Raw genomic sequence first — 57,671 nt, 5'->3', positions numbered from 1 at the left:
AAAAGACGCCTTCTTTCCACATTATCCCCGCTACGCAGGTCTGGCACTGCTTTGGCTGCGGCGAAGGCGGCGACGTCTTCACCTATATCATGAAGCGCGAAAACCTGAGCTTTCCCGAGTCAATCCGCTATTTGGCCGATCGTGCGGGTATTGAGCTGCATGACACCGGAGATCGTCGCGAGCGCGGTACCAAGCGTGCCCGCATCTACGATCTGTGTGCCGAGACCGCCCAGTTCTACCACACCATGCTTATGCGCGGTAAGGACGGCCGTCCACGCGAGTACTTTGCCAGCCGTGGTATGGGTGGCGACGTCTGCCGCCGCTACTGCCTGGGCTTTGCACCGGGCCGCAACGCGCTGGTGTCGCACCTGTCCCAGGCGGGTTTTACCCCGCAGGAGATGATCGACGCCAACGTTGCCGTGAGCCGCGGGCGCGGGCAGCTTGCCGACCGCTTCTACGACCGCGTGATGTTTCCCATCTTTGACGAGCAGGGTCACAACATTGCCTTTGGCGGGCGCATCATGGGTGACGGCCAACCCAAGTACCTCAACACCGCCGAGACGAGCGTGTTCCATAAAAAGCGAAACCTCTATGGCTTTAACTGGGCCAAGGAGTTTATCGTCGCGCAGGATACGGCCATCGTGGTGGAGGGCTATACCGATTGTATCGCCTGCTGGGAGGCGGGGATCAAAAACGTTGTCGCCACGCTGGGCACCGCGCTCACGGAGCATCACGTCAAGACGCTCACCCGCTTTGCCAAGCGTATCGTGTATATGTTCGATGGCGATGCCGCGGGCCAGAAGGCCGCCCGTCGCGCGATTCAATTTATCGAGCAGGATTCGATGGACCTGCGCTGCGTGGTGCTGCCCGACGGCAACGACCCCATGGAGTTCATCACAGCGCATGGTGGACAGGAGCTTCAGGCGCGCATCGACGCTGCCGAGCCGCTCATGGACTTTGTCTACCGTTCGCTGCAGGAGTCGAGTGACATCACCACGCCGGGCGGTCGTGCCAAGGCGCTGGAAGATGCGCTGACGCTTATCTATCCGCTGCGCGATAGCTATATGATCGACACATACTTTATCCAGATTGCCGATCTGCTGGGTTTGGATCTGGAGACGGTTCGCGCGAGTTCGGGTCGCGTGTTTCGCGATGTCGCCAAGCGCGAAGATGCGGAACGACGTCGTGAGCAGAACTATGAACGCCAGCGGGCGCAAGCCGAGCGCTCTGTTAGCGCGGGCGGTCGGACGTCTGGTTCGCTGGGGGCATCTCGCGGTGCTTGGGCATCGGGCGCGACGCCGCCGGTGTCCGCGCCGGTCGAAGAAGAGCCGTATGACTACGTCCCGCTCGATGCCTACGGTGCCGCGCCCGTGGAGGTCGTCGACGACCTGCCGCCGATCGATGTGCCTGATGGTATAGGCTCTGCGCCCGCCGATGGCCCGGCAGACGCCTCGGCCCCTATGGTCCTGACCGATTTGGAACGCAAGTCCTTGGCAGGGGAGCGCGAGCTGTTGACGATGCTTACGAGCTACCCCGACCTGTTCCGCACGTATGCCGACCGCATCTGCTCTATCGAGTGGGTTGACCCTCGTCACGAGTCCATCGCATGGGCCGTTCTGGCAACGCCGCCGGGAACCGATCCTGCGGCCTGCATGGATGCGGCGCGCTCGGTGTGTCCCGAGGCGGCAACGCTTGTGAGTGCCGGGCGCATCTCGGCGACGAGCAAGCATCCCACCGAGACGAACATCGTGTTTATGCTCGATACGCTCGAGCTCTACACCATCAAGCGCCGCATGCGTGCCGCACAGGCCAAGCTGCGCCAGGACCGTTCGCTCGATGATGAGGCCCGTCGCGCGCTGACCGTGCAGGCCGCGCAGGATTCGCAGCGTCAACGCGAACTGCAAAAGTCGATCGGCGGCGTGGCGGACCCGTTCCGTTTGATTGGTCTGGAGGCCGCAGGCACCGAACAGGCCTAGATGTTGTGGTCAACCAGCGTATTCTCGCCTATATCCAGTCCTCTTTTTGGGTATAGACGTCTATGTGTGTGCTAAAGTATTGAGTCCTGTGGACTATGAAGGGAGAATCTGTGCCAAAAAAGACTGAGAGCACGGGTACTGGGCTGGAATCCTACGTTGCAAAGCTCATGGGCAACGGCTCAAACAGGACTTCGGTAACCGAGGACGAGATTCAGGTCGCCCTGAAGGATATCGATGTTTCTGACGAGCAGCTCACCGCGGTGTATTCCGCGCTGCGCAACAGCGGCATCCAGATTATCTCCGCGAGCGGTAACGACGACGCCCCCATGGACGTCGACGATGACGATAACGATACCGATACCGACGATTTCGATGACGACGACGAGCACGATTCCGGCTCGCTCGACGATCATGAGCTCAAGATGGCCCGTCAGGCCGACGCCGAGATGGGTTCTTCCAAGAGCAAGAAGAAGCGCACCGTGCGCACGTCCCGTTCACGCTCGCGCGTGCGTGGCATCGATGCCTCCACGGTGATGCTGACCGGCGATCCGGTTCGTATGTACCTCAAGGAGATCGGCAAGGTCGACCTGCTGACCGCCTCCGAAGAGGTCGATCTGGCTATGAAGATCGAGGCCGGTCTTGAGGCCACCGAGAAGCTCGAGGCTGCCGATGCCGGTGAGCTCGAGCTCACGCGTGCCGAGATGCGTCGTCTTACGCGCATTGAGAACGTCGGCCTCGAAGCCAAGCAGGCACTCATCAGCGCAAACCTGCGTCTGGTTGTCTCCATTGCCAAGCGCTATGTCGGCCGCGGCATGCTGTTCCTTGACCTGATCCAGGAGGGCAACCTCGGTCTGATTCGCGCCGTCGAGAAGTTCGACTACCAGAAGGGTTTCAAGTTCTCCACGTACGCCACGTGGTGGATCCGTCAGGCCATTACGCGCGCCATTGCCGACCAGGCCCGTACCATCCGTATTCCCGTACACATGGTCGAGACCATCAACAAGCTCGTCCGCGTGCAGCGCCAGCTCCTTCAGGACCTGGGCCGCGACCCGACCCCCGAGGAGATCGGTGCCGAGATGGACATGAGCGCCGATCGCGTCCGCGAGATCCAGAAGATCTCGCAGGAGCCCGTGTCGCTCGAGACCCCCATCGGCGAGGAAGAGGATTCCCAGCTGGGCGACTTCATCGAGGACTCCCAGGCAATCGTTCCTCCCGATGCCGCCAGCTTCTCCATGCTGCAGGAGCAGCTCACTCAGGTGCTCGACTCGCTTGCCGATCGTGAGCGCAAGGTTATCGAGCTGCGCTTTGGCCTTGTCGACGGGCATCCCCGTACGCTCGAGGAAGTCGGCCGCGAGTTTGGCGTCACGCGCGAGCGTATCCGCCAGATCGAGTCCAAGACCCTGGCCAAGCTCCGCCACCCGAGCCGCAGCAGCAAGCTGAAGGACTACATCGAGTCATAACCTCGCAAGCAAGAAGCGCCCTCAAGCACATCCGCTTGGGGGCGCTTTCATGTGGTCATTGGGGACGTCTCCAATGACTAGGTCGGAAAAATTCTTAAAAAAGTTCTTGCCCTGAGCTGATTCGTCCGTATAATAAACTTCGTTGCTTGAGAGCACGCACCTATTCCTCGGTAGCTCAATGGTAGAGCACGCGGCTGTTAACCGCGCTGTTGTAGGTTCGAGTCCTACCCGGGGAGCCAGGTTGTAAAACCCGTCGCTTATGCGGCGGGTTTTTTCATGCCGCGACCACTTGACTCGAACGTTGCCATATCAACATTTCGTGTCGAGGATGTAATCCCGCGACCCACCACCTCAACATGGCGCGGTCGTTGTAGAATATTGCAATGATTGCTCCCACGACATGGTGTCGCGAGCACCAGATAAGGAGATTCTTGTGTCTGAGACCATTAACGGCAGCCTGAGCGTCTCGAACGACGTTATTGCCGATATTGCCGGTTATGCCGCGATGACATGCTATGGCGTCGTCGGTATGGCTGAGCAGCTCCAAGGCGCCGAGAGCGTGCGCCTGCTTGCCGGTCAGCGCCTCCGCAAGGGCGTGCTTGTCTCCGCCGACGAGAACGGCCTTACGGTCGATCTTCACGTCGTGCTCGAGAACGGCGTCAACATGAAGTCCGTCTGCCACAATCTTTCGAGCTCCGTTGCCTTCACCCTGCAGGAGATCGCCCAGATCGATCCCGCCAGCCTTAAGATCGGCATTCACATCGACGCGCTCAAGAGCCGTCTGAACTAGCATCCGAAAACGGAGATTCAAATACCCATGATTGCAAAGACCATTCGCACCTGTTTTCCGATCGCTGCGGCTGCTGTTTCCGACAAGGCCGAGGAGATCAACAAGCTCAATGTCTTCCCCGTACCCGACGGCGACACCGGTACCAACATGTCGCTCACGCTCGCCTCGGTGACCAAGGAGCTTTCCGCCCTTCCCGCCGATGCCGATATGGAGGCCATCGCCGGCGCCATCACCCACGGCTCCCTGATGGGTGCCCGCGGCAACTCCGGCGTCATCACCTCTCAGATCCTGCGCGGCGTGGCCGAGGGTCTCGTCTCTGCTGATGAGCCCATCACGTCCGCCAACATCGCCTATGCGTTCCGCCGCGCCGTCAAGGTCGCCTTCCAGGCCGTCCGTAAGCCCATCGAGGGCACGATTCTCACGGTGCTGCGCGATGTCTCGACCAAGGCCGACGAGTGCGAAAAGAAGAAGTTCTCGGCCGAGGACGCGCTCGATGCCATCGTCGTCGAGGCCTACCAGTCCGTCGCTCGCACGCCCGACCTGCTGCCCGTTCTGAAGGAGAACGGCGTGGTCGACTCCGGCGCCTTTGGCTTTGCCATCTTCCTCGAGAACTTCGTAGCTGCCGCTCTTGGCCGCAGCACCGTTGTCGAGGATTTCTCCGCTACGTTTGACTCCGCCGGCTCTGCCCGTGATGCCGCTCTTGGCCGCGTTGAGATCGAGGCCAACGACGACTGGGAGGGCTCGGAATTCCGTTACTGCAATGAGTTCCTGTTTAAGGCCGACGCCCCGTTTGACGAGGACGAGTGCCTTAAGTTCCTGGGTTCCATGGGCGACTGTGAGCTGCTCGTGGGCGCATATCCCGACTACAAGATCCACGTGCACTCCAACACCCCGAACCTGGTGCTCGAGCACATGCTGCAGCTTGGCCAGATCTACGAGGTCTTTATCCACAACATGGAGATGGAGGCCCACGACCGTACCGCCAAGATCCACGAGGACCAGGAGAAGGCCGCCGAGCCCGCGAAGACCCTGGGCTTTGTCGCCGTTGCCGCCGGTTCCGGCGAGGCAGACATCCTCAAGTCCCTCGGCGTTGACGTGATCGTGTCCGGTGGCCAGACCATGAATCCCTCGACTGCAGACCTGCTGGGCGCCGTCGACCAGGTCAACGCGACCTCGGTCATCATTCTGCCCAACAACGGCAACATCCGCATGGCCGCCGAGGCCGCTGCCTCTGCCTGCACCGACAAGAAGGTCGCCGTCGTTCCCACCAAGACCGTTCCGCAGGCCTTCTCCGCGCTGTTCGCGGTCCTGCCCGATTCCGAGCTCGCTGATGCCGTCGCCGCTATGGTCGACGCCATCAGCGAGGTCCGCGATGGCGAGGTCACCCGCGCCGTGCGCGACTCCAGTGCCTCCGACGGTTCGCCAATTCACTCCGGTGACGTCATGGGCATCATTGCCGGCTCCATCGACGTGGTCGGCTCCGACGTGAAGCAGGTCACGCTCGATTGCATCAACCGTATGCAGGAGGAAGAGGAGGGCGACGCGCTGACGATTCTGGCCGGCGAGGAACTGTCCGATGAGGCCTTCCAGGAGATCGTCGACGCTATCGAGGAGGCTCAGCCCGATCTGGAGATTGACGCCCATCGTGGCGAGCAGCCGCTCTATCCCGTTATCTTCTCGATCGAGTAGGCAACTGCCCATGTCCGAGCTGTGCTCCGTGCCGCGCGTCTCGGAGCGCTTTGCCCAGAGCAATGCGCTCGACGAGGATATCGCGCGACTCAAATATGTTTCGGGTAAACGTGAGGAGGCCCTTCGCCGTCTGGGTATTCGGACGGTGGGGGACCTCCTTCTCCATATCCCTCATCGATACCTCGACTTTACGCGCTCCTGGTCCATCGAGATGGCGCCCATTGGTACCGTGTGCACCATCATCGCCACGGTCGACCGTATCGTTCAAAAGAAGCCGCGTCCGCGCATGCAGGTGACCGAGGTCTCACTCGTTGATGAGACGGGCGTGCTGCAGGTCGCCTTTTTCCGTCAGCCTTGGATTGCCCAGCAGCTTAAGCAGGGCGACCGCCTGGCCGTGATGGGCAAGGTTGAGTTTGCCTACGGTTTTAAGCAGATGGCCTCGCCGCACTTTGAAAAGCTCGATGAGGGGCGTGCTGCGGGCACCATTTTGCCGGTCCATTATGTGAGTGACGGCGTGAGCCAGGCATGGATGCGCCGCATCGTAAGTGGCGCGCTCGAGGTCGTCGGCAATCCCTTCGACCCGATTCCCGCACGCTTGCGCGTTAAACGTCGCCTGATGAGCAATGCCCGTGCGCTTCGATCGATCCACTTTCCTTCGAGCATGGCTGAGCGCGATATCGCGCGCGCACGGCTTGCCTACGAGGAGTGCCTCTACCTGCAGCTGGCGCTGCGCCTGCGCAACGACGGCGGCTTGGTCGATGTGGTGCCCTATGCCCACGCCGCGGGCGAGCACCTGGCCGCGCTTAAGCAGGCCCTGCCGTTTTCGCTGAGCGACGAGCAGGAGGCCGCGTTCCAAGATATCCTGCGCGATATGTGCGATGGCGGGCGCGTGATGAACCGCCTGCTGCTGGGCGATGTCGGTACCGGCAAGACCGCTGTTGCCGCCTGCGCGCTGGCTGTGGCTGCCGATAGCGGCACGCAGGCCTGCGTTATGGCGCCCACGGGCGTGCTGGCGCGTCAATATGCCGATAAGACCGGCCCCTTGCTTTCGCAGGCTGGCATGACCTGGGCGCTCCTGACGGGCGCCACGCCGGCGGCCGAGCGCGAGCGGATCCATGCGCAGCTGGAATCGGGCGAGCTCGATGTCCTCTTTGGCACCCACGCGGTGCTTTCGGATAACGTTGCGTTCAAGCACCTGTCGCTCGTGGTCATCGATGAGCAGCACCGGTTTGGCGTCGGCCAACGCAACGCCCTGCGTGCGAAGGGCCCTGGTGCCGATCTGCTCGTTATGACGGCAACGCCCATCCCACGTACGCTGGCACTTTCGGTCTACGGCGATCTGGACACGAGCATCATCCGCCATCGGCCCGTCCCTGGCGCTGGCGTGACGACACGCGTGCTTACCGAGTCGAGCCGCGACCTTGCCTATGGCGCCATCCGCGAGGCGCATGAAAAGGGTCAGCAGGCCTACGTGATTTGCCCGCTCGTGGAGCCGAGCGACTCGGCCGATGAGCTGGAGGACGTGCCCGGTATCGCCCGCGACGGCGAGGGCCGCGTGACGGTCCCCGTGCCGCTGCACGATACGGCGACCGAGCTCGATCGCCTGCGTCTGGCGTTGCCGGGTCTTGCCATCGAGCGCCTTCACGGCCGCATGCCAGCGGGGGAGAAGGACCAGGTTATCGATGCCTTCAAGCGCGGCGAGATTGACGTGCTCGTCTCGACTACGGTGGTCGAGGTGGGCGTCGACGTGCCCAACGCCACCGTCATGGTCATCGAGAACGGTGAGCGCTTTGGCTTGGCGGCCCTGCACCAGCTGCGCGGCCGCGTGGGCCGCGGCAGCGTGTCGGGCACCTGCCTGGTCATGACGCACTCCAAGGGCAACGGCGGCGCTTCGGCGGCGCAAGACCGTCTCCAGTCGCTCGAAAAGACCTCGGACGGCTTTACGCTCGCCCAGATGGACCTGCGTCTGCGCCACGAGGGCGAAATTCTGGGGTACCGCCAGCATGGCGGTGTGACCCTGCGCTTTGTCGACCTGGATGCCGACGAGGAGCTGATCGAGTGGGCCCATTTGGACGCGGTCGAGCTCTTGCGGTATGCTTGCACCCTTGACTCCGTGGCGACGCGCCCCCTGCGCGATGCGGTCGCCATGCGATATCGACACATTTTTAAGGAGGTCAGCGGAGGATGAGAATCATCGGCGGCGAATGGCGCGGTCGTAAGATCGAGGAGCCTCGTGGTCGCGATGTCACCCGCCCCACGACCGATCGCGTGCGCGAGGCATGCGCATCTATGGTCATGTCGGCATTTGACTTCGATCTGGACGAGGTCCGCGTGCTGGACGCCTTTGGCGGCTCCGGTGCCTTAGGGTTAGAGATGCTCTCACGTGGTGCCCGCTCACTCACGACGTTCGAGATCGATCGGAATGCCGCGCGGCTCATTACCAAGAATATCGAGTCGCTCTGCCGTGACCGTGCGCGTTGGCGCGTGGTAACGGGCGACATGCTGGCGAGCGCCTCGCGCGGTCGTGTGCCGGGCGGCCCCTTTGATCTGGTCCTGCTCGACCCGCCCTATGCTTTTGGTGCCGAGCCGGTCGAGGAACTGCTGCAGAACCTGGCTCAGCAGGGTCTGCTTGCACCTGGCGCTTATGCCCTGTTTGAGCATGCCGCCGCCGATGCGGGCGCGCATCCGGCAGGCTTTGAGATCGTGCGCGAGAAGCGCTACGGCATTACCTCGGTCGACCTGCTTCGTTGGGTCGGCGATGACGATGGTGAGGGCGATAACGCCGGCACCGATGCTGACAACAACGATGCCACGACGTTTCAGGAGGACGCCCATGAATGACACCATCAACCGCGTGATCGTCCCGGGCACCTTCGATCCCATCACGTTTGGCCATATCGACGTCATCCGCCGCGCCCGTCGCATCTTTCCCAGCGTGATCGTCGCTGTTGCCGAGTCGCAGGGTAAAAACGGTGTGGGTACCACGTTTATGCTCGATGAGCGCGTGGCACTGGCCCGCGAGGCGCTCGGTGATATCGACGGCGTCGCGGTCCTGCCCTTTACCGGCCTCTTGGTCGACTTCGCTCGTGAGCAGGGGGCGGGGGCCGTGGTCAAGGGCCTGCGCGCCATGACCGACTTTGAGTACGAGCTGCAGCAGGCAGATCTCAACTATCGCTTGGATAACGAGCTGGAGTCCATCTTTGTCATGAGTGCGCCGCAGTACGGCTATATCTCGAGCTCGGTCGTTCGCCAGATCGCCTCACTCGGCAGCGATGTATCGACGTTTGTCCCGCCCAACGTGGTCGAAGCGCTCAGACATCGCTTTTCGTGACGTTTTTTATTGCCTGGTGGCATGTGGTAAACTAGCACGATGATATGTTACCTATGAAAGGAGACCGGATGCCGGGCGAGAATTTTCCTGGCGATAGGATCGTCAGCTTGGTCGATGAGCTCGAAGGGCTGATCGAGGAAGCCAAGCCGCCTTTCGGCAAGAACGCTCAGTTCAAGGTCATCGACGCCGACGTGTTCTTCAACATCCTCGACGAGATCCGCATGAGCTATCCCGAGGAGTGGCAGAAGTCCCGCCGTATCCTTAAGGAGCGCGAGGAGCTTATGGCTTCCGCCGCCGCTCAGGCCGATTCCATCATCGCCGACGCTCAGCAGCAGGCCCTCACCATTGCCGGTGAGCAGGAGATCGTCCGCTTGGCACAGCAGCAGGCCGATGACATCCGCGATCGTGCCCAGCAGTACGAGCGCGAGACGCGTTATGCTGCCGAGGACTACGCAGAGCAGGTCTTTACGCACCTGGAGGAGAACCTCAAGAGCCTGACCGGCACCGTTACCCGTTGCCGTCAGCAGCTCAACGAGGGTGCCGCCCAACAGAATGGTCAGTGGTAATGGCTGAGTTCCCGAGCGTTGCCGTCGATCTTTCCGAGCAGCTCGAGTTTCCTGGTGATTCGTATCCGCTGACCGGCAAGGTCGATGTCGCCACCTACACGGTGGGCGAGAAGGAGTACCAGCTGCAGGACGGCATCGACTACGACGTTGTCTTTACCAATGCCGGTACCGGTGTCTTGCTTACCGGCATGGTCCGCGCGCACGCCACCGGCGAGTGCGATCGTTGCCTGGAGCCCGCCTCGTTTGATATCGCCGGCGAGATCGAGGAGTTCTACCTCTTCGAGGAGCCCGAGGATCCCGAGGCTTACGAGGACGGCTACGAGCTCCTGGGTGAGGACCGCATCGTGGATCTGGGTGAGCCCATCAACGACGCGGTCGTTATGGACACGCCGTTTGTGGTGCTCTGCAAGCCCGATTGCCGCGGTCTGTGTCCCACTTGCGGTTGCAATCTCAATGTCGAGCAATGCGATTGCGCCGCCCAGGCAGAGGCAGAATGGGCCGCTGCCACGGAAAATCCATTTGCAGCATTGAAGAATCTCAAGCTCGATGAGTAAAACTGTGGTAGTATCGCTACTTGCGCGTAATCGCCACACTGGATAGTTCATAAGGAAGGTCACTATGCCCGTACCTAAACAAAAGCAGGGTCGTATCCGCACTCACACCCGTCGTTCCGCCAACATGAAGATTTCGGCTGCGGCTCAGTCCACGTGCCCCCGTTGCGGCGCTGTCAAGCTTCCGCACCACGTGTGCCCCAGCTGCGGTTTCTACAAGGACCGCGAGGTTATCGTTACCGAGTAACGGTATACTCTGGATGCGATGCCGTTCCAAATGGAACCACAATGGCCGGCTCAATGAGTCGGCCATTTTTGTATAAGGAGCATGTATATGAGTAACGTTCGCGTTTGTGTAGACGTTGTGGGCGGAGACGAGAAACCTCAGGTTGTTCTCGATGGTATCGAGGCTGCGCTTGCAGTCGATCCCGATATCGAGGTCTTGGCAGCTGGCCCCGCTGAAATCGTCAATCCATTTGCTGCTTCCCATGCACGTGTTGAGGCTCTTGAGGCACCCGACGTTATCGCCATGGATGACGATCCCATTCGCGCCGTGATGACCAAGCGTAAATCGTCGATCGTGCTTGCCTGCCGCGCCATCAAAAAGGGCAACGCGGACGCGTTCTTCTCCGCCGGCTCGACCGGTGCCATGACCGCTGCCGCCACCGCCTATGTGACGCCGTTTAGATATATGGCCGAAGGCAAGAAGCAGCCGGTGCGTCCCTGTCTGACCAATGCGCTGCCCAATCGCGCCGGCGGTCTGACGGTGCTGTGCGATATGGGCGCCAACCCCGATGTCGAGGTCGATGACATGGTGCGTTTTGCCCAGATGGGTAGCGCCTATGCCCGCGTCGTCTTGGGCATCGAGCGTCCCCGCGTGGGCCTGCTTGCCAATGGCACCGAGGACGAGAAGGGTTCCAACTTTACCAAGGCCTGCTTCCCGGCCATGAAAGCCGCCGTTCCCGGCTTTGTGGGCAACTGCGAAGGCACCGACCTCACCTCGGGCAATTTCGATGTCGTCGTTGCCGATGGCATGTCGGGCAATATTGCGCTCAAGGCCACCGAGGGCGCTGCCAAGTTTTTGCTGCAGGAGCTCAAGGGTGCCTTTATGGCCTCGCTCGGCACCAAGATCGCCGCGCTGCTCATCAAAAAGCAGATGCGCGAGATTAAGGCCAAGCTGTCTGGTGATGCCAAGGGCGGCGCGATTCTTTTGGGCCTGCGTGGCGTGGTCCTGATCGGTCACGGTGCCACTTCGGTCGAGGCCGTCAAAAACGGTACGCTCGCGGCGGCTGAAGCCGTGCGCGCCGGGCTGGTCGAGAACGTCGCCAACTCCATGGACGGTATCGTTTTATAAGAGCGAGTTAGAGCGCTGTTATGTGCCTCGCGGCGCACGTCGTGGGGTAGAATCAAAACCGTGTCTTGGTGCCGCCCGCGCGGTGCCAATCTTTTGGTATTCATGCACTATGAGAGGAAGCGCTATGGACCGCTCCGAAATCTTCGACAAGATCGCCGAGGTCGCTGCTGACGTTCTGGGCGTCGATGTTGCCGAAATTAGCGATGAGACCACCTTTGACGACCTCGATGCCAACTCGCTCGAGCGCCTGCAACTGGTTACGGCTATCGAGGACGAGTTCAATCTCGAGATCGATGATGAGACCCTGCTCTCGCTCAACTCTGTCGCCGACGCCGTCGACGCGATCGAAAACGCCAGGGAGGCTTAGGTCTTGGCTTTATCCGAACGACTTACGCGCGCCCAGGAGATTCTGGGCCACGAGTTCAATGACAAGGTGCTGCTGCGCGCGGCTCTTACGCATCCTTCGGCCGTCGAAGGCCAGCCAGTCTCGGCAAGCTACGAGCGCCTTGAGTTCTTGGGCGATTCCATTTTGGGCGCTGTGGTCGCCCGTTCGCTCTTTGAGTCCTATCCGGAGTTTGACGAGGGCAAGCTCACGCGCCTGAAGGTGTCGCTTGTCTCGGGCGCTACGCTGTCCGAGGTGTCTCATGAGCTGGGCATCGACGACATCATTATCTTTGGTGCCTCCGAGACCGGTACCGGTGCGCGCGGCCTGCACTCGGCGCTCGAGAACGTCTACGAGTCGCTCGTGGGCGCGCTGTACCTGGATGCTGGCTGGGATGCCGCGGCGGAGTTCATTCACCGTACGCTTAAGCCGCATTTGGCTTCCGAGCGTGCCGAGCATCCTGCGAACCCCAAGTCGTTTTTGCAGGAGTGCGTGCAAGCCGACGGTCATGAGCCCCCTGCGTATAAGCTCGTTGGCTCCGAGGGCCCGGCGCATGCGCCCACCTTTACCGCTGTGGTGCTCATCGACGGCATTCGCCAGGGCCGCGGCACCGGTTCCTCCAAGAAGGAGGCCGAGGGAGCCGCTGCGCTCGAGGCGCTCGACCGCATGGGCTACACCACCAACGGCGTGATTCTCAACAAGAAGCCTGTTTAAGCGAGGAACCGTGTATCTCAAGTCCCTCACGCTCAAAGGGTTCAAGTCGTTTGCCGACCGCGCCCATATGTCATTTGAGCCGGGCCTGACCGTCATCGTCGGTCCCAACGGCTCGGGAAAATCGAACATCTCCGACTCGATTCTGTGGGTCCTGGGCGAGCAGAGCGCCAAGCAGCTGCGCGGCCAGGCCATGGAGGACGTCATCTTCTCGGGCTCGTCGGCACGCAAGCCGGTGGGTGTCGCTGAGGTCACGCTGGTGCTCGATAACTCGGACCATATGCTGCCCGTCGATTTTGACGAGGTCGCCATCACCCGTCGCATGTATCGCTCGGGCGAAAGCGAGTACCTCATCAACTCGAGTCCGTGCCGCCTGATGGACATTCAGGACATCCTGCACGATTCGGGCCTGGGCAAGGATACGCATTCCATCATTAGCCAGGGCAAGCTCGACGCCATTTTGCAGAGCCGCCCCGAGGAGCGCCGCGCCCTCATCGAGGAGGCAGCCGGCATCTCCAAGCACAAGTGCCGCAAGGAGCGTGCGCTCAAAAAGATTAAATCGATGGACGAGCACCTGACCCGTGCCCGCGACATCAATAAGGAAATTGCCCGTCAGCTGCGACCGCTGGAGCGTCAGGTCGATCGTGCGCGCAAGTACAAAGAGCTGTCCTCGCGCGCGAACGAGCTTACGCAGATGCTAGCCGTCGACGAGCTGCGTTCGCTGCAGTCGCAGTGGAACGACCTGGAGAGCCGCTCCAAGGAAGGCGCCGCCGAGCTGGAGCTTGCGCAGTACCGCATGGGCGAAAAGGAGCGCGAGCTCGAGAAGCTCCAGGTCATGCTCGAGGAAAAGGGCTTGTTTGTGGGCGATCTGGGCGAGCAGCGCCGCCATATGCAAGATGTGGTCGGTCGCATTAACTCCGATATGCGCCTGCTCGAGGAAAAGGGCCACAACATGGTGTCGCGCTTGTCCGACATGCGCGGGCAGATTTCGAGCTCCGAGCATCAGCGTCGTCGCGTGGTAGAGGAGCTCGAGGATGCACGTGCGCAGCTTGAGGAAGTGACCGGCGCGCACATGCAGGCCCAGGAGGACGTTGACGCCGCCGGACCTGCCGCCGCCGAGCTCCACGAGCGTCGCGTTGCGCTCGACAATCAGATTTCGCAGCTTACGCGTGAGCAACGCGATGTGCAACGTGGGGCCGATAACGCGGCACTCGAACTCGCCAAGGTGAAGGACTCGCTGAGTAACGCCGAGGTCGAGGACAACATGTATGCCTCGCGCCTGGAGCAGATCGATGACCAGCTCGAGGAGGTCACGGCCTCGCTCGAGAGCCGTCGCGACCGCGCCGAGGAGCTTGAGGGTGCTCTTGAGGAAGCGCGCCAGGCTCAGGTCGATGCGCGTGAAGCCACCGAGACGGCACGCGCGGCCCTGAAGGACCTGCGTGCCCGCGAGAGCGAGGTACGCAACAAGTTATCCGAGGTGCGCTCGGAGCTTGCCAGCCAAAAGAAGCTTGATGCCCGCATGGCAGACAGCTCGCCGCTGGTGAGCCGTCTGATGGGCGCACTGGGCGATGATGTCTCGGGTCGTCTGGGTGACGTGCTCGAGGCTCCTCGTGAGCTCGAGGGCCTGGTTGAGCAATTGCTTGCCGGCGATATCGATGCTCTTTTGTTTGATGACGCCGCCACGCTTGAGCGTGCCGGTCGTGCCGCTCTGGACCAGAAGAAGGCCTCGGGCGAGGCACTGCTGGTGGCGCGCGGCGTGAGCGGCTCTACCGCCGCTGAGGGCGCCTCCGGTACCCGTCTGGTTGATCGTCTGTCCGTTCGCGCAGGCTTCGGCCCCGTCGTCGAGGCGCTGCTCGGCGGCTATTACGTCGTGGACGATCTTGCTGCCGCGCTGTCGGCGCCGGTTGTTGACGGCGTGACTTACGTGACCCCTGATGGCGCCCGCGTCGCCTGCGGCGGCCTGGTGCGTGTGGGGCTCGACGCCGGCGAGGCTTCGGGTGCTTTGGAGCGCAAGCGTCGCATTCGCGAGCTGGAGGGCCTGGAGCCCGATCTGGCTGCTGTGTTTGAGCATGTGTCGGATCAGGTCGTCGAGGCCAATGCGGCCGTCGAAGAGGCGCGTGCCGCTGAGGGCGATGCCGCCGGCGAGATCGCCCGTCTTGAGGGCGAGCGCCGTTCGCTGCTCTCCGAGATTGGCCGCCTGGAGCAAAGCGCCAACAATGCCGAGGTCGAGCGCGTGCGTATTTCCAAGCGCCGCGAGCAGGCTGCCGAGGCCGTTCGCGCTGCGCGCCCGCGCGTGGACGAGCTCACCCGTTCGCGCGACGAGGCTCGAGCGCAGGCAAGCGACCTGGGCTTGCAGATTGCCGAGGCCAACGACGAACTCGACCGCGTTCGCCGTGACGATTCCGAGGCCGCCGGCAAGCTCGCCGATGCCAAGGTCCGCCTGGCCCAGACGAGCGAGCGCCTTCGTTCTCTGAAGGGCCGCGTGCCCGATCTGGAGCATCGCCTGGAGGGCATCGACCGCCGTATCCGCGGAACACGCCAGGCCTCGCGCTCACTCGAGTTGCTGCGCCTGCGCGTCGATCCCATGCACGAGCGCTATTCGGCCCTGCTGGAGCGCGCGTCAGATTGGGCCGCACGTCTGCGTGACCAGGCCTCTCTGGAGGAGGCGGACTCCGCTTCGCTCAAGAAGACCATCGAGGATGCCAAGGCAGAGGTTGCCCGCGCTAAGGAGCGGGTCGATACCGCCGCCGCGACGCAAAACGAGTTTAAGGTCGCGCGTGGCAAGCTCGAGGTGCAGGTCGAGGCTGCCATCAAGGCCATCACCGCCGACGGTACCACGGTGCTCGAGGAAGCGCTCATGCTGCCGGCGCCCACCGATCGCGATGCCGCCGAGCGGGAACTTAACCAGCTCGTGCGCCAGATCAACAACCTGGGTCCTGTGAACCAGGTCGCCATGGAGGAGTACGAGCAGCTCAAGCGTCGCGCCGATTACATCGAGGAGCAGCTGGCCGATCTGGAGAGCGCGCGCAAGGCGCTCACCAAGATCACCGTGGCCATCGACCGCAAGATGCGTAAGGCCTTTCTGGTGACCTTTGAGAAGGTCGATGTGAACTTCCGTGAGATCTTCGCCATGCTGTTCCCGGGTGGTCAGGCGCATCTGGAGATGACCGACCCCGAGCATCCGGCCGAGACAGGCATCGAGGTCGTGGCGCAGCCGCGCGGCAAGCGCATCACCAAGATGATGCTCATGTCGGGCGGCGAGAAGAGTCTGACGGCGCTCGCCCTGCTCTTTGCCGTGTACCGCACGCGCACGGTGCCGTTCTATGTGCTGGACGAGGTCGAGGCGGCGCTCGACGACGCCAACCTGTCCAAGCTCATCGGTGCCCTCGATGTGCTGCGTTCCGATACGCAGCTCTTGGTCATTTCGCATCAGCGCCGTACTATGGAGGACGCTGACGTTCTCTACGGCGTCTCGATGCAAGCCGACGGCGTCAGTCGCGTCGTCTCGCAAAAACTCGATCGCGAAACCGGAAAGGTCGTGAATGCATAATGGGATTCTTTGACGCACTCTCGCGCGGACTCGAGCGCAGCCGCGAGGCCCTCAACGAGGTCTTCTACTTTGGCGGCGAGGTCGACGAGGATTTTTGGGAGGATCTTGAGGACACCCTCGTTATGGGTGACATGGGTGCCGAGGTCGCCATTCAGGTCTCCGATGACCTGCGCGAGACGGCCGCCAAGAAGAACCTCAAGACCGCCCCGCAGCTCCGTCGCGCCCTAGCCGAGCAGCTTGAGCAGCACTTTGTGCCCATCGAGCGCGATCCGTTCTCCGATACGCCGAGCTGCGTGCTGTTTGTAGGCATTAACGGTGCCGGCAAGACCACGACGGTCGGTAAGATCGCGAGCGCCATGGCTGCCCGCGGCAAGAATGTCGTGATCGGTTCGGCCGATACCTTCCGCGCTGCCGCCATCGAGCAGCTCGATGTGTGGGGCCAGCGTGCCGGCGTCCCCGTCATCAAGCGCGATCGCGGCTCCGATCCGGCAAGCGTTTGCTACGACGTGCTCGACGAGGCCGATAAACGCGGCAGCGACCTGGTGCTTATCGACACCGCCGGCCGCCTGCACACGAGCCCCGAGCTCATGCGCGAGCTCGCCAAGGTGGTCAACGTGACGCGTAAGCGCGCCGCCAATATGGCCGCCGGCCCCATGCCCGTCTCGGTCGTGCTCGTGATCGATGCCGCCACCGGCCAGAACGGTCTGAACCAGGCGCTCGAGTTTAACGAGGCACTGGGTCTGGACGGTATTATCATGACGAAGCTCGACGGCACGGCAAAGGGCGGTATCGCCATGGCCGTGGCCGAGAAGCTCAAGCTCCCGATCCTGCGCGTGGGCGTGGGCGAGCAGGTCGATGACCTGCAGGAGTTCAATGCCAAAGATTTCTGCCGCGCCCTGGTGGGCGAGTCCAATTAAGGAGTGACTAGTGTTTGATTCCCTGAGCGATCGCCTCAACGACACATTTGACCGTCTGCGCGGCAAGGGCAAGTTGACCGAGGCCGATATCACCTCGGCCATGCGCGACATCCGCATGGCGCTGCTCGAGGCCGACGTCAACTTTAAGGTCGTCAAGGAGTTTGTCGCCAAGACCAAGGAGCGCTGCATGACCGCCGAGGTCATGGAGTCGCTGTCGCCGGCACAAAATGTCGTCAAGATCGTGCTCGACGAGCTCACCGAGATGCTCGGCTCTACCGAGAGCAAGCTCGTCTTTAGCAACCGCATTCCCAATGTCATCATGCTCGTGGGCCTGCAGGGCTCCGGTAAGACCACGGCGGCCGTAAAGCTTGCCTACCTGCTCAAGAAGCAGGGCCGCTCGCCGCTGCTCGCCGCGTGCGATGTCTACCGTCCCGCCGCTGCCGACCAGCTGGCCACGCTTGGCGGAGAGATCGGCGTACCGGTCTTCCGCGGCGACGGTGCACACCCGGTCGACATCGCCAAGGGCGCCATCCAGGAGGCCGTCGACCACCTGCGCGACGTGGTCATCGTCGATACCGCCGGTCGTCTGCAGATCGACGAACAGATGATGCAGGAAGCCGTGGACATCAAGAAGGCCGTCAAGCCCGATCAGGTGCTGATGGTCGTCGATGCCATGACCGGCCAGGACATCGTCAACGTCGTCTCGACCTTTGCCGAGCGAACCGACTTTGACGGCGTGATCATCTCCAAGCTCGACGGCGATGCCCGTGGCGGCGGCGCGCTTTCCGTGCGCCAGGTGACCGGTAAGCCCATCAAGTTCGTGAGCATGGGCGAGAAACCCGATTCGCTGGAGCCGTTCTATCCCGATCGTATGGCCAAGCGCATTCTGGGCATGGGCGACGTCGTCGGCATCATCGAGAAGGCCCAGGAGGCCGCCGATGCCGAGCAGCTCGAGGCTGCCGAGCGCATGCTGCGCGAGGGCTTCACCATGAACGACATGCTCGACCAGATGAAGGCCGTCAAGAAGATGGGCGGTATGAAGGGCATCCTGGGCATGCTTCCCGGTGGCCAGCGTGCGCTCAACCAGATGGGCGGCAATCTGGACGAGGGCATCTTCGATAAGAACGAAGCCATCATCATGTCGATGACCAAGGAGGAGCGCCTGCGCCCCTCCATCATCAACGGTCAGCGCCGTGCCCGCATTGCCAAGGGTGCCGGTGTGACCCCCACTGAGGTCAACAGCCTTATGAAGCAGTGGGGCGAGATGAACAAGATGATGGGCCGCATGCGCACGATGGCCAATCAGGCACAGGCTGGTGGCAAGAAGGGCAAGAAGGGTAAGAAGGGCAAAAAGATGCGCATGCCCAATATTCCCGGTCTGGATGCCATGGGTCTGGGCGGCATGGGCGGCCTGGGTGGCTTGGGAACGGGCGGTCCCAAGTCCGATATGGACCTGCTGCGTCAGATGGAAGCGCAGATGCGCAATAAAAAGTAATGGCTCTTTTGAGTTGTGTATGGCGAAGGCCGCCTGGATCGTATTCCAGGCGGCCTTCGCCGTTCGGTTGCAGGTTGTTGTACGCGTGGGAGCGTGCTGGCGGCAGGGTATTTGCCGCTAGTGGCAGCCGCAACCCTCGTGGCCCTTGTGCTCGTGATGGCCGTGGCAGCCGCAGGACTCGCCATGCTCATGGGCGTGCTCGTGGTCGTGACCATGGCAGTCGCAGGTGGCCTCGCCGGTCTGCGCGAGCGTGCCCGCGATAAGGGCCTCGACGCAGGCGTCGCAGCTGCCCTGGGCGCCCGCGTAGACCGTGATGCCGGCCTGGGTGAGTGCGTTGATGGCGCCGCCGCCGATACCGCCGCAGATAAGCGTGTCGACGCCGCCGTTGGCAAGCAGGCCCGCCAATGCGCCGTGACCGGTGCCGCCGGTGCCCACGACCTGTTCGTTGAGCACCTTGCCATCCTGGATGTCGTAGATCTTGAACTGCTCACTACGGCCAAAGTGCATAAAGATGTTGCCGTTGTCGTACGTCGTTGCCACCCTCATGGCGCCGACCTCCTTTGCTGGCCATGCGGCCGTCGTTGCGGTGATGGGGGAGTACGCGATAGTGCCGCCCTCGATGACGAGCGCCCGACCATTGATCAGCGCGTTTGCCACCTTGCGATGCGCTCGGCTGCAAATAGCCGCCACCGTGGCACGAGCGATACCCATGTGCTGGGCGACAGCCTCCTGATTGAGGCCTTCCAGGTCGCACAGGCGCAGGACTTCGAGCTCATCGACCGTCATGTCGATCGCGTCTCCGCTGGCCAGGCCATCGGGGGTAAAGCCACGATATTCGGGGATGATCCCAACGCGGCGCAATTTTTCGCGTCTTCCTGCCATGCACACTCCAAACCTGACATATGTCAACAATAGAATAGCGCGCATGAGGAACCACGCAAGGTATTTCTGGCATATGTCAGAAAATGAGGGCTTATGTTTGGGCTGTGGGGCCGCGTGCGCCTGGGCTACAATAAAAATCGCTTATAGGCGACTGACAGGAGGGTCAATGAGCAAGGCTGATCAACAGTTTGTATCCATGTGCCGCGATATTCTGGACCATGGCACCACCACCGAGGGCCAAAAGGTCCGCCCGGTGTGGGAGGACGGCACCCCTGCTTATACCATTAAAAACTTTGGCGTCACGGCCCGCTACGACCTGCGTGAGGAGTTTCCGGCGCTTACCCTGCGTCGTACGGCCCTCAAATCTGCCATGGATGAGATCCTATGGATCTATCAAAAGAAGTCCAATAACGTGCATGACCTCAACAGCCATATTTGGGATGAGTGGGCCGACGAGACCGGCTCCATCGGCAAGGCCTACGGGTATCAGATTGGGCAGAAGAGCCATTATGCCGAGGGTGACTTCGATCAGATGGACCGTGTGCTGTACGACCTTAAGAACACGCCGTACAGCCGCCGCATTATGACGAATACCTACGTGTTTAGCGACCTTTCCGAGATGCACCTGTATCCGTGCGCCTACAGCGTGACGTATAACGTGACACAGCGCCCGCAGGACGATAAGCCCACGCTCAACATGATTCTCAACCAGCGCAGCCAGGACATTTTGGCCGCGAACAACTGGAACGTGTGCCAGTACGCCATCTTGCTGATGATGGTCGCGCAGTCGGTCGATATGATTCCCGGCGAGCTGCTGCATGTGATTGCCGATGCCCACATTTACGACCGCCATGTCGACATCGTCCGCGAACTTATCGAGCGTCCGCAGTTTGCGGCGCCCAAGGTAACGCTTAACCCCGATGTGCACGATTTCTACGCGTTTACGACCGACGACCTGATCGTCGAGGGCTACGAGCACGGCCCGCAGGTCAAGAACATCCCCATTGCGGTATAGGTGGCAGGTATGACGTGTGAGCTTTCTGCCATCGTCGCCGTGTGTGAAGACTGGGGCATTGGCTGCGAGGGCGATATGGTCGTGTCCAATCGCGCCGACATGCGCCATTTTGTGGCGTGTACCAAGGGCTGTCCGGTTATCATGGGACGCAAGACGCTGCTGAGTTTTCCCGGTGGACGTCCGCTCAAGAATCGTCGCAATATCGTGCTCACGCGCGACGAGGATTTTACGCCCGAGGGCGTCGACGTGGTGCATAGTATCGGCGAGGCGCTCGCCGCGGTTGCCGATGAGCCCGTTGCCTGGGTGCTCGGCGGCGGCGATGTCTATCGGCAGTTTTTGCCGTACTGCGTGGAGGCCGAGGTCACGCATAACCACTGCGTCCATCCCGTGGACACGTACTTTCCCAACTTGGACGCCGATCCCGCGTGGGAAGTTGCGCGGCGCGAAGGGGTTGCCACGATTGCCTCGGGCGAGGGCGACGAGGGTGTCGATTATGAGTTCGTAACGTATCGTCGCGTTGAGACGTAAATCGTCCGGCGTGAACGGTATCATCGGATTGTTTGAATGTATGGGGCGGCGCTTAGCGTCGCCTCGTTTGGTATAGATGTGCTGTAAAGAAGGGTGCGGGCTGGCTGCTATGACTGATGCCGTTGAGGTGCTGCGAATTGATTCGCTCGAGGACGAGCGGCTCGATGCCTACGTGCGACTGACCGAGCGCGAGCTGCGCTGCGTGCTGGAGCCGCAAAAGGGCATCTTTATCGCCGAGAGTGCCAAGGTCATCGAGCGTGCGGTTCGCGCCGGATATGAGCCGGTGAGCTTTCTTTTGGGCGAGCGCTGGCTCGACCAGATGATGCCGCTGTTTGAGCGCCTGGCGGCACGCGAGGGCGCGGGTCCGGTTCCCGTGTTCGTGGCCTCGATGGAGCTCATGGAGCAGCTGACGGGTTTTAACGTGACGCGCGGTGCGCTCGCGGCATTCCGTCGCCCGCGACAGATTCCGGTTGATGAGTTCTTGGGCGGCGTCGTCGAGGCGGCGGGGGAGCGCCCAGTGCGCGTGTGCGTGCTCGAGGGCATTGTCGACCACACAAATGTGGGCGCGATTTTCCGCTCGGCTGCCGCTCTCAATGTCGACGGCATTCTGGTGAGCCCTACGTGCTGCGATCCGCTGTACCGTCGCTCGGCCCGCGTGAGCATGGGCACGGTGTTCCAGGTGCCCTGGACGCGCATTGGCAGCGAGGCGCGCGTATGGCCGCATGATGGGCTGGCGGCGCTGCGCGATGCCGGCTTTTCGTGTGCCGCCATGGCGTTGACGGATGACTCCGTTTCGCTGGACGATCCCGCGCTGCAGGAGATTGACCGCCTGGCAATCTTTATGGGAACCGAGGGTGCTGGCTTGGGCGCCAAGACCATTGCCGGCTGCGACCGAGCCGTGCGCATTCCGATGGCGCACGGGGTCGATTCGCTCAACGTGGCCGCGGCGAGTGCCGTCGCCTTTTGGCAGCTGTGCCCGCACGTGAGCAACGAGTATCACTACCAGCCGGGTTTGTATCACTAGGCAAATATTTCGCACCGCGCTCTAATTCGGGGTGTTTCGGTTGCCGCCGGCCGGTGCTAAGCTGGTTTTGGCTTTGGCTTTGGCTTTGGTTCTAAATCGCTGTTTTGTTGTTTGACGTACGCTTTTGGGGAGGGCGTGTGGCTAAGAAATCTACGGCTATCGATGTAACGCAGGGTGTTATTTGGCAGCAGCTGCTTTCGCTGTGCGTTCCCATCTTTTTTAGTTCGTTTTTTCAGCAGGCCTACACGCTTATCGGTACCTATATTGTCGGCCAGTTTGGCGGCAAGCTCGCGCTGGGTGGCATTCAGGCCACGATGGTGCTCACCGAGCTCTGCATTGGTTTTTGCGTTGGAGTCGGTGCCGGCTGCGCGGTCATTACCGGTCAGTATTTTGGCCAGCACGATGATGAGCGACTGAGTCGTTCGGTCCATACGGCCATGACGCTCGCGCTGGTGGGCGGTATCGTTTTCTCGATTCTTGGCATAGTGTTCGTTGAGCCCATGCTGGTGCTTATGAACACGCCGCATGAACTATTGGCCGAGGGCGTGGCCTATGCTCGTTGTTATTTTGCCGCCATGGTTGCGGCGCTGCTGCTCAATATGGGAACGGCACTGCTGCGCGCCGTGGGCGACACGCGCGGGCCTGCTGTGATCATCGCTTCCGGCTGCCTTGTTAATGCGGTGCTGGATGTCATTTTCGTTGCCGTGCTTCATATGGAGGCTCTGGGCTGCGGCATCGCGGTGGCGCTGACCATTTGCTCCAACGCCACGATGATCGTGATTCGTATGATGCACGCACCGGGTGCGTGGCGGCTTTCACTGTCCAAACTCGGCATTGATCCTGGCATTTGTAAGAGCATGATCTCGTGTGGTCTGCCGCTTGGCTTTCAGTCTGCTGCGTATTCGATTTCCAACGTTTTGATTCAGGTGTCGGTCAATTCGTTTGGTGCCGATGTCACCACGGCGTGGGGTCTTTCGGGCCGTTTGGATGGCATTGTCTGGATGGTTACCGAGGCGCTTGGCGTTTCGATCACCACGTTCTCGGCACAGAACTTTGGCGCACGCAACTACGAGCGTATGCGCAAGGGCTACCATACGTCGCTCGTGCTGTCGTTTATGCTCATTGGTGGCCTGTCTGCCGTGCTGCTGGTGTTCTCGGGTCCGTTGTCGCGTCTGTTTGTCGACGATGCTTCGATTTCGGCGTACACCACGACGATTCTTCATTTTATCGCGCCGTTCTACGCGATCTTCTCGATTATCGAAAACGCGTCGGGCTCCATTCGCGGTGCCGGCGTGAGCTTGCAGCCCATGCTGCTCACGATTTTTGGCACTGTCGTGCTCAGGGTGATCTGGGTGTTTGCGATTATGCCGTTCGATCCATCGCTTGAGCACCTGCTGCTGGTTTACCCCGTAACCTGGCTTATCACGGCCACAATGTTCACCATCTACCACCACAGCGGCAACTGGCTAGGCCGCGCCACCGCCTAGCCATTGGGGACGTCCGCAATGGCTAGTATTCGATGCCTTGGCGGGCTAGGAGGCCTTCGTCGAAGTAGTGTTTGACGGGGCGCATTTCGGTTACTAGGTCGGCAAGATCGGCGAGGGGCAGCAGCCCGCGGCCGGTGAGCACGAGCTCCGTGATGGTTGGTTTCATCGCAATCAACGCTTCAACATCTTCGCGCGTCACAAAGCCCCGTCGCATGGCTTCCCCCAGCTCATCCAAGATCAGCACATCGACCTGGCTAATCTGCTCTCGCGCCAGCTCCATGATCTGTGCGGCACAGGCTCCGGGCGTGTCGCGGTCGGCTTGTACGATGCGTAGCCCCAATCGAGGTGCCGCGTCATGTTCGGCGCAGTGCAGCTTCTTGGCAAACTGAAGCATGAGCACGTTAAGTCCATAGCCCGTGGCGCGCAGCGCGAGCCCCAGCGCAGCCGTCGTCTTGCCCTTGCCGTCGCCCGTGTAGATCTGAACCTTGCCGACTTCCAGTGATGCCATCTCTGTCCTTTCGTGCCCGGCGTCGGTTTATCGCCGTCCCGGTTGGGTATTCTAGATAGCATTATCAACCCCAGTAGATGGAGTTCAAGCAGATGGAGATGGATGACAATAAACGTAGACGGAATATGATCCTCTACGTGCTCATCGCCTTCGTCGTCTACCTCGTGCTCTCGACCGTTCTGTTCCCCAACATCGGTCACACGCAGCAGATTACGAAGACCGATTACTCGACGTTTGTCAAAGCGCTCGATAAGAAGAGCGTCGACAAGGTCGAGTACAACACGGACGATTACACGATTTATTACACCAAGAAGGGCGAGGACGAGAACATCGCCTACAAGACGACCGGTGTGCCGAATGATGCGGGTTTTACCGATCGCGTGCTTGAGTCTGGCGCTTCGCTGGAGTCGGTCGTTCCCGATAAGAACTCGGGTTTGATGACCTACTACCTGCTCACCCTCATTCTTCCCATGGCGATCTTCTTCCTCATTGGCTGGTGGCTCAACCGCCGCATGAAGAAGGCCATGGGCGATGACGGTCCCTCGATGAACTTTGGCGGCGGTGGTTTTGGCGGCGGTGGACTGGGTAAGTCCGGCGCGCGCGTGATCGCCTCCAAGGACGTGGGCGTGACCTTTAAGGATGTCGCCGGCCAGGAAGAGGCCAAGGAGTCCCTCAAGGAGGTCGTCGACTTTCTGGAGAAGCCGCAGCGCTACGAGGAGATCGGCGCCAAGCTGCCGCGCGGTGCCCTCCTTGTCGGCCCTCCGGGTACGGGTAAGACCCTGCTTGCCAAGGCCGTTGCCGGCGAGGCGGGCGTTCCGTTCTTTAGTATTTCTGGTTCTGAGTTCGTCGAGATGTTCGTCGGCCGTGGCGCCGCCAAGGTACGCGATCTGTTTAAGCAGGCCAAGGAAAAGGCCCCGTGCATCGTCTTTATCGATGAGATCGATACCATCGGCAAGAAGCGCGATGGCGGCGGCTTTAGCGGCAACGACGAGCGCGAGCAGACGCTCAACCAGCTGCTGACCGAGATGGACGGCTTCGATAACCACAAGGGTATTGTCGTTCTCGCTGCAACGAACCGGCCTGACAGCCTTGACCCGGCTCTACTGCGCCCTGGCCGCTTTGACCGCCGCATTCCCGTCGAGCTGCCCGATCTGACCGGTCGCAAGAACATCCTCGAGCTGCACGCCAAGAGCGTGAAGACGGAGCCGCCGATCGACCTGACCGCGATTGCCCGCGCCACGCCCGGTGCCTCGGGCGCCGACCTGGCCAACATCATCAACGAGGGCGCCCTGCGTGCCGTCCGCGAGGGCCGCAAGCGCGCGACCCAGGACGACTTTGAGGAGTCGGTGGAGGTCGTCATTGCTGGCCAGCAGCGTAAGTCCACGGTGCTGTCCGACCATGAGAAGCAGGTCGTGTCCTACCATGAGATCGGCCATGCCATCGTTGCCGCCCGCCAGAAGGGATCTGCGCCGGTTACGAAGATCACTATCGTGCCGCGTACGAGCGGCGCTTTGGGCTACACCATGCAGGTCGAGGAGGATGAGCGCTTCCTGACCACGCGCCAGGAGGTGCTCGACAAGCTCGCTGTCTATTGCGGTGGCCGTGCAGCCGAGGAGCTTATCTTTGGCGAGATGACGACCGGCGCCGCCAACGATATCGAGCAGGCCACCAAGCTCGCTCGCAACATGGTGACGCGCTTTGGTATGTCCGACGAGTTTGGCATGATGGCGCTCGGTACCGTTCAGAATGCGTACCTCAACCAGGACACGTCGCTCACCTGCGCCCCCGGTACGGCCGAGCGCGTGGACGCAATTGTCGCCAAGCTGATCGAGGATGCGCACGATCGCGCCCTGCAGATCCTCAAGGAGAACAAGTTCAAGCTCCATGAGCTGGCTCGTTATCTCTACAAGAAGGAGACGATCACGGGCGAGGAGTTCATGAATCTCCTCACGCGCGAGAATCCGCTGATGCCAATGCAGCAGTAATACTGGTTGCGCAGTGTCTATCGCCCCATTTGAGTGTCCATCTCAAATGGGGCGTTTTGCGTGGGGAGAGTTGAATATGAAGATCGTGGTAAGTGCCTGCTTGATGGGCGAGAGCTGCAAGTATAACGGGCTCGACAACTACCATCGCGAGCTGGTCGAGGCTTGCGAGCGCACGGGGGCCGAGGTCCTGCTGGTGTGCCCCGAGGTCTTTGGCGGCCTTTCCACGCCGCGCAAGCCATCCGAGATTGTGAACGGCGAGGTCCGTACCTGCGAGGGCGTCTCGGTCGATCGCGAGTTTCGCCTGGGCGCAGAGCGCGCACTCGATATCTGCGAGCAGGCGGGCGGCCCGTCCGAAATCGCTGCGTGCATCCTTCAAGATCGTAGTCCCTCGTGCGGCGCGGGTCGCATCTACGACGGAACGTTCAGCGGTACGCTCACTGCGGGCAACGGTGTTTTTGTCGATCTGCTGCTGCGTCACGGGTACCGTGTGATTCCGGCTAGCGAGTTCGATCCCAGCATGCTGGAACATTGTCCACAGCACTCGAACCCAACACTTCCTCACGGGTGACCGTTTTGGCATCATCCGTGAAGTTGATATTGAGTACGACCCGGTCATCAAAGACGTAGACCGAGTTGACAGGCGCCGTACCCAGGCAGCCCCTCCCCGCGGCCCTCGCGCAGGAACGCGTAAACGGCCCTCCCGTCTCTTGCGCCTCTCCAGGAACTGTCCACATCAGTGTAGCCAATCCATCCAAGAAATCGTCCGCAGTCCCCATTCTTGCCCCTTTGGGACAGCTTCTTGTTGGGGCGTGCCTGCCCCAAACCCTGCTAGGAACGAGTACAGCAAACTGGAATTATTAAATTAGTCTTTGCAAATTACCTTTGAACCTTCACCATCAATTACAATTCCCTGACGGTTGTCAATTGGGCATAGATTCAAATCCGAAAACTCAGTCATTATTATCTCGGTAGCTTTCTTAAATGGTGCTGTAAGATAATGCGGAAGAACATAGAAATCAATCAAATTAAGCCCTGCATCATCTTCTTGTGAGTAGTCCTCCGGCTTTTCATCCATTTGCTCGATATATTGGATGCTTGGAGCGCATACAATCGCACCTGCCGATTCACCAATCATCAGTTTTCCCTTTGCCATTTCTTTCTTCAACAGCTCATCCGTTCCCGTTTTACGGAGCTGGTCTATAAGGAAAAAAGAATTTCCGCCGGTAAAATAGATCACATCCGTATCTTCAAAAAGAGACTGTATCGTTGAATAAGCCTCCGTTGAAATATCAATTTCAGTTACGATTGCTCCCAACTTTTTGAATAATTTTCGAGCCGAGCCGACATAACCGGTGTAGCCTTCACGCAGCGAAGCTGTTGGAATAAATGCGACTTTTTTATTTTCAATTTCTTCCTTTATCAGACTTCCTACACTTGAAAAGTGAGAGCATAAAAACAGTTTCATCAATATTCTCCTTTATATATAAATTCTTATTTGTTGAACTAAGCCGTGTATACCATACTCTCTAATGAAAGAACGCCCTGATATAGCGAAATTTTGCCGTTTTCCTGCGTACGTGCGTACACACTCCACAGGAATTCTAGGGGGCCTGTCCCCTTAGCACACGGACTTTGGAACAAAGTCTAGTGTGTTACGCCTTGCCAGAGGTGTACAGGCTCCCGGTATGCACGTACGAAGCAATTGCCATCAATGCGCCATATAAGTGGCGATCAAGTTCGCATAAAGCGACCTTGATCCCGCAAAACAAAAGGCAGGATACCATCACCACGATGATACCCTGCCTCTGTTCGTTCCTGTTTACCGTTCCGAGTAGTCCTTCCGCAGAGTTTCCGATAAACAAAAAACGTACCCGAACCCTTTCTCGTAAAGAATCGGGTTCGAGTACGAACTGAATGCTGGAGCAATAAAAAACCACCACAAAGGTGCCTGTCCCCTTTGTGGTGGTTTTGGGCTGGGCCTAGAGCGTGTGGCCGTAGGCGTTGGCGGCCTTGATGGCGGCGGCGAACTTCTCGTCGGTGAAGGGCTCCGGGTTACCCTGCTTCCACTCGTTGGTGGAGTGCGCATATTCACACAGCGCCGGGATATCGGACTCGGAAAGCCCGACCTGCTCAAGCGTCACGGGCAGCCCCATCTCCTTGTTAAAGGCTGCGTAGCGCTCAAGGTTCTCGGTATCGCCCGTGTAGGCAAACAGAACCAGCACGCCTAGACTCACGACCTCGCCGTGCAGGTAGGCGCCCTCGCGCGGGATGCTGCACGTGGCGTTGTAGAACGCATGCGCCACGCTCGAGTTGTAGTAGTAATCGTTTTGGTTGGTCAGGTTGGAGACGTAGCCCGTGTTGACCACGATATCGAGCGCGATCTGCTTGACGGCTTCGGTCGACAGGTTCTGGCGAACGTCCTTAAGACCCTGCACGCCATAGGTAAACAGCGGCTCGGAGCAGGTGTGTGCGAGCGCCAGGCCAAGACCTGCGGTGTGCTCCAGGTTGCCGGCGCTCGTGGCGTACTCGACCTCGGGCTGCTTGGACAGGGCATCGCCCACGCCGGCCCAGAAGTACTCCGCCGGTGCCTCGGCGATGATCTTGGGGTTGATGAAGATGTGCGCGGGGCGATTGGGGTACGAATAGCCCTCGAGCGAGCCGTCGTCGTTGTACACAACGGCAATGGCGGTCGCGGCCGAGCAGTTGGAACAGATCGTCGGTACCGTAAAGACGATCTTCTTGAGCTCGATGGCCGCTGTCTTTACGGTGTCGAGCGCCTTGCCGCCGCCGCATGCGATGAGCACGTCGGCCTCTTGGCATGCGGGGGAGTTCACAACCTTGGCGATATTGGCACGCGTGCTGTTGGTGCCGTAGACGCGCGTCTCCAAAATCTTGACGTCGGTGCCCTCCAGTGCCGCTTCGATACCGGGAAGTGCCGCGGCCAGTGCTCGTTTGCCACCGATGATTGCGACCTTGGTCGCCCCGTACTCGGCCAGCGCGCCGGGCAGCTCGGCAAAGCAGTCCTCGCCGACGGTATAGTCGCTCATTCCAATCGTGCGCATAGGAGCCTTCTTTCGCTAGATAAAGTGCTTTCAGGTATTTTGCTCCAAGTGAGTGCTTGCGGTAGCGAGAAATTTCTAAAGTATGAAACCAATGTTGAGGGTTTTTCGACGGCGCGGAACGTGCTAGCATACTCCGCATAAGCGTTGATGGGGACGAGTAGTCGGCCATCCGCATGCTACAGAGAGCGGGGAGTGCTGAGAGCCCGCGCATGCGACCGATGAAAATCACCCCGGAGCTGCGGTCCCAACGGACGCGCCGCGCAGGCACGTCTTAGTAGACATCGCCGAGATGGTCGTCGATACAGGCCAGCCGAGTAACGGATGCGAGCGCGCGAATACGCGGGCGAGGGCATCTAAGCTGGGTGGTTAAGCGAAGAGCTTTTACGGGCAGTTTGCCCGTTTTGTGGCGCTTCGTCCCAGCTTGTAGGGACGGGCGCTTTTTTGGTGCCCAGAGGGCGTGCGCGCCCACGACATGAAAGGGGTACCGTGGCAAACGAGTACAAGCAGACGATGAATCTGCCCAAGACCGGTTTTCCCATGCGTGCCGGTCTTTCCAAGTCCGAGCCTAAGCGACTCAAGGACTGGCAGGACAACAAGGTCTACGAGCAGGTTCTGAAGAAGAACGAGGGTCACAAGAAGTTCGTGCTGCACGACGGCCCTCCGTACGCCAACGGCCCGATCCACATCGGCCACGCCATGAACAAGATCTCCAAGGACATGATCAACCGTTACTGGATGATGCAGGGCTGCGAAGTTCCTTATGTCCCCGGTTGGGACTGCCACGGTCAGCCGATCGAGCACAAGGTCGAGGAGAAGCTCGGCACCGAGAAGTTCAACCAGACCTCTACGGCTAAGATCCGCGAGCTCTGCAACGAGTTCGCTGTCGAGAACATCGAGCTGCAGAAGGCCGGCTTCCGTCGCCTGGGCGTGCTCGGCGACTGGGATAACCCCTATCTGACGCTCTATCACCAGCATGATGCCGCCGACATCGAGGTCTTTAAGGCCATGTTCGATAAGGGTATGATCTATCGCGGCCACAAGCCGGTTCACTGGTGCAAGCACTGCCATACCGCGCTGGCCGAGGCCGAGATCGAGTACTCTGACGAGACGAGCCCCTCCATCTTCGTTCGCTTCGAGATGACCTCCAAGCCCGCCGGCCTCGAGGATTTCGACGGCCCGGTCGACTTCATCATCTGGACGACCACGCCGTGGACCATCCCCTCCGACCAGGCCGTTTCCCTTAAGCCCGGCGCCGCCTATGTCGCCGTTGAGCGCGAAGGTCGTGCCGAGGTCATGCTCGAGGACCTGGCTCCCAAGTGCTGTGAGGAGTTTGGCTGGGAGTACACCCCGGTTATGGTCGACGGCAAGCCCTACGTTGTTCCGGCCGAGACCTTCCATCACATCCACTACAAGCAGCCGATCTTTGACGGTGTTGAGGGCGTGGCGCTGCTGGCCGATTACGTCGGTGTCGATGACGGCACCGGTATCGTCCACAACTCGCCCGGCCATGGCGTCGACGACTACTTTGCCTGCCTCAAGGAGGGCATCACCGACATCTGCATGCCGGTCGATGACGACGGCAAGTTCTACACCGGCGAGGAGTTTGGTACCGGCGGTCCCTTCAGCGGCATGGATACCGATGAGGCCAACCCGCACATCATCGAGTTCCTGCGCGAGCGCGGCACCCTGGTCCTCGAGAAGAAGATCACGCACAGCTATCCGCACTGCTGGCGCTGCAAGCACCCTGTGCTCTTCCGTGCTACCGACCAGTGGTTCGTCTCGATGGACAAGACGGGTTTGCGCGAGCAGGCTGGCAAGGAGGTCCGCGAGAACGTCAAGTGGTATCCGGCTCACGCCGCCAACCGCATCGGTGCCATGGTCGAGCAGCGTCCCGACTGGTGCATCAGCCGTCAGCGCAACTGGGGCGTGCCTATCCCCAGCTACACTTGCGCCGACTGCGGCGAGAAGGTCATGAACGACGCTACGCTCGACGCCGTTATCAAGCTCTTCCACGAGAAGGGCTCCGACGCCTGGTTCACGGATGCTCCCGAGAGCTACCTGGGCGAGGCCTGCGTCTGCCCCAAGTGCGGCGGCCATCACCTCAAGGCCGATAAGGACATCCTCGACGTGTGGTGGGACTCCGGCGTCTCCTGGAAGGCCGTCTGCGAGTATCGCCCCGAGCTGGAGTATCCGGCGGACGTGTACCTCGAGGGCTCCGACCAGCACCGCGGTTGGTTCCAGAGCTCGCTGCTCACCTCGGTGGGCGCCAACGGCCACGCTCCGTACAAGGCGGTCGTCTCGCAGGGCTTCACGCTCGACGGCCAGGGCCGCAAGATGTCCAAGTCGCTCGGTAACGTCATCGACCCTAATAAGGTCTGCGACGAGATGGGCGCCGACATCATCCGCCTGTGGGTCGCCTCGGTCGATACCAGCTCCGACGTCTCCATCGACCACGAGATTCTCGCTCGTACGTCCGATGCCTACCGTCGTTTCCGCAACACGCTGCGCTTCCTGCTCTCCGAGCTCGAGGGTCAGTTTGAGCCCGAGACCGACGGCGTCGCCTTTGCCGACCTGCTGCCGCTCGACAAGCTCATGGTTGCCCGTCTGACCCAGGTCCAGGCCGAGGTCGACGACGCTTACTCTTGCTACGAGTTCCCGCGCGCCTACCGTGCGCTCTACGACTTTGTTGTTACCGAGCTTTCCAACGTGTACCTCGACGCCCTGAAGGACCGTCTGTACTGCGACAAGCCCGGCTCGCTCGAGCGCCGCAGTGCCCAGACCGTGCTGGCCGAGCTCTTCTCGATGCTCATGCGCGACCTGCAGCCGATCCTGTCCTACACCGTCGACGAGGCCATGGCCTACGCGCCCGCCGGCTGCGTCGATCACCAGAAGTACGCCGCGCTGCTCGATTGGTACAAGTCGCCCATCACGGTTGACGAGGCCAATGAGTTTGAGGGCGTGCTCGAGGCTTCGCTCGAGCTCCGTAGCGCCGTGACCAAGGCCCTTGAGGATGCCCGTTCTGCCGGCACCTTCACCAAGAGCCAGCAGGTCCGCGTCAAGGCGGTCGTTCCCGCCGAGATGTATGCGCTACTGACCGGCGACAAGGCCGTCGACCTGGCCGAGTTCTACATCGTCTCCTCTGTTGAACTGACCCAGGGCGAGGAGCTCTCCGTTGCCATCGAGGCTGCCGAGGGCGAGTGCTGCGACCGTTGCTGGAACTACCGCACCACCGTCGGCGAGTACAACGGCCACGCTCACATCTGCGAGAGGTGTGCGAATGCCCTTTAAGGCACGGTAACTCGGCATTTTAGTAAAAGGGAGAATTTGGGCGCCTTCGGCCCATTTGCTCCGCTGAATAAAAGCGGCATTCTGTTTTTCGGAATGCCGCTTTCGTTTTTAGCTGGTTATTTCGCTTGCGTTGGTGGATATGTCGTGCGCTCTGCGTGTGGCAATATAAGATGGTTATTTGCGTTAAACGTTATTCGATGTTCTTGAGGGTAGGGGATTGATTTGGGTCGTCCTGGGGATATGACGCCGCCTTTGCGTTGGCGGTTGGGTGTTGCTGGTGGGGTGGCGCTCGTTGTGTTGCTCGTTGACCAGCTGACCAAGCTTGCGGTTCGTGCCGTGGGCGACGCCCTGCATGTGACCGTCATCCCCGGTGTCATCGACTTTATGTTTGTCCGCAATATCGGTGCTGCCTTTAGCATGGGCGAGGGGCATGGCATCGCGTTTGCCGTGCTGGCGTTGGCGGTCATTATCGCTATTGCCGTGTACCTCGTTCGTGCGCCCCAGCTCGCCCATCTTGAGGTTGTGGGCATGGCAATGGTTGCGGGCGGTGCTATCGGTAACGCGATCGACCGCCTCGCCTTTGGCTTCGTGACCGATTTTATCGCCACCACCTTCATCGACTTTCCCGTCTTTAACGTCGCCGATATCGGCATTACGGTCGGTGTCGTGCTGGCGCTCATCGGTTATATGTTCTTGAGCCCTGCTGCTCGCGAGGTCGATGCGACCGCCGAGCTCAACGCCCGTGACGAGGCCCGCGCCAAGCGCAAGGCCAAACAACGTGGGGAGCGTGCCCGCAAGATTCGCGAAAGGAATGAGCGCTAATGGCCGACATCCATATTCTCGTTGCCGACGATACCGCTGGTCAGCGTCTTGACGCCTATCTGGGCGCCAACGACGGCTGCCCTACGCGCTCTGCCTGCGCGCATCTGATTGAGGGCGGTGCTGTATGTGTCAATGGCGAGACCTGCCTGTCCAAAAAGTATGCCGTGCGAGCCGGCGACCGCATTTCGGTCGACCTGCCCGAGCCGCACGACCCGACCGACGTGATTCCCGAGGCCATTCCCCTCGATATCCGCTACGAGGACGACTACCTCATCGTGCTCTCCAAGCAGCGCGGTCTGGTGTGCCATCCTGCGCATGGTCATGAGAGCGGTACGCTCGCGAATGCCCTGGTCTATCACTGCGGTATCGACCATCTGGGCACCGTGCAGGGCGAGGACCGCCCCGGTATCGTGCATCGTTTGGATCGCGATACCTCGGGTCTCATGCTTGCGGCCAAGGACGACGACACCCAGCGCGCGCTCCAGAATCTCATCCGCACGCGAACGCTCGACCGCCGCTACATTACCCTCGTCCACGGCCACATTGCCATGGACGAGGGTACCATCAACACCGGTATCGCCCGTTCCACGCGTGACCGCGTCAAGATGGCGGTTTCGGACGATCCCTTTGCCCGTCAGGCCATTACGACCTTTAAGGTCCTCGAGCGCTTCGATTCCACGCGTTTTGACGACGGTTATACGCTCGTCGAGTGCCACCTGTTTACCGGCCGCACGCATCAGATTCGCGTGCATATGCGCCACATCAACCACGCTTGCGTGGGCGATCCACTCTATGGCAAGTGCGATGCACGCGCCGATCAGGGTCTGACCAGGCAATTCCTTCATTCCTGGCGCGTCGCATTCGACCATCCCGTGACGGGGGAGCGCATTGAGTGCCGCGACGAGTTGCCGTGGGATCTCGCTGCGGTTCTCGACGATCTGGCTCCGCGCTCGATCGGTCGCACGGCCGCTGGAGATGAAATCGTTCCGCAGCTCGGTCTGCTTGAAGCCTAGCCAGTATTAGGTGGTTTCTTGAACTCGGTTAGCCTACGATAAGATATACGATTGTTTACGTAACGCGTTGCTGGGAGCCTGCATGCTCGCCTTTTTACAAACTAACACGCCCATCGTGATCTTCAACCAGATTGTGGTTACGCTGCTCACGGTCTGCTTTCTGTACCAGGTGGTCTTCTTTGTCATTGGTGCTCTCCGTGGTGAGGTCGCGCCCCCTAAGGCCAAAAAGCTGCATCGTTATGCCTTCTTTATCGCGGCGCATAACGAGGAGGCCGTGATCGCCAACCTTGTTCGCTCCATCAAGGACCAGGATTATCCGTCCGAGCTTATCGAGGTCTTCGTTGTCGCCGATGCCTGCACCGACAACACGGCGCAGCTCGCGCGCGAGGCGGGCGCCGTCGTCTATGAGCGTAACGACCTGGCCCGTAAGGGCAAGAGCTGGGTTATGGACTTTGGTTTTGATCGCATTCTCAACGAGTATCCCGATACTTTTGAGGGCTATTTCATCTTTGACGCCGACAACGTTATTTCCCGCGATTACGTCTCCAAGATGAACGATGCCTTTGACCAGGGCTTCCATGTGGTCACGAGCTATCGTAACTCCAAGAACTTCGGCAGCTCTTGGATCTCGGCGGCTAATGCCACCTGGTATCTGCGCGAGGCACGCTTCCTCAACAACGCGCGCAACATCTGCAAGACGTCTTGTGCCGTCTCGGGCTCGGGCTACCTCATCTCCGCCAGTGTTATTGAGGGTATGCACGGCTGGCAGTTCCACACGCTGACCGAGGACATTCAGTTCACCACGTTCTGCGCTATTCACGGCATTCGCATTGGCTATGCGCCGGCTGAGTTCTTCGACGAACAGCCGGTGACGTTTAAGGCGTCCTGGAAACAGCGCATGCGTTGGACCAAGGGCTTCTACCAGGTGTTCTTTACCTATGGTAAGCACCTGGTCAAATCGACCTTCCGCTATCATCGCTTTGCTGCCTACGACATGTTTATGACGATCGCCCCGGGTATGCTGTTGTCCCTGATCTCGATGCTCGCCAATGCGACGTTCCTGATCGTGGGAGGTCTTTCGCACGGCTTCTTGGCTACCGAAGTCGAGATGCAGGCGTGTGCCGCCTCGCTTATCATGACGTTCGTGATGATGTACCAGACCTTCTTTATCCTGGCGCTGCTCACGACCATCTTTGAGTACAAGCACATTCATTGCGCTCAAAAGTGGCGCCTGGTGACCAACCTGTTTACCTTCCCGATCTTTATGTTCAGCTATATCCCCATCACGGTTGCCGCGCTGTTCCTGAAGGTCGACTGGGTGCCCACGCAGCACGCCGTTAACGTTACCCTCGACGAGGTCATGCAGGGCGCCAAGTAACCACCACCAAAAACCACCACAAAGGGACAGCACCTTTGTGGTGGTTTTTGCGTTTGAGCTGCTGTCCAAGGAGGTTTTCGATGGTCTATATCCCGTTTTGGATTTGCATCTTTGCCGGCGCGGCGATTGATGCCCGTGAGCGACGCTTTCCCAATGAACTTGCCGGTGCGTGTGCGGTGGCGGCGTTTGCAGGCGTTTGGCTCGACAAGGGTGTTAATACGGCGCTTGACCACGCCGGTCTTGCGGTCATCGTCTACCTTGCCCTTGTGCTTACTGAGTCACTCTGGCGTCGTGTTCGCCACGCCTCTGGCATTGGCATGGGGGATGTCAAGGCGCTCTTTGCCCTTTGTACCTTCGACCCCCTGGGTGGCGTTGTCGCGTTTGCGGTTGCGCTCCTGACCCTTGCCACCGCCTGTCTCATTGCAAAATCACGCTCCCTGCCTTTGCTGCCGTTTTTGGTACCGATATTTGCCATAATTGAGGTCGTGGGTAGTACGCTGTAACCGTTTGCGCGCCCTTTTTAAGGAGCATGCCATGGCAATCAATCAACAGACAGCCGCCATCAAGGCTCGTATGGATCGCATTCCCGCGGCGTTGTCGCCCGAGCTGGTCGAGCATATCGCTGCCGACCGCGCCTCGGGTGTGGTTAATCCTTATCGATGCGGTGACGACCAGGTCATCCGACGCATTGATCGAGCCGCAGACGAGGGCACGCTCATGCGTCCGGCATTTATGCGCGATGCCGAAAAGATTCTCCATCTGCCCGCGTATGCCCGATATGCTGGTAAAACACAGGTCTTTAGCTTCCGCAGCAATGATGATCTGTCGCGCCGCGGTTTGCACGTGCAGCTTGTCTCGCGCATTGCGCGCGATATCGGTCGCGCCCTGGGGCTCAACTGCGATCTGATTGAGGCAATTGGTTTGGGCCATGACTTGGGACATACGCCCTTCGGCCATGCCGGCGAGCGCTTCCTCAACGATATCTATCATGAGCGTACCGGCCGCTTCTTTTTCCATAACGTGCAGTCGGTGCGCGTGCTCGATGCCCTGTACGGTCGCAACGTTTCGCTCCAGACGCTCGACGGTGTGCTGTGCCATAACGGCGAGTACGAGCAGCGTGTTTTTGAGCTCTCGGACATGGGTTCCTTTAATCAGTTTGACCTAACCGTCGAGGACTGCATTGCCAAGGGCTATGGCGCCATTGAGCACCTGCGTCCCATGACGCTCGAGGGCTGCGTCGTTCGCATCTCGGATATTCTTGCCTACGTCGGTCGTGACCGTCAGGATGCGATCGCGGCGGGCCTGCTTTCGCCCGACGCTTTTGATGATGGCCGGGACGGTGCCTACAACAGTTGGATCCTCACGCACGCTTCCATTGATATCGTGGAGCATAGCTACGGCAAACCGCGTATCGAGATGAGCGAGGACCTGTTCAAGGAAATCCGCCGGGCCAAGCGGGAGAATTACGAGAAGATCTACAGTAAGGGCGGCATCGAGGGCGATTCCGAGGCGGAGCTGCGCGAGGCGTTCGAAAAGCTCTACGACCGTTGTCTGCAGGATCTAAATAAAGGCGACGAGTCTTCGTATATCTTTAAGCATCATATTTCGCGCATTGAGCAGCAGCTTTCCTACTACGACCGTACCTATGCATGGCAGGACGATAAGGACCAAGCCGTGGTGGATTACATTGCGAGCATGACGGATGGCTATTTCTGCGAGCTGACGAGTAAGTTGTTCCCGGGTTTAAAGTTTCCGCACCGTACTTATATTAACGAACGGTAGTTCGTATCCTTTCGGTATACTGTTGGTCAACAACGATTTTGATTGATGCACGGGATGGCTATGGACGACCTTTTTTCTGCTTCGACGCGCGAGCGCTCCTTTCAGAATGCGCCGCTTGCGGTGCGCATGCGCCCCAACACGCTTGATGAGTACGTGGGCCAGCAAAAGGCCGTCGGTAAGGGCTCATGGCTGCGTGCCGCGATTGAGCACGACGTGCTGTCGAGCGTGATTCTGTACGGGCCGGCCGGTACAGGCAAGACGACGCTGGCCCACATTATCGCCAACCATACCAAGAGCGAGTTTGTCGAGGTCAGCGCCGTGACGGGCACCGTGAAGGACTTGCGCCGCGTGATTGACGAGGCCAAGACGCGCCTGAATACCTACGACCGTCGCACCATTCTATTCATCGACGAGATTCATCGCTTTTCGAAGTCGCAACAGGATGCGTTGCTGCATGCGGTTGAGAACCGTACCGTCATTATGATCGGCGCCACGACCGAGAACCCGTACTTCGAGGTCAACTCGGCGTTGCTCTCACGCGGTCGCGTGGTGGAGCTTGAGCACCTCAAGGACGAGGATATCGCCATGCTGATCGAGCGTGCGCTCGAGGCGCCGCAGGGCTTGAACGGAAAGTTCTCTGCCGATGATGATGCGGTCAAGACCATTTGCACGCTGGCTGCGGGCGACGCTCGTTCGGCGCTCACGACGCTCGAGCTTGCGAGCGAGATCGCCGTCACGCGTCCCGATACCGAGGGGACGCCGGCGCCGGCGGCAGGGGAGCGTTATCCCATCACCGTCGATGACGTGAAGATTGCCAACCCACGCCGCGGTTTTTCGTATGACAAAAACGGTGACATGCACTATGACATTATCAGTGCGTTCATCAAGTCCATGCGCGGCAGCGACCCCGATGCCACGATCTATTGGCTCGCGCGCATGATCGACGCGGGGGAGGATCCTAAGTTTATCGCTCGCCGCATTATGATTCAGGCTTCTGAGGATGTTGGCAATGCCGATCCGCAGGCACTTTTGGTGGCGCAAGCCGCGTTTAAGTCTGCCGAGGTCATTGGCTATCCCGAGTGCCGCATTAACCTGGCTCAGGCTGCACTCTATGTGTGCTTGGCGCCTAAATCCAACGCGTGCGAGGCTTCGATCGATGCGGCGCTGGCCGATATCCATAGTAGCGGATTGCGCGAGGTGCCCAGTTATCTTCGCGATCGTCACCGTCCCGGCAGCGACGAGTACGGTGTATACAAGTACCCACACGATTATCCCGAAGGTTGGGTCGACCAGCGCTATTTGCCCGAAGGCCTGGAGCGTGGTGCCTTTTGGCAGCCTGCCGGCCGCGGTTGGGAAGAATGGCGTGTGGAGCAAAGCGATCGCGACCGTAGCGGCAGGGCGCCAAAGTAAGCTTTTGGGAATCTTCCGTCCCCTTTGGGGTACCATGAACAACGTCTGTATTTCGATTCCTTTGGGAGGCTTGTATGAGTCCCATTCAAATTGCCCTGCTGGTGCTTGCCATTGCCGGCGTGTGGGCCATCGTTGAGCTCGCGCTTACCCTGCGCAAGACCCGCACTGTCGTTGATTCGCTCGACAAGACGGTGAGCGACCTCAACAACACCATCGCCGAGGCGCAGCCGGTGGTGGCAAAGCTCGACGGCGCTGTCGACGAGCTTACGCCGGCACTTGCCCAGATTGAGCCGCTGCTTAAGTCGAGCAAGACCGCCGTCGACGCCCTTACCTCTAATCTCGTAGAAGTTGAGGCCGTGGTTCGCGACATTTCCGAGGTTACAGGCAGCATGGCAGAGGCCAGCAATGCTGTGTCGAGCGTGACTGATTCTGCGGCAGGTGCCGTGCAGAAACTCATTAACAAGGTGAAGGCTCCCGCGGCCGACGCCGAGCGCAAGCTTTCCGCTGCCGCCGAAGCCGAGCAGCCGACCGAGCGCGTTCTGATTGGCGAAGCTGGGGACGAGGCCGCCGCGGGCGACGATTATGGCCAGAAGCCTGTTGGCAAGCCGACTCAGTATTACACCTACACACCCGCCCAGACCTCCGAGGAGTCCTGCGATGAGTAGCGAAGCAACCTGCCCCATCACGCTGACCGTTGCCGGGGACCCACGTCTGGCGCGCCTGGTGCGTATGACGGCCGCAAACGTTGGTGCGCTGTGCTCCATGTCCGTCGATCGCATCGAGGATATTCGTATGGCGGCCGAGGAAGCCTTCATCTTTGGCTGCACGGCGGTTAATTCCGATGACATTACGATCAGGTTCGATGTCGATGAGTCTCACGTTGGCATGACCTTTACCTTTGGCGATCAGGCCGCTGTCGACGAGGATGACCAGGCTGCCGTGTATGCCGAGCTCATTTTGGCGAGCGTGTGCGATTCCTACGAAAAGACTTCGGCGCCCCTGACGCTTTCCCTCGACCTCAAGGCGGATATCTAATATGACCGAACGTTCCCGGAGCGGTAAGACCGCTTGGGACAAGGAGAAAACCCGCGAGCTGTTTCGTCGCTATAAAGAGACCGGTGATCCGGACGCTCGCGAGCAGCTCGTTATGTCCCATATGAACCTGGTAAGGTTTCTTGCCAACAAATTTAAGAACCGCGGCGAGCCGCTCGACGACCTGATGCAGGTTGGTTATCTGGGCCTGCTCAAGGCGATTGATCGTTTTGACCCCGAGCGCGGTCTCGAGTTCACCACGTTTGCCACGCCCACCATTCTGGGCGAGATCAAGCGTCATTTCCGCGATAAGGGCTGGAGCGTGCGCGTTCCGCGCCGTCTGCAGGAGCTCTCGGCTAAGGTTAACCAGGCCACCGACAAGCTCACCAACGAGTTGCAACGCTCGCCCAAGGTTGAGGAAATCGCTGAGTATCTAGATGTGACCGTCGATGAGGTCCTCGAGGCTATGGAATCGTCTTCGGCCTATACCTCGGTGCCCATCGAGGCTCCTGGTGCGTCCGATTCCGACGATGCCCCCTCGATTCTCGATCGCTACGCCGACGACGACAATGAGCTCGACTTTACCGATGACCGCTTGGTGATCGAGGAAGCCATCCGTGATTTCTCGCCGCGCGAGCGCGAGGTTATCGAGCTGCGCTTTGTAAAGGGCATGACCCAGATCGAGATTGCCAAGAAGCTGGGTATATCGCAGGTCCAGGTTTCGCGCCTGCTGCGCCGCACGCTTAAGAAGATTCAGGACAAGATCGACCCCGACGGAGTGATGGTTCGTTCATGAGTGAGCACCCCCAACAAACCGATCGCGCGCTGCGCGACACCCGCATTCTGACGCTGCGCATTTGGGCTGTTGTCGGCTGCATTGTTATTGCTGCTGTCATCTTTAACCTTATGGGCATCCTGGCACCGGTTATTGAGTTTCTTGCCGTCGGCTCCATCATTGCTTTTGTGATGTCCCCGATCACTAATTGGCTCGAGCACCATGGCGTGAATCGCAGCATCGGTTCGCTTATCGCGCTTATTGTTGTTGTTGCCGTGCTCGTCGGTGTCGTTTGCATCTTGTCGCCGATTCTCTTTGGTCAGATCATGGAAGTCCTGAGCCGCCTGCCCGAGCAGCTTCGTGTTGCGGGTGGCGACCTCAACGAGATGGTCTCGCATGTCAAGACGCTCAACAACACGCCGCTCATGGAGTATTTGGACGATAATCTTTCGTCGCTGGTTACCGTGGCATCGAAGTATGTGTCTCAGATCGCTGCCGAGCTTGGCCGCGGTGTGTTCCCGCTCATCACCAATACGGCCTCGCAGCTGTTCGTGATCTTCCTTGGTCTGGTGCTTGCCTACTGGATGGCCTGCGACTACCCTCGCATGCACCACGAGATTTGCACCATCATCGGTCAGGAGAAGGAGACTTCGTACCGCTTTATGGTCGCCATCCTTTCTCGCTCTGTCGGCGGCTACATGCGCGGTATGGTCGTGACGTCCATCTGCGGTGGTTTCCTCGCTTTTATCGGTTTTATGATTATCGGCCATCCGTATGCGGCGCTCATGGCTATTTTTACCGGCATCATGCATTTGGTTCCGGTCGTCGGCCCCTGGGTGAGCGCGGCAATCGCCACAGTGCTCGGTTTCATGTTCAGCCCCATGTTGGCGTTGTGGACGCTCATCGTGACGATGGTCGCGCAAAACGTCACCGATAACGTGATTTCGCCCAAGGTCATGCAGAGCTCGGTGCAGGTGCATCCCATCATGAGCCTCACGGCGCTCGTTATTGGCTCGGCACTCATGGGCCCCATCGGCATGATTATTGCTATCCCGCTGTGTGCGGCCCTCAAGGGCATCTTTGTGTACTACTTCGAGAATGAGACCGGCCGCCAGCTTGTTGCCTATGACGGCGCCGTGTTTAAGGGCACGCCGTATCGCGATGCCGAGGGCAACCCGGTCGCCGCCTACGACGCGCTTGGGGACGATACGTTCATCTATGAGTCCGAGCTGATCGGTAACGAGACTGCGCCCGAGGCTAAAGCTATGCCCAAGACCGAGCTCGATAATCCTTGGATCAAGCTTTCGGACCTGCAGCCCGATGCCACGGGCTTCTTCAAGAACCCCTTTGCCAAGGACGATGACTCCAACACGGACGACGATACCAAAACCGGCATCGACGGCTCCATGGACGATTCGGATTCTAAATAGGTCCTATTAACGTTTCTTGAAGTTGTAAATGACAAGAAACGCGAGCAAAGCGATTGATAAGGGGCCGGCTACATAGAAAAAGAGAACGTCAATTGTGCGCAGAGTGTAATAAGCCTTATCGCCGGACATTACTGCATACAATGCGTAGCCAAATGCTGGTTGGATTGCGTACCAGCAGGAGAAGGCCAAGAGCGCTAAAAGTGCTACTACCAGAAGTGCATTCAGGACAAATCGTTTGCTTTTCATTGATCGCTCCTTATCGGTGACCCTTATATGTAATTCTACAGCAGCCTTTTTTCAAAGGATTGCATAGTCCTATATAACGTGCACTTTCGCTGGAGGGTCGCCGTTTGGCGGCCCTCTTTTTTGCACTTGCGCGGTGGGATGGTAATATCGTTACGTTTGAACTGTTTCGATGTGAAACCGAGGAGATTCCCTCTATGAGTGCTGACTACCCGTCAATGACTACGGCCGAGATTCGCTCTAAGTTCCTCAACTTCTTTGAGGAGCGCGGTCTTAAGCTCTATCCTTCTTCATCTCTCGTTCCCGACGATCCTTCGCTGCTGCTTGCCAACGCCGGCATGAACCAGTTTAAGGAGTATTACCAGGGCAAGAAGACCATGAAGGAGATCGGCGCGATCTCCTGCCAGAAGTGCGTCCGCACCAACGACATCGATTGCATTGGCGAGGACGGCCGTCACCTGTCCTTCTTCGAGATGCTCGGCGACTTCTCCTTTGGCGGCGTCTCCAAGCAGCAGGCCTGCGCTTGGGCCTTTGAGCTCATCACCAAGGAGTTCAAGCTGCCGCTCGATCGCCTGTACTTCACCGTCTTTACCGAGGACGACGAGACCCATGACGTGTGGCGCTCCCTGGGCGTTGCCGAGGACCACATCTCCCGCCTGGGCGAGGACGACAACTTCTGGGCCGCTGGCCCCACTGGTCCCTGCGGTCCGTGCTCCGAGATCTACTTTGACATGGGCGAGGAGGTCGGTTGCGGCAGCCCCGACTGCAAGCCCGGCTGCGACTGCGACCGCTTCCTTGAGTTCTGGAACCTCGTGTTTACCCAGTACGACCGCCAGGAGGATGGCTCCATGCCGGAGCTGCCGCACCGTAACCTCGATACGGGTATGGGTCTGGAGCGCATGGCCGCTATCATGCAGCACAAGACCGCTAACTACGACGGCGATCTGATGCAGCACCTCATCAAGCTCGGTGAGGAGATCAGCGGCAAGACCTATGACGCCGACGATTACTCCGGCGCCAGCCGCTCCCTGCGCATCATCGCGGATCACTCCCGTGCCGTCGACTTTATGATCTCGGACGGCATCCTGCCTGGTAACGAGGGCCGCGAGTATGTCCTTCGCCGCCTGCTCCGCCGCGCTGTGTTCCACGGTCGCCTGCTGGGCATTGAGGGTGCCTTCCTGACCAAGTTCATCGACGAGGTCAACGCTCAGATGGGCGAGGCCTATCCCGAGCTGCTCAAAAACGTCGCGCTCGTTAAGGGCATCGTCGCCTCCGAGGAGGAGCGTTTCTCCACGACGCTCGACAACGGCCGCGTTTACCTGGACGAGGCCCTGGCCGCGCTCGCCGACGGCGCTGTCCTTCCGGGCGACGTTGCCTTTAAGCTGCACGACACCTTTGGTTTCCCCATTGACCTGACTGTCGAGATCGCCGGCACCGCTGGTCATGACGTCGATATGGACGGCTTCACCGCTTGCATGGAGGACCAGAAGGCCCGCGCCCGCGCCAACGCCAAGGGCGACGCCTGGGGCAGCTTCAACGACGTGTGGGTCGAGCTTTCCGATAAGGTTGCCGCGACCGAGTTCGACGGCTATGACAACGACGTCATCGAGGGCGCTAAGGTTGTCGCCATCGTTCGCAACGGCGAGTCCGTCGAGTCCGCTGCCGCCGGCGAGGACGTCGAGGTCGTGCTCGACCGCACGCCGTTCTACGCCGAGATGGGTGGCCAGCAGGGCGATGCTGGCGAGCTTTCCGCCGAGGGCGTCGCGCTAACTGTTGCAGACACCAAGAACCACAATGGCCTGTATGCTCACGTCGCGCACGTTGCCGAGGGCACGCTGACCGTCGGTGCTACTGTGACCGCCGCGCTCGACGCCGAGCGCCGTGGTTTCCTGCGCCGCAACCACACCGCCACGCACCTGCTCGACGCCGCGCTTAAGCAGGTCCTGGGCGAGCATGTCTCCCAGGCTGGCTCGCTGGTGACGCCCGAGCACCTGCGCTTTGACTTCACGCACTTCGAGGCCCTGTCCTCCGAGCAGCTCAAGGCTGTCGAGGACCTGGTCAACCAGCAGATCTTCGCCTCCAAGCCGGTCGTTACCCGCGTCATGGGCATCGACGAGGCCAAGGCCGCCGGTGCTGTCGCCCTGTTTGGCGAGAAGTATGGCGACGTCGTCCGCGTTGTCTCCGTGGGCGCCGAGGACCAGCCGTTCTCCCGCGAGCTCTGCGGTGGTACGCATGCCGCCAACACCGCCGAGATCGGTCTGTTCAAGATCATCTCCGAGTCCTCCACGGGCTCCAACGTCCGCCGTATCGAGGCCGTGACCTCCAAGGGCGCTCTCGATTACATGGCCGACCGTCTGGCGCTCGTCGACGCCGCTGCTGCTGCGCTCAAGTGCCGCGTGGATGAGGTTCCCACCCGCGTGGAGAACCTGCAGGCCGAGCTGCGCGAGACGTCCAACAAGCTCAAGAAGGCGCTGACCGGTGGTTCCTCCGATGCTATCTCCAACGCCATCGAGGGCGCCGTCGAGCTCGACGGCTACAAGCTCGTCGTCACTGAGCTCCAGGGCCTTGAGGCTGCCGACCTGCGCAACGTCTGGGATACCGTGCACCAGAAGGTCGCCGGTCCCGTCGCCTGCGTCGTCGCCAGCGTGACCGAGAAGGGCACCCCGGCCCTGCTCGCCGCCGGTTCCGATGACGCCGTTAAGGCCGGTTTCCACGCCGGCAACGTGATCAAGCAGATCGCGGGCCTGGTCGACGGTCGCGGTGGCGGCCGTCCCAACATGGCCCAGGCCGGTGGCAAAAACGCCGCCGGCATCGCCGATGCCCTCGCGGCCGCTAAGACCGCGCTCGGCGCCTAAGAATCTAGGTAATCGCTGTGGTCGCGCTTGCGCTGGACATAGGGGAGACCAGGATCGGCATCGCCGTCTCGAGCCGTGATGGCAAGATGGCGATGCCCGTCAAGGTGCTCCCGGCTGTCGAGGTCACCGGTATGGCCAAGACGTTCCGTTACCTGGTCGAGGATTATGAGCCCGACATCCTGGTAAGTGGACGTCCGCTGACCATGGCCGGTGAGCCCGGCCCCCAGGCCGAGTGCGTTGCCGCCGTGGCGCAAAAGATCGCCGACGAGCTCGATCTTCCGCTGGAGTTTGAGGATGAGCGTCTGTCCTCGCAAGAGGCAAAGCGTATCCTGCGCGAGCAGGGACTCAATGAAAAGCAGATGAGGGGCAAGGTCGACATGATCGCCGCCAGCCTGTTTTTGCAGACGTGGCTCGATCGTAAAAACGAGGAGGTTTCGCATGCCTAGTGCTCCCGATCCGCGCCAGCAGAATCGTACACGTCAGCCGGCGTCGCGCCCTGGCCAGCCTGGCCAGCGTCCGGCACAGCCGACGCAGCGCGCAGCTCAGCCTGCCGCGCGCCCGGTGCAGTCCTCCTCTCGTTCGGCCCAACCTGTTCAACGGACGGGTCAGCAGCCTTCTGCTCGTTCGGCTCAGCATCCGGCTTCTCACGCGGCTCAGCAGCCAACTGTTCGTACGGCCCAGCCTGTTGGCGGTACCCGCTTTAAGCAGCAGACACCTACCCAGCGAACGCAGGCCCCCCAATCGCATTCGCATCACGCTCGCGGTTCGCATGGCGTTGCTCCGGCGACCCGCTCGAGCTACAACACGCATTCTCGTCGCGGTGCCCAAAAGAAAAGCTCCCCGGTGCCCATGATTGTCGGCGTCGTGGTGGCCGTAATCGCGCTTGCTACTATCGCCTTCTTTGTCATGCCTGCCGTCAAGGGCTTCTTTACCGGTGAGGATACGAAGGTCGCGGCTGGTCAGCAGGTTACGGTGACCATTCCCGACGGTGCTTCGGGCGATACGATCGCCTCGATTCTCTCCGAGAACCATATCGTCGAAAATCCCAAGGAGTACTACGCGGCGGTGAAAAAGCTTAACGCCGATATGTCGCTTAAGCCTGGCACCTACTCGTTCACCACGCTCATGGATGCGACCAAGGTTGTTCAGCAGCTCATGGAAGGTCCTAACGCGGGCTCCAATGCGCTGACTATCCCTGAGGGCCTGACGGTCGATCAAGTCGCCGACCGTGTGGCCCAGGCTTACGACAGCATCTCTAAGGAAGACTTCCTCAACCAGGCCAAGGCCTCCAATTACGTGGACGACTATAGCTTCCTTAAGGGCGCCGCCAACGACTCGCTCGAGGGTTTCTTGTTCCCCAAGACCTATTCGTTGGGTGATTCGCCGACGGCCGATGACGTGATTCGCGCCATGCTCGATCAGTTTAAGACCGAGTACAAGTCGCTTGACTTTGCGAGCTGCGAAGCCAAGATCAAGGTGCGCTATGGTGTGGAGATGTCCGACTACGACATCGTCAACTTGGCCTCTATCGTTGAGCGCGAGGGCCTCAACGCCGATCAACGTGCGCACGTGGCCTCGGTCTTCTACAACCGCCTTGCCGGCAAGCTCGACGGTTTGCGCTATCTCAACAGCGATGCGACCATGATGTATGTTACCGGTGGCGAGGTTACCGCCGACGACCTGCAGAGCGATAGCCCTTATAACACCTATAAGCACGAGGGCCTGCCACCCACGCCCATCTGCTCTCCGTCGCTCGAGGCACTCAAGGCCACGCTTGAGCCGACCGACTCCGATGACCTGTATTTCTACATTACGCAGGACAAGGAGTACTTCTCGCAAACCTACGAAGAGCATCAACAGTCTTGGAATTAGCATGAGGATTTTTACCCCCAAACGATACGTTGCCTCGGTCGATCGCATCGACCTTGATACCCTGTGGGCCGACGGCAAACGCGCCATTCTGCTCGATCGCGATAACACCTTGGTGCCGCGCGACACCGAGCAGGTTCCCGCTGCGGTTTCCGCTTGGCTCGAGGCTGCCCATGCCAAGGGCTTTAAGCTGTGTATGGTGTCCAATAACTGGCATCGCGACCAGGTCATGGCATCGGCGCGCGAGCTGGGGCTCGAGGCCATCAGCCACGCCATGAAGCCCGCCCCGTTTGCCCTGAAGGCGGGTCTTAAGCGTCTGGGCGCCACGGCCGACGAGGCCGTGCTGATCGGCGATCAGCTTTACACGGACGTGTGGAGCGGTAACTTTGCAGGCGTTGACACTATTCTGGTCAAGCCGCAGGCAACCCAGGACCTGTGGTACACGCAGATCTTCCGTATCTTTGAGCGCCGGGCCCTGCGCGACCTTCCCTGCGAGGAATAGGTTTCGCCATGTCTCAGCACATCAAACACGGCTGCGACCATATCTTCTTTATCGGCTTTTTGGGCGCGGGCAAGTCGACGCTTGCGCGCAACGTGGGCACTATGTTCAAGCGCCGATTCATCGATACCGATCGTTTGGTTGTGCGTCGATGCGGCAAGTCGGTGACCGAGATATTTAAGACCGAGGGCGAGGATCGTTTTCGCGAGCTCGAGACCTCGGCACTCCGTTCGCTTCAAAGCGAGCGCAGCCTGCTGGTATCGTGCGGGGGTGGCATCGTCGAGACGCCGGTGAACATTGAGCTGATGCACGAGATGGGTACATGCGTGTACCTCGAAGGTGACTTTGAGGACTCGTTGCGTCAGATTCGCCGCTCCGATACCCGGCCCGATTTCCGCTCGCCCGAGCACGCTGCGCGCCTGTTTGAGCATCGCCGTCCGCTGTATCGCCAGGCCGCCGATATTACCCTTGATATTCGCAACAAGTCCTTCGAGGACGTTTCCTACCTTTGTGCCGAGATGCTTTTGGAGCGTGGACTGCTATGATTCGCCGTCAACTTATCAATTTCCAAAACCGCAGTGTCGATGTCCGCGTCGGATTGGGCGCGTTCGAGGAGCTGCCGCGCATGTTTGCCTCGGCTGTGGGCAAGCCTAAGCGCGCGATGGTGGTTTGGAACGACGCTACATCCGAGCGTTTTGGCGAGGTCGTCGAGCATGCGCTGGTCGACGCCGGTTTTGCCGTGTCGCCGCTCGTCCTCGAGGTTTCGCCTGCCGGTGCTACGCTGGTCGATGCCGATACCGTCTTTGGTGCGCTGTCGGCTAACGGCATTACCTGCGACGATCTCATTGTCGCTGTCGGCGACACGGCGACCTGCTCGGTTGTTTGCTGGTGCGCCAATCAGTGGTGCGGTCGCACCGAGTGCGCCTTGCTGCCGACGACGTTCGACGCCATGCTCACGGTCGCGACGACCATGAAGCCGCTCGTCGCCTCGTCGGCGCATGCGCTTCCCGCTATCGCGTTCCGTCCCGAGCCGGGCTTGGTCGTGTGTGACCTCGACCTTGTTCGCGAGGCGGACCCCGAGGACCTCAAGCTCGGCTATGCGGTACTTGTTGGCACCATGCTTTCGAGCAGCAAGTCCCGCTGGAATCAGTTTACCGAGACCGTTCCCGAGATTCTCGCAGGCGAGGAGGTCGCGCTCGTCAATGCCGTTCAGTGGTCTCAGACTGCCCGCAAGGACGTACTGATGGCCACGAACCCGAGCGCCCGTCATGCGCTCGATTTTGGCAAGACGGGGGAGCGTACCCTGCGCGCTTGCTTGGGCGATGCCGCTTCGCAGGTCCCTGCCTACCAGCTGTTGTCCGAGGGCATGCGCTTTGAGGCACGCCTAGCACATGATGCCTGCGACTTTGATATCGATTACGTCTTTGAGGTCGATGACTGTCTGGAGGACTTTGGTATCGAGGAGCTTGCCTTCGATCTGGAGCCTGCCGCATATATCGAGGAGTTCCGCAGGCAGCAGTTTGTCCGCTCGAACCGCAGCATGTTGCCGCTGCCCGCGGCACTTGGCGCCATTCGTCTAACGAGCGTTGAGGACGAGGTTCTTGAGCGCCATGCTCACGCCTACTTGGCTTCTCGCAAAGAACTTCTCTAGGATTTATTGACATCCATAGTCTTTCGTATCATGTTGAGGGGCGGGTTTCCAATCGGTTGCGAATCGTGCGCGATTTCGTCTTCCGATCGAGACCCGTCCCGTCTTTATGAAGACAACAAGAAAGGAATCTGCATGTCTGAGTTTGCTGCCGGTCCTGCCGGTCGTATCGAGCGTGTCCGTGCCCTGATGGTTGAGCGCGGTTACGACGCCATCGTGGTGCGCGACGAGGCCAATCTTCGATGGCTTACGGGCGTCAAGGGCGTCTTCGATTACACCTTCGAGTTCCCGCACGCTGCGTTTATTACGGCCGACCAGTGCCTGTTCCATACCGACTCGCGCTATCTCAACAGCTTTGAGGAGAACACGCCCGCCGGCAGCCCCTGGGTCTACGACATGGACGAGGGCACCATCCCCGGTTGGGTCGCCGGCAAGATCGCGGCCAACAAGTGCCGCGTCTGCGCTGTCGAGGACGATATGCAGATCAATTTCTACCAGGGTATTCAGCGTGGTCTGGAGGATCGTTCCGTCGCCTGCATATTGCCGCTGATGCATGACGACATTCGCAAGATGCGCGCCATCAAGGACGCCGAGGAGATCGAGCTCATGCGCCATGCGCAGTCGATCACCGACGCCGCCTTCCAGCACATGCTCGGCTATATTAAGCCCGGTATGACCGAGAAGCAGGTTCGCAACGAGCTCGAGAACTTTATGTTCGCCAACGGCGCCGACAGCCTGGCCTTCGGCTCCATCGTGGCGAGCGGCCCCAACACCGCCAACCCGCATGCCGTCCCGAGCGACCGCGTGATCGAGAAGGGCGACTTCGTTCTCATGGATTATGGCGCGGGCTACTGCGACTATCGCTCCGATATGACGCGTACCGTCGTGATGGGCGAGCCTACCCAGGAGCAGCTCGACCTGTACGCGCTCGTACGCCGCACCCACGAGGAGTGTGTTGCCGCCATCCATCCGGGCGTCGAGGGCAACGACATATTCAAGCTCTCCAAGAAGATCATCGGCGATGCCGGCTATGGCGATTACTACAACCATGGTCTGGGCCACGGCGTGGGCATTGACATCCACGAGCTGCCCAACTTCAACCGCAGCAAGAATATCATCGAGGTCGGCTCGGTTATCACCATGGAGCCCGGCGTGTATCTGCCCGGTGTGGGCGGCGTGCGCCTGGAGGACTACGGCGTGGTCACCGAGAACGGCTACGAGCCCTTCACCAAGACGCCGCATGACCTTCACGTTATCGACTGCTAGCCCTCTTCGATAGATTTTTGGGCGGGGCGTCCGGAGCAATTCGGGCGCCCCGCGTTCTCTTTTTATGCGCTCGCTGCAGGCGCCGTCTGCAAGTGTATAATTTTGGTCGTATGTAATTTGGACGCTTGTGCGTTCTGCCCATAAGAAGAAAGGTCGCTATGCCTACCATTTCTACCGCCGACTTCAAGAACGGCCTCGGTCTCCGTATTAAGGACAAGGTTTATACCATCGTCGAGTTCCAGCACGTCAAGCCGGGCAAGGGCGGCGCGTTTGTGCGCTACAAGACCCGCGACATCAAGAGCGGCCGCGTCGTCGAGAACACCTGCAATGCCGGTACCAAGTTCGAGAGCGTCATGCTCACCACCCGTGAGTTCCAGTACCTCTACAACGATGGCACCGACTACATTTTCATGGATAACGAGTCCTATGAGCAGGTTCCCGTTCCCGAGGACATGGTGGGCGAGAACTCCAAGTGGCTGCGTGAGAACGACATTTGCCAGCTGCTCTTCGCCGACGACGAGCTCATGGGCGTGACCCCGCCGATGTTCATCGAGACCACCATCGTCCAGACCGACCCGGGCTTTAAGGGCGACACCGTCCAGGGTTCCACCAAGCCGGCCACGATCGACACCGGCGCTGTCATCCAGGTCCCCATGTACCTCAACGAGGGCGAGGTCATCAAGGTTGACACCCGCGACGGCAAGTTCGTCTCCCGCGTCTAGCAACCAACTCTTCTAGGAGGACTCATGCCCCAGGAAATCAAGATTGACGGCATCGGCATTTCGCCCGATGTTCTGACCGCCATCGTCTCGCGCGCCGTGTCGGATGTCGAGGGCATCGCCTCCGTTGGCGTCAAGGACCTTGCCACCAACCTTGTCTCCATGATGCTCTCGTCCAAGGCCCCGGCTTCCGAGCCGGCGGTCGAGGCCGAGGTCGTCGGCGACAAGCTCGCACTCACCGTGCGTGTCGTGGTGTTCTTTGGCTATCCGTTCAAGAAGCTCGCCGAGGCCGTTCGCGCCGCCGTGGTCACCGCCATCGATGCCCAGGTGGGCGTCGAGGTCGAGCGCGTTGACGTTTGCATCGACGGCCTCGTTTTCCCCAAGGAGTAACCTTTGAGCCTTAAGGTTTATCGCGGGCGCACGCTTGCCCGCAGTCAGGCGCTGCAGCTGCTGTTCCAGGCCGAGGCCACGGACAGCCCGCTCGAGCGCGTCCTCGAGGGCGATTTCCTGATCTCGAAGGGTCCCCTCGACCCCTATGCGCTGGAGCTGTGCCGCGGTGCCTACGAGCATATCGACCGCATCGACTGCGCCCTGCGCTCCGTTGCCAAGAACTGGGATCTTATGCGCATGCCCGGCGCCGACCGCAACCTGCTGCGTATCGCCGTCTACGAGATGCGCTTCCTCACCGACGAAGAGGTCTCGGACGCTATCGTGATCAACGAGGCCGTCGAACTTGCCAAGGCCTATGGCACCGACCAGTCCGCGTCGTTCGTCAACGGCGTGCTGGGCAAGATCGCGCGCAGCGAGGAGTTGCCGGGTGAGGACCTGTACCAGGAACTGCTGGCCGAGGATCGCGCTCGCGAGGAGGCCCAGGCTGCTGAGGCTGCCGCCAAGGTCGCTGCCGCTCAGGCTACCGCCGGTGTACTTGCCGAGGATATGGACGCTGCTGAGGCCGTCGAGGCCGACTCCGTCGAGGAGTAGCCATGCCAGAGGGTTCTGTCCGTAACTTTGACGAGATCTCGGACCGTCTGGACCAGATCATCGCTACCGTTCGCTCCAAGGATACGTCCTTGGAGCGTTCGCTCGATCTGTTTGACGAAGCGATTGAGCTGGGCTCCCGCGCGGTCGATATGGTCGACAAGTTTGAGCTGACGCCGCGTGAGGCCGATAAGCTCGAACAGGAATACGATGAGGATGCGGCAAACGAATCCCAGGATAGTTAGCCGCATCTCCGGATACGAATGGTTGATGGCATTCATGAAACGCGTGCGTCTTGATGACGAACTGATTTCACAGGGCATCTGCGCCGATCGCGCGGATGCCCTTCGCACTCTTATGGCCGGCCTGGTCTCGAGTGGCGGCGAGCGCTTGACTTCGCCGGGCCTTAAGGTGACCCCGGGCTTGCCTCTGCACGTGAAGGGGCGCATTCCGTACGTTGGGCGCGGCGGCCTTAAGCTCGAGGGTGCGCTCGATGCGTTTTGTATCGACCCGACGGGCCTTGTCTGCCTGGACGTAGGCTGCTCTACCGGCGGCTTTACCGATTGTCTGCTCAAGCGCGGAGCTGCGACCGTTGTTTCGGTGGACGTGGGTCGCGCCCAGTTTGATTGGTCGTTGCGTCAGGACGATCGCGTGACGCTGCATGAGCGCACAAACGTGACGCAGCTGCCTGAGCTTGGCTATGCCGGTGCCATCGACCTGGCTGTATGTGATGTCTCGTTTACCAGCATCGCGAATATCATCGACGCCGTGCTGGCGTGCCTGAAGCCTTCGGGTTCGTTCTGCACGCTCGTAAAGCCCCAGTTTGAGGCGCCGGCTGCGCTGGTGGGCGACGGCGGTATCGTGACCGACTCCGCCGTCCGCCGCGATACACTCGTGGCGGCGATTGAGCTTTTTGCCGCCAAGGGCCTGTTCCCGGTCGATGTGTGCGTGTCACCCATTCATGGTGCCAAGGGCAACGTTGAGTTTTTCCTGTACGGCACAAGGTTTGTCCCCGGGGAGCGCGCCGACGATGAGCTTCAATCCCAGGTATCGGCTTTGAGCGAGAAAGCTGCAACGCTATGAAGGTCTTTCTGGTCCCCAATTACTACAAGCAAGAGGCGGTCGAGAGCGGCCTGATGCTCGAGCTTTGGCTTTCGCGCCAGGGCTACGAGGTCGCATGGGCTGCCGACCAGCGATCGAAGATTCAAAGCACGCCTGATATTGATGGCTCCGATCTGGTCATTACGCTCGGCGGCGACGGCACGTTGCTGCGCGCTGCCCGCATCCTCAACCATCGCGAGATTCCTATCCTTGGTCTTTCCTATGGTCACCTGGGCTTTTTAACTGCTGCGAGCCCCGAGGAGCGCGACATTCTGCAGGTTGTGAGCGATGCTCTGTCCGGCGAGCTCCACGTGAGCCGCCGCGCCACCATCGCCGCGGATATTGTGTCCGTGCGCGAAGACGGCGCGAAGGATGTCGTGCGCACGTTTGCCCTCAACGATATGGCACTTACGCGCGGCCCCCTGTCCGATATGGTCGAATTTGACATCACGGTGTCCGGCCATCATATCGACCGCCTTCGCGGCGACGGTGTCGTTGTTTCGACGGCGACCGGCTCCACCGGCTACGCGCTTTCCGCCGGCGGCCCCATTGTCAGCCCCGATTACACGGGTATGGTCTGTGTGCCCATCGCTCCGCATACCATTCAGGCTCGCGCTTTTTTGACCTCGCCGAGTGATGTCGTCGAGATCTTTATGTCCGATGATCGCCCGAGCGTGCCGGCGATTGCCATCGACGGGCAGTTTATTACCTGCGATGGCACGGTCGAGAGCGTGGCCGTGCGTCGTGGTCCCGGCGATGTGCTGCTGCTGGATTACGGCCCCGAGAGCTTCTATAACTCGGTGAGCCGCGTGTTCTACGGAGTGCGTCATGATCGATGAGCTGCAGGTTTCTAACATTGCACTCATTCGCGAGGCGACGTTGGTTCCGAGTGCTGGCCTGACTGTCCTAACCGGCGAGACTGGTGCCGGTAAGACCGCTCTGCTTTCGGCGCTCAAGCTCATATTGGGCGAGCGTGCAGATTCGTCGACGGTGCGCGAGGGAGAGGAGCTTGCCAGCGTCGAGGCGCGCTTGTTCGATGGCCCGCACGACTCGGAGGGTTTCACCGTGCAGCGCAGCCTTTCTGCCGAAGGCCGCAGTCGCGTCAGGATCGATGGCCGCATCGCCAGCGTGCGCGAGCTTTCCGAGCGCGTCGGCGTGATGATGGATCTGTGCGGCCAGCATGAGCACCAGCGCCTTCTCGATCCGGCGCATCATGTTGCCATGGTCGATGCCTGGGCTGGGCGCGCAGCGCTTGAGGCGCTCGAGAAGTATCGCGCCTGTTTTAAGGCTTCGCGTGACGCCGCCAAGGAGCTTCGCCGTGTGGAGGAAGCCTCGCGTGCGCAGGGGAGCCGTGTCGAGGAGGCTCGCTTTGCCCTCGAGCGCATCGGCGAGGTCGACCCCAAGCCGGGCGAGTATGAGGAACTCGAGGAACTGCTGCCGCGCTCCGAACATGCCGAGGTACTGGTTGCCACAGCTAACGATGCCCATGCATCGCTTGCCGCCGAAGGTGGAGCGCTCGATGCCGTGAACAGCGCCGTGGCCGAGCTTTCCCGTATGGCTACCGTCGATCGCAAACTGGGCGACATTGCCGATGCGCTTTCGGATGCCTGCATCTCCCTTGAGGATAGCGCGAACGAGCTTCGTGCCTATCGCGATGGCGTCGCCTTCGACCCGCGCGAGCTCGCTCGCATGCGTGAGCGGTATTCCGACCTCAAGGGCCTGTTGCGTCAGTGGGGTCCCACCATGGACGATGTTTTTGCCATGCGCGATCGCTCGCAAGAGCTGCTGTCCCTGGTCGATGATGGCGATGAGCAGATCAAAAAGGCGCGTGAGGCACTCGGGAGCGCCGAGCGCGAGCTGTTCGCTGCCGCCAAGGCGCTTAAGCGCGCTCGCAATACGGCGGCCCCGCGCTTCTGCCACGAGGTTGGTCGTCAGATGGCACGCTTGGAGATGGGCGGCGCCGAGCTCGTTTGGGAGTCGCGTGATCTTCCGCGCGCCGAGTGGACGCCGGCGGGTCCTTCAAGCTACGAGCTTTTGTATCGCAGCGGTGCCGGCTTGACGCCGCGTCCCCTGCGCCGCATTGCCTCGGGCGGCGAGCTCAGCCGCGTCATGCTGGCGAGCAAGGTGGTCTTGGGTAATGCTGACGGCGTCGACACACTGGTATTTGACGAGGTCGATGCCGGTGTCGGCGGCTCCACGGCTCGTGCTCTTGCTGGTGTGCTGGTCGATCTTGCCGCTACGCATCAAGTGATTGTCGTAACCCACTTGGCGCAAGTCGCCGTCGTGGCCGACAAGCATTATGTTGTCAGCAAGGAGCCGGGCGATGTTCCCCAGACGCATTTGGACGAGGTAACCGGCGAAGCGCGTACCGCCGAGATCGCCCGCATGCTCAGCGGCGATCAGTCCGAGGCAAGCTTGGCCCACGCAAAGCAGATGCTCGAAGAAGTTCGAGGCTAGGTCGTATCAGCGGTGTTGGTGGGACAAAATAGACTGAAGTTTTGTCCCACTACGCGTTTACTCAACGACCTTGTCCGGCTGGATGAGCTCCTCGTAGTAGCTGATGTGCTCTCGGGCGTCCTCGATTTCGGGCAGCAGGAAGTTGTAGATGACTTCGATGATCATCGTGGCGCTGATCTTGGAGAACGCAAAGTCACCCGTCGTCAGCAGCGCTTCATGGTTGACGGTATTAAAAGTGTAGTCTGCCAGGCGCGCGAGTGGAGACTTGCTGTCGCTGCTGATGACGACTACGGTGGCACCGCAGTCGCGAGCCGCTTTTGCCATGCGATTCAGTCGGCGCGACTTGCCGGAGTTTGAGATGAGCACGATGACGTCACCCGGGCGCAACGTGAGCGCAAAGCCGATTGATGTCTCGCTAATGGTGCTTGCCATGCAGCGCAGGCCCAGCTGCGAAAACTTAAACGTCGCATCGAGCGCGACCGCGTTCGTATTGCCCACAGCCGCAAACTCAATAACCCCTGCATGCTTAAGGGCATGCACAACAGCCGCCAACGTATCGTGGTCGATCCCGTCGATGGTCGCATTAAGCTCGCTCACCTTGGCAGCCAGGATGTTCTTAAGGCTCTGCTCCATATTGTCGAGCGAGACTTCGTCAGTCAGGCCCTCGTTGCGCTGGCTTTCCAAATCCCTCGCCAACGAAAACTGAAAGCTGCGGAAGCTGCCAAAGCCAAGCTTGCGGCAGAAGCGCGAAACGGTCGCCTCGGACGTGGCGGCGGCGCGCGAGAGCTGAGCCGCCGTGAGGCGTGGCGCCTCGGACTGGTGCTCCAATATATAGTCGACAATACGCTGCTCGGACTCGCTGTATCCCTGATGGGTACTAATGAGGGAAAGTGCGCTCTTGCTACTATCGGTCATGGATGGCTCCTGGTTGGCATGATAATCGGACTCGTTTTGTAATGTCATAGTATAGGGGGATTTTCAATTACAAGATACACCTTGCCGTTTCAGGTGTTGATGGTAAACTTTCACCTACCGTTTACGGTTATGAAAGAACCTTTCACCGGAGAATTGCGCATTGTCTCTTCTCACGCGGACGGTAGGTTGGTATCTTTCATTTGTGGAAAAGCGCGCAAGGACGCGCGTGTAGGGGAGCGCCTGCGGGCGCAAAACTTAAAAAGGAGGGACACATGGCTAAGTTTGACATCATCGCCGCCACCGGTTGCCCGACCGGCATTGCGCACACCTTCATGGCGAAGGAGGCGCTGGAGAAGGCAGCTGCCGAGCGAGGTCTGACCATTAAGGTCGAGACCCATGGCCAGGTCGGTGTCGAGAACGAGCTCACCAAGAGCGAGATCGCTGGTGCCAAGGCCGTCGTCGTCGCAGCCGATAAGGATGTCCAGGCTGAGCGTTTCGCCGGCAAGCCCATGGTTTCCGTTGGTGTTTCCAAGGCCCTGTCCGTTGAGGCCGCCGGTAAGCTGATTGACCGCGCGCTCGCCGCCAAGGGCGACAACACGGTTGCAGCCGCTGCCGATGTCGAGGACGAGGCCGAGGAGAAGGAGTCCATCGGTCACGTCATCTACAAGCACCTTATGAACGGCGTCAGCCATATGCTGGTCTTCGTCGTTGCCGGTGGTGTCCTGACCGCCGTCTCGTTCCTGTGGGGCATTACGTCCTTCGATTCGACGGCTGCCGACTACAACACCTTCGCCGCTATGCTGAAGATCATCGGCGGCATCGCCATGAACCTCATGGTTCCCGTGCTTTCTGCCTACATCGCCGAGTCTATCGGTAAGCGCCCGGCGCTCGTCCCTGGTTTTGTTGCCGGTATGATCGCCATTCAGGG

The 57,671-nt window shown here is 60.2% G+C and carries 54 protein-coding genes and 1 tRNA gene (2 of these 55 cut by a window edge); 49 read left to right on the top strand and 6 right to left on the bottom strand.

The window, feature by feature from the left end; all coding sequences use genetic code 11:
- From dnaG to ffh, 17 genes are all read left to right on the top strand, one after another.
- Positions 1-1,976: the 3' portion of a DNA primase gene (dnaG, locus tag I2H81_RS07185; protein WP_195645057.1), read on the top strand. Its footprint begins 124 nt before the window's first position; 1,976 of the gene's 2,100 nt are visible here — the last part of the coding sequence; its start codon lies off the left edge, out of view; it ends in the stop codon at positions 1,974-1,976.
- Between the two features lie 110 nt (positions 1,977-2,086).
- The gene (gene rpoD, locus I2H81_RS07180; RefSeq protein WP_055286388.1) at positions 2,087-3,436 is read left to right on the top strand and encodes an RNA polymerase sigma factor RpoD; all 1,350 of its coding nucleotides are present in this window, start codon (positions 2,087-2,089) and stop codon (positions 3,434-3,436) included.
- Between the two features lie 164 nt (positions 3,437-3,600).
- Positions 3,601-3,675 (top strand) — tRNA-Asn (locus tag I2H81_RS07175).
- A 161-nt stretch (positions 3,676-3,836) separates the two neighbouring features.
- Entirely contained in the window at positions 3,837-4,226 is a 390-nt protein-coding gene (locus I2H81_RS07170) for an Asp23/Gls24 family envelope stress response protein (RefSeq protein ID WP_195645056.1), read from the top strand.
- Between the two features lie 27 nt (positions 4,227-4,253).
- On the top strand, positions 4,254-5,915 hold the full coding sequence (locus I2H81_RS07165) for a DAK2 domain-containing protein (RefSeq protein WP_195645055.1): 1,662 nt from the start codon (positions 4,254-4,256) through the stop codon (positions 5,913-5,915).
- Between the two features lie 10 nt (positions 5,916-5,925).
- Positions 5,926-8,103, top strand: a complete 2,178-nt coding sequence (recG, locus tag I2H81_RS07160) for an ATP-dependent DNA helicase RecG (RefSeq protein WP_195645054.1) — start codon at positions 5,926-5,928, stop codon at positions 8,101-8,103.
- Positions 8,100-8,756 carry a 16S rRNA (guanine(966)-N(2))-methyltransferase RsmD gene (gene rsmD, locus I2H81_RS07155; RefSeq protein WP_195645053.1) on the top strand — a complete coding sequence of 219 codons (657 nt, stop codon included), beginning with the start codon at positions 8,100-8,102 and terminating at the stop codon, positions 8,754-8,756. Before recG ends, rsmD begins: the two co-directional genes overlap by 4 nt.
- Positions 8,749-9,246 (top strand): pantetheine-phosphate adenylyltransferase, encoded by a 498-nt coding sequence (gene coaD / locus I2H81_RS07150; RefSeq protein ID WP_195645052.1) that lies wholly within the window; start codon positions 8,749-8,751, stop codon positions 9,244-9,246. The genes rsmD and coaD overlap by 8 nt, the downstream gene beginning before the upstream one ends.
- Before the next feature lie 68 nt (positions 9,247-9,314).
- Complete coding sequence (locus I2H81_RS07145; protein WP_040358176.1) at positions 9,315-9,812, top strand: ATP synthase subunit B family protein; 498 nt, start codon at positions 9,315-9,317, stop codon at positions 9,810-9,812.
- Positions 9,812-10,366, top strand: coding sequence for a YceD family protein (locus tag I2H81_RS07140; protein WP_195645051.1), 555 nt, complete (start codon positions 9,812-9,814; stop codon positions 10,364-10,366). The genes I2H81_RS07145 and I2H81_RS07140 overlap by 1 nt, the downstream gene beginning before the upstream one ends.
- A gap of 64 nt (positions 10,367-10,430) precedes the next feature.
- Complete coding sequence (rpmF, locus tag I2H81_RS07135) at positions 10,431-10,610, top strand: 50S ribosomal protein L32 (RefSeq protein ID WP_022094017.1); 180 nt, start codon at positions 10,431-10,433, stop codon at positions 10,608-10,610.
- An 87-nt stretch (positions 10,611-10,697) separates the two neighbouring features.
- Positions 10,698-11,717, top strand: coding sequence for a phosphate acyltransferase PlsX (gene plsX, locus I2H81_RS07130; protein ID WP_195645050.1), 1,020 nt, complete (start codon positions 10,698-10,700; stop codon positions 11,715-11,717).
- 124 nt (positions 11,718-11,841) lie between these two features.
- Positions 11,842-12,084 carry an acyl carrier protein gene (locus I2H81_RS07125; RefSeq protein WP_055309519.1) on the top strand — a complete coding sequence of 81 codons (243 nt, stop codon included), beginning with the start codon at positions 11,842-11,844 and terminating at the stop codon, positions 12,082-12,084.
- 3 nt (positions 12,085-12,087) lie between these two features.
- The gene (gene rnc / locus I2H81_RS07120; RefSeq protein ID WP_195645049.1) at positions 12,088-12,813 is read left to right on the top strand and encodes a ribonuclease III; all 726 of its coding nucleotides are present in this window, start codon (positions 12,088-12,090) and stop codon (positions 12,811-12,813) included.
- Between the two features lie 10 nt (positions 12,814-12,823).
- Positions 12,824-16,360, top strand: coding sequence for a chromosome segregation protein SMC (smc, locus tag I2H81_RS07115; protein WP_195645048.1), 3,537 nt, complete (start codon positions 12,824-12,826; stop codon positions 16,358-16,360).
- Positions 16,360-17,277 carry a signal recognition particle-docking protein FtsY gene (ftsY, locus tag I2H81_RS07110; protein ID WP_195645047.1) on the top strand — a complete coding sequence of 306 codons (918 nt, stop codon included), beginning with the start codon at positions 16,360-16,362 and terminating at the stop codon, positions 17,275-17,277. Before smc ends, ftsY begins: the two co-directional genes overlap by 1 nt.
- A gap of 10 nt (positions 17,278-17,287) precedes the next feature.
- Positions 17,288-18,772, top strand: coding sequence for a signal recognition particle protein (gene ffh / locus I2H81_RS07105; RefSeq protein ID WP_195234549.1), 1,485 nt, complete (start codon positions 17,288-17,290; stop codon positions 18,770-18,772).
- Between the two features lie 117 nt (positions 18,773-18,889).
- Here the strand turns inward: ffh and I2H81_RS07100 are convergent, their stop codons facing one another.
- Entirely contained in the window at positions 18,890-19,654 is a 765-nt protein-coding gene (locus I2H81_RS07100) for a DUF134 domain-containing protein (protein WP_195645046.1), read from the bottom strand.
- A gap of 166 nt (positions 19,655-19,820) precedes the next feature.
- On the opposite strand from I2H81_RS07100, the gene thyA reads away from it, so the two are divergent.
- The 4 genes from thyA (at position 19,821) to I2H81_RS07080 (ending at position 23,708) form a co-directional block, all read left to right on the top strand.
- Positions 19,821-20,669 carry a thymidylate synthase gene (gene thyA, locus I2H81_RS07095; RefSeq protein ID WP_022093832.1) on the top strand — a complete coding sequence of 283 codons (849 nt, stop codon included), beginning with the start codon at positions 19,821-19,823 and terminating at the stop codon, positions 20,667-20,669.
- Between the two features lie 9 nt (positions 20,670-20,678).
- Complete coding sequence (locus I2H81_RS07090) at positions 20,679-21,197, top strand: dihydrofolate reductase (protein ID WP_195645045.1); 519 nt, start codon at positions 20,679-20,681, stop codon at positions 21,195-21,197.
- 109 nt (positions 21,198-21,306) lie between these two features.
- Positions 21,307-22,221, top strand: coding sequence for a TrmH family RNA methyltransferase (locus I2H81_RS07085; RefSeq protein WP_195645044.1), 915 nt, complete (start codon positions 21,307-21,309; stop codon positions 22,219-22,221).
- 137 nt (positions 22,222-22,358) lie between these two features.
- Positions 22,359-23,708 carry an MATE family efflux transporter gene (locus I2H81_RS07080; protein ID WP_161115832.1) on the top strand — a complete coding sequence of 450 codons (1,350 nt, stop codon included), beginning with the start codon at positions 22,359-22,361 and terminating at the stop codon, positions 23,706-23,708.
- Between the two features lie 22 nt (positions 23,709-23,730).
- Here I2H81_RS07080 and I2H81_RS07075 read toward each other — a convergent pair whose 3' ends face one another.
- Entirely contained in the window at positions 23,731-24,216 is a 486-nt protein-coding gene (locus I2H81_RS07075) for a cob(I)yrinic acid a,c-diamide adenosyltransferase (RefSeq protein WP_195645043.1), read from the bottom strand.
- Between the two features lie 92 nt (positions 24,217-24,308).
- On the opposite strand from I2H81_RS07075, the gene ftsH reads away from it, so the two are divergent.
- Together ftsH and I2H81_RS07065 are read left to right on the top strand one after the other, a co-directional pair.
- Positions 24,309-26,201 carry an ATP-dependent zinc metalloprotease FtsH gene (gene ftsH / locus I2H81_RS07070; protein ID WP_195645042.1) on the top strand — a complete coding sequence of 631 codons (1,893 nt, stop codon included), beginning with the start codon at positions 24,309-24,311 and terminating at the stop codon, positions 26,199-26,201.
- 76 nt (positions 26,202-26,277) lie between these two features.
- On the top strand, positions 26,278-26,769 hold the full coding sequence (locus I2H81_RS07065) for a 2-thiouracil desulfurase family protein (RefSeq protein ID WP_195645041.1): 492 nt from the start codon (positions 26,278-26,280) through the stop codon (positions 26,767-26,769).
- Between the two features lie 294 nt (positions 26,770-27,063).
- Here I2H81_RS07065 and I2H81_RS07060 read toward each other — a convergent pair whose 3' ends face one another.
- Positions 27,064-27,666 carry a Type 1 glutamine amidotransferase-like domain-containing protein gene (locus I2H81_RS07060; protein ID WP_195645040.1) on the bottom strand — a complete coding sequence of 201 codons (603 nt, stop codon included), beginning with the start codon at positions 27,664-27,666 and terminating at the stop codon, positions 27,064-27,066.
- Between the two features lie 514 nt (positions 27,667-28,180).
- Complete coding sequence (locus I2H81_RS07055) at positions 28,181-29,263, bottom strand: iron-containing alcohol dehydrogenase family protein (RefSeq protein WP_195645039.1); 1,083 nt, start codon at positions 29,261-29,263, stop codon at positions 28,181-28,183.
- Between the two features lie 510 nt (positions 29,264-29,773).
- Between I2H81_RS07055 and ileS the strand changes: the two genes are divergently transcribed.
- From ileS to I2H81_RS07000, 11 genes are all read left to right on the top strand, one after another.
- Positions 29,774-32,551 carry an isoleucine--tRNA ligase gene (gene ileS / locus I2H81_RS07050; RefSeq protein WP_229108121.1) on the top strand — a complete coding sequence of 926 codons (2,778 nt, stop codon included), beginning with the start codon at positions 29,774-29,776 and terminating at the stop codon, positions 32,549-32,551.
- A gap of 294 nt (positions 32,552-32,845) precedes the next feature.
- Positions 32,846-33,373 carry a signal peptidase II gene (lspA, locus tag I2H81_RS07045; RefSeq protein ID WP_233540501.1) on the top strand — a complete coding sequence of 176 codons (528 nt, stop codon included), beginning with the start codon at positions 32,846-32,848 and terminating at the stop codon, positions 33,371-33,373.
- On the top strand, positions 33,373-34,386 hold the full coding sequence (locus I2H81_RS07040; protein ID WP_195645037.1) for an RluA family pseudouridine synthase: 1,014 nt from the start codon (positions 33,373-33,375) through the stop codon (positions 34,384-34,386). Before lspA ends, I2H81_RS07040 begins: the two co-directional genes overlap by 1 nt.
- 82 nt (positions 34,387-34,468) lie before the next feature.
- Positions 34,469-35,764, top strand: coding sequence for a glycosyltransferase family 2 protein (locus I2H81_RS07035; protein ID WP_195645036.1), 1,296 nt, complete (start codon positions 34,469-34,471; stop codon positions 35,762-35,764).
- An 80-nt stretch (positions 35,765-35,844) separates the two neighbouring features.
- On the top strand, positions 35,845-36,267 hold the full coding sequence (locus I2H81_RS07030; RefSeq protein WP_195645035.1) for a prepilin peptidase: 423 nt from the start codon (positions 35,845-35,847) through the stop codon (positions 36,265-36,267).
- Positions 36,268-36,298: 31 nt separating this feature from the next.
- Positions 36,299-37,546, top strand: coding sequence for a deoxyguanosinetriphosphate triphosphohydrolase family protein (locus I2H81_RS07025; RefSeq protein ID WP_195645034.1), 1,248 nt, complete (start codon positions 36,299-36,301; stop codon positions 37,544-37,546).
- A 60-nt stretch (positions 37,547-37,606) separates the two neighbouring features.
- Positions 37,607-38,956 carry a replication-associated recombination protein A gene (locus I2H81_RS07020; RefSeq protein ID WP_195645033.1) on the top strand — a complete coding sequence of 450 codons (1,350 nt, stop codon included), beginning with the start codon at positions 37,607-37,609 and terminating at the stop codon, positions 38,954-38,956.
- Between the two features lie 74 nt (positions 38,957-39,030).
- The gene (locus I2H81_RS07015; protein WP_195645032.1) at positions 39,031-39,621 is read left to right on the top strand and encodes a hypothetical protein; all 591 of its coding nucleotides are present in this window, start codon (positions 39,031-39,033) and stop codon (positions 39,619-39,621) included.
- On the top strand, positions 39,614-39,991 hold the full coding sequence (locus tag I2H81_RS07010) for an ATP-binding protein (RefSeq protein ID WP_195645031.1): 378 nt from the start codon (positions 39,614-39,616) through the stop codon (positions 39,989-39,991). Before I2H81_RS07015 ends, I2H81_RS07010 begins: the two co-directional genes overlap by 8 nt.
- A 1-nt stretch (position 39,992) precedes the next feature.
- On the top strand, positions 39,993-40,784 hold the full coding sequence (locus tag I2H81_RS07005; protein ID WP_117564127.1) for an RNA polymerase sigma factor SigF: 792 nt from the start codon (positions 39,993-39,995) through the stop codon (positions 40,782-40,784).
- A complete protein-coding gene (locus I2H81_RS07000) occupies positions 40,781-42,193 on the top strand; it encodes an AI-2E family transporter (protein WP_195645030.1) in 1,413 nt (470 codons plus the stop codon). Before I2H81_RS07005 ends, I2H81_RS07000 begins: the two co-directional genes overlap by 4 nt.
- 6 nt (positions 42,194-42,199) lie before the next feature.
- Here I2H81_RS07000 and I2H81_RS06995 read toward each other — a convergent pair whose 3' ends face one another.
- Entirely contained in the window at positions 42,200-42,439 is a 240-nt protein-coding gene (locus I2H81_RS06995) for a hypothetical protein (protein WP_195645029.1), read from the bottom strand.
- Between the two features lie 194 nt (positions 42,440-42,633).
- Between I2H81_RS06995 and alaS the strand changes: the two genes are divergently transcribed.
- From alaS to I2H81_RS06925, 14 genes are all read left to right on the top strand, one after another.
- A complete protein-coding gene (alaS, locus tag I2H81_RS06990; protein WP_195645028.1) occupies positions 42,634-45,291 on the top strand; it encodes an alanine--tRNA ligase in 2,658 nt (885 codons plus the stop codon).
- Positions 45,292-45,308: 17 nt separating this feature from the next.
- The gene (ruvX, locus tag I2H81_RS06985; RefSeq protein ID WP_195645027.1) at positions 45,309-45,737 is read left to right on the top strand and encodes a Holliday junction resolvase RuvX; all 429 of its coding nucleotides are present in this window, start codon (positions 45,309-45,311) and stop codon (positions 45,735-45,737) included.
- Positions 45,730-47,163 (top strand): endolytic transglycosylase MltG, encoded by a 1,434-nt coding sequence (mltG, locus tag I2H81_RS06980; RefSeq protein WP_229108113.1) that lies wholly within the window; start codon positions 45,730-45,732, stop codon positions 47,161-47,163. The genes ruvX and mltG overlap by 8 nt, the downstream gene beginning before the upstream one ends.
- 1 nt (position 47,164) lies before the next feature.
- Positions 47,165-47,662, top strand: coding sequence for a YqeG family HAD IIIA-type phosphatase (locus I2H81_RS06975; RefSeq protein WP_195645026.1), 498 nt, complete (start codon positions 47,165-47,167; stop codon positions 47,660-47,662).
- Positions 47,663-47,670: 8 nt separating this feature from the next.
- A complete protein-coding gene (locus I2H81_RS06970) occupies positions 47,671-48,204 on the top strand; it encodes a shikimate kinase (RefSeq protein WP_117746035.1) in 534 nt (177 codons plus the stop codon).
- The gene (locus I2H81_RS06965; protein ID WP_195645025.1) at positions 48,201-49,310 is read left to right on the top strand and encodes a dehydroquinate synthase/iron-containing alcohol dehydrogenase family protein; all 1,110 of its coding nucleotides are present in this window, start codon (positions 48,201-48,203) and stop codon (positions 49,308-49,310) included. Before I2H81_RS06970 ends, I2H81_RS06965 begins: the two co-directional genes overlap by 4 nt.
- Before the next feature lie 132 nt (positions 49,311-49,442).
- Complete coding sequence (locus I2H81_RS06960; protein ID WP_195645024.1) at positions 49,443-50,573, top strand: M24 family metallopeptidase; 1,131 nt, start codon at positions 49,443-49,445, stop codon at positions 50,571-50,573.
- A gap of 158 nt (positions 50,574-50,731) precedes the next feature.
- Positions 50,732-51,295, top strand: coding sequence for an elongation factor P (gene efp, locus I2H81_RS06955; protein WP_006233983.1), 564 nt, complete (start codon positions 50,732-50,734; stop codon positions 51,293-51,295).
- Between the two features lie 24 nt (positions 51,296-51,319).
- The gene (locus tag I2H81_RS06950) at positions 51,320-51,682 is read left to right on the top strand and encodes an Asp23/Gls24 family envelope stress response protein (RefSeq protein ID WP_195645023.1); all 363 of its coding nucleotides are present in this window, start codon (positions 51,320-51,322) and stop codon (positions 51,680-51,682) included.
- 3 nt (positions 51,683-51,685) lie between these two features.
- The gene (gene nusB / locus I2H81_RS06945; RefSeq protein ID WP_195645022.1) at positions 51,686-52,273 is read left to right on the top strand and encodes a transcription antitermination factor NusB; all 588 of its coding nucleotides are present in this window, start codon (positions 51,686-51,688) and stop codon (positions 52,271-52,273) included.
- Positions 52,274-52,275: 2 nt separating this feature from the next.
- Complete coding sequence (locus I2H81_RS06940; protein WP_006233978.1) at positions 52,276-52,515, top strand: exodeoxyribonuclease VII small subunit; 240 nt, start codon at positions 52,276-52,278, stop codon at positions 52,513-52,515.
- A 34-nt stretch (positions 52,516-52,549) separates the two neighbouring features.
- The gene (locus I2H81_RS06935) at positions 52,550-53,353 is read left to right on the top strand and encodes a TlyA family RNA methyltransferase (RefSeq protein WP_117716134.1); all 804 of its coding nucleotides are present in this window, start codon (positions 52,550-52,552) and stop codon (positions 53,351-53,353) included.
- Positions 53,350-54,210, top strand: coding sequence for an NAD(+)/NADH kinase (locus I2H81_RS06930; RefSeq protein ID WP_117635157.1), 861 nt, complete (start codon positions 53,350-53,352; stop codon positions 54,208-54,210). The genes I2H81_RS06935 and I2H81_RS06930 overlap by 4 nt, the downstream gene beginning before the upstream one ends.
- On the top strand, positions 54,200-55,828 hold the full coding sequence (locus tag I2H81_RS06925; RefSeq protein ID WP_195645021.1) for a DNA repair protein RecN: 1,629 nt from the start codon (positions 54,200-54,202) through the stop codon (positions 55,826-55,828). The genes I2H81_RS06930 and I2H81_RS06925 overlap by 11 nt, the downstream gene beginning before the upstream one ends.
- Positions 55,829-55,885: 57 nt before the next feature.
- Here I2H81_RS06925 and I2H81_RS06920 read toward each other — a convergent pair whose 3' ends face one another.
- On the bottom strand, positions 55,886-56,743 hold the full coding sequence (locus tag I2H81_RS06920; protein WP_117806188.1) for a MurR/RpiR family transcriptional regulator: 858 nt from the start codon (positions 56,741-56,743) through the stop codon (positions 55,886-55,888).
- A 272-nt stretch (positions 56,744-57,015) separates the two neighbouring features.
- Between I2H81_RS06920 and I2H81_RS06915 the strand changes: the two genes are divergently transcribed.
- On the top strand, positions 57,016-57,671 hold the start of the coding sequence (locus I2H81_RS06915) for a fructose-specific PTS transporter subunit EIIC (protein WP_195645020.1). 1,348 nt of this gene lie beyond the right edge of the window; 656 of the gene's 2,004 nt are visible here — the first part of the coding sequence; its start codon is at positions 57,016-57,018; its stop codon lies off the right edge, out of view.

Source organism: Collinsella aerofaciens, assembly GCF_015561195.1.
GTDB lineage: Bacteria > Actinomycetota > Coriobacteriia > Coriobacteriales > Coriobacteriaceae > Collinsella > Collinsella aerofaciens_AC.
The sequence above is the reverse complement of the archived record's forward strand: the minus strand, read 5'-3'. Positions and strand labels throughout refer to the sequence as shown.

Coding starts and splice junctions, on each gene's coding strand:
- I2H81_RS07145 (WP_040358176.1), top strand. CDS start 9,315: ATGCCGGGCGAGAATTTTCCTGGCGATAGGATCGTCAGCTTGGTCGAT.
- I2H81_RS07065 (WP_195645041.1), top strand. CDS start 26,278: ATGAAGATCGTGGTAAGTGCCTGCTTGATGGGCGAGAGCTGCAAGTAT.
- I2H81_RS07035 (WP_195645036.1), top strand. CDS start 34,469: ATGCTCGCCTTTTTACAAACTAACACGCCCATCGTGATCTTCAACCAG.
- I2H81_RS06965 (WP_195645025.1), top strand. CDS start 48,201: ATGATTCGCCGTCAACTTATCAATTTCCAAAACCGCAGTGTCGATGTC.
- I2H81_RS07170 (WP_195645056.1), top strand. CDS start 3,837: ATGGTGTCGCGAGCACCAGATAAGGAGATTCTTGTGTCTGAGACCATT.
- recG (WP_195645054.1), top strand. CDS start 5,926: ATGTCCGAGCTGTGCTCCGTGCCGCGCGTCTCGGAGCGCTTTGCCCAG.
- I2H81_RS07060 (WP_195645040.1), bottom strand. CDS start 27,666: ATGAAACTGTTTTTATGCTCTCACTTTTCAAGTGTAGGAAGTCTGATA.
- I2H81_RS06970 (WP_117746035.1), top strand. CDS start 47,671: ATGTCTCAGCACATCAAACACGGCTGCGACCATATCTTCTTTATCGGC.
- I2H81_RS07140 (WP_195645051.1), top strand. CDS start 9,812: ATGGCTGAGTTCCCGAGCGTTGCCGTCGATCTTTCCGAGCAGCTCGAG.
- I2H81_RS07020 (WP_195645033.1), top strand. CDS start 37,607: ATGGACGACCTTTTTTCTGCTTCGACGCGCGAGCGCTCCTTTCAGAAT.
- I2H81_RS06960 (WP_195645024.1), top strand. CDS start 49,443: ATGTCTGAGTTTGCTGCCGGTCCTGCCGGTCGTATCGAGCGTGTCCGT.
- plsX (WP_195645050.1), top strand. CDS start 10,698: ATGAGTAACGTTCGCGTTTGTGTAGACGTTGTGGGCGGAGACGAGAAA.
- thyA (WP_022093832.1), top strand. CDS start 19,821: ATGAGCAAGGCTGATCAACAGTTTGTATCCATGTGCCGCGATATTCTG.
- I2H81_RS07075 (WP_195645043.1), bottom strand. CDS start 24,216: ATGGCATCACTGGAAGTCGGCAAGGTTCAGATCTACACGGGCGACGGC.
- I2H81_RS07025 (WP_195645034.1), top strand. CDS start 36,299: ATGGCAATCAATCAACAGACAGCCGCCATCAAGGCTCGTATGGATCGC.
- I2H81_RS07000 (WP_195645030.1), top strand. CDS start 40,781: ATGAGTGAGCACCCCCAACAAACCGATCGCGCGCTGCGCGACACCCGC.
- ftsH (WP_195645042.1), top strand. CDS start 24,309: ATGGAGATGGATGACAATAAACGTAGACGGAATATGATCCTCTACGTG.
- I2H81_RS06925 (WP_195645021.1), top strand. CDS start 54,200: ATGATCGATGAGCTGCAGGTTTCTAACATTGCACTCATTCGCGAGGCG.
- ileS (WP_229108121.1), top strand. CDS start 29,774: ATGAATCTGCCCAAGACCGGTTTTCCCATGCGTGCCGGTCTTTCCAAG.
- mltG (WP_229108113.1), top strand. CDS start 45,730: ATGCCTAGTGCTCCCGATCCGCGCCAGCAGAATCGTACACGTCAGCCG.
- I2H81_RS07005 (WP_117564127.1), top strand. CDS start 39,993: ATGACCGAACGTTCCCGGAGCGGTAAGACCGCTTGGGACAAGGAGAAA.
- I2H81_RS07030 (WP_195645035.1), top strand. CDS start 35,845: ATGGTCTATATCCCGTTTTGGATTTGCATCTTTGCCGGCGCGGCGATT.
- I2H81_RS07090 (WP_195645045.1), top strand. CDS start 20,679: ATGACGTGTGAGCTTTCTGCCATCGTCGCCGTGTGTGAAGACTGGGGC.
- I2H81_RS07125 (WP_055309519.1), top strand. CDS start 11,842: ATGGACCGCTCCGAAATCTTCGACAAGATCGCCGAGGTCGCTGCTGAC.
- ftsY (WP_195645047.1), top strand. CDS start 16,360: ATGGGATTCTTTGACGCACTCTCGCGCGGACTCGAGCGCAGCCGCGAG.
- I2H81_RS07085 (WP_195645044.1), top strand. CDS start 21,307: ATGACTGATGCCGTTGAGGTGCTGCGAATTGATTCGCTCGAGGACGAG.
- I2H81_RS07010 (WP_195645031.1), top strand. CDS start 39,614: ATGAGTAGCGAAGCAACCTGCCCCATCACGCTGACCGTTGCCGGGGAC.
- I2H81_RS07015 (WP_195645032.1), top strand. CDS start 39,031: ATGAGTCCCATTCAAATTGCCCTGCTGGTGCTTGCCATTGCCGGCGTG.
- I2H81_RS06930 (WP_117635157.1), top strand. CDS start 53,350: ATGAAGGTCTTTCTGGTCCCCAATTACTACAAGCAAGAGGCGGTCGAG.
- alaS (WP_195645028.1), top strand. CDS start 42,634: ATGAGTGCTGACTACCCGTCAATGACTACGGCCGAGATTCGCTCTAAG.
- I2H81_RS06935 (WP_117716134.1), top strand. CDS start 52,550: ATGAAACGCGTGCGTCTTGATGACGAACTGATTTCACAGGGCATCTGC.
- I2H81_RS06940 (WP_006233978.1), top strand. CDS start 52,276: ATGCCAGAGGGTTCTGTCCGTAACTTTGACGAGATCTCGGACCGTCTG.
- efp (WP_006233983.1), top strand. CDS start 50,732: ATGCCTACCATTTCTACCGCCGACTTCAAGAACGGCCTCGGTCTCCGT.
- I2H81_RS06995 (WP_195645029.1), bottom strand. CDS start 42,439: ATGAAAAGCAAACGATTTGTCCTGAATGCACTTCTGGTAGTAGCACTT.
- I2H81_RS07165 (WP_195645055.1), top strand. CDS start 4,254: ATGATTGCAAAGACCATTCGCACCTGTTTTCCGATCGCTGCGGCTGCT.
- rpmF (WP_022094017.1), top strand. CDS start 10,431: ATGCCCGTACCTAAACAAAAGCAGGGTCGTATCCGCACTCACACCCGT.
- I2H81_RS06920 (WP_117806188.1), bottom strand. CDS start 56,743: ATGACCGATAGTAGCAAGAGCGCACTTTCCCTCATTAGTACCCATCAG.
- I2H81_RS07040 (WP_195645037.1), top strand. CDS start 33,373: ATGGCCGACATCCATATTCTCGTTGCCGACGATACCGCTGGTCAGCGT.
- I2H81_RS07055 (WP_195645039.1), bottom strand. CDS start 29,263: ATGCGCACGATTGGAATGAGCGACTATACCGTCGGCGAGGACTGCTTT.
- I2H81_RS06975 (WP_195645026.1), top strand. CDS start 47,165: ATGAGGATTTTTACCCCCAAACGATACGTTGCCTCGGTCGATCGCATC.
- coaD (WP_195645052.1), top strand. CDS start 8,749: ATGAATGACACCATCAACCGCGTGATCGTCCCGGGCACCTTCGATCCC.
- I2H81_RS07100 (WP_195645046.1), bottom strand. CDS start 19,654: ATGGCAGGAAGACGCGAAAAATTGCGCCGCGTTGGGATCATCCCCGAA.
- I2H81_RS06950 (WP_195645023.1), top strand. CDS start 51,320: ATGCCCCAGGAAATCAAGATTGACGGCATCGGCATTTCGCCCGATGTT.
- rsmD (WP_195645053.1), top strand. CDS start 8,100: ATGAGAATCATCGGCGGCGAATGGCGCGGTCGTAAGATCGAGGAGCCT.